Source organism: Arthrobacter sp. MYb214, from assembly GCF_002979865.1.
In the GTDB taxonomy this organism is placed as follows: domain Bacteria; phylum Actinomycetota; class Actinomycetes; order Actinomycetales; family Micrococcaceae; genus Glutamicibacter.
Genome location: NZ_PCPZ01000009.1, coordinates 1 through 57,671 on the forward strand (window position 1 = coordinate 1; position 57,671 = coordinate 57,671).

Below are 57,671 nucleotides of genomic sequence, written 5' to 3' on the forward strand. Positions count from 1 at the left end.
GTGTTCGCGTCAGTATTCGCATCCGTGTTGGCATCGGTGTTCGCATCAGCGTTATCCGCAGTGTTCACATCGGTGTTCGCATCGGTGTTCGCGTCCGTGTTATCTGCAGTATTCTCATCACTGTTCTCAACTACCACGAAGCTCACGGAATCGGTTGATTCGTTCTCGTCCGTTGCAGTAGCTGTGTGGTCACCGGCTGGCACGTTAGGGAACGTGACAGACCAGTTTCCGTCTCCGTCAACAGTGGTCACCTGATCATCTTGGCCCGGAATCGAGACAGTTACCTCGGTGCCAGCCTCACCGGTACCCGTTACCTCAACGGGGCCAACAGGAAGTTCATCGCCGTCAGCAGGAGTCAGGATATCGACATCGGCTACTGCCGGCGCTTCAGCTGCTGCACGAACTGCTGAGGTGCCTAGGTCAACGCCAACAGCTGCTGTACCAAGGACCGGCAGAACATCGATTGCGAGAGCGGTTACGTAGTTCAGTTCACCGTCTACAGCTGGATCTACAACCTGCGCAGCAGCCGGAGCAGCAACGTTGGCAGTCGTAGCAGGAACAGTCACTTCAGTCGAAGCTACGGTGCCCTGTTCGTTGATGGTGATTTCCAGAACCTCTTCAAGAAGCGGCTCGACTGCACCATTGACTACTGGCGCGACAACTTCAGTGACAAGTGCTTGGATGCCTTCTGGGTAGCCATCAAGCAGTGCGTTTACTCCCTGGAAAGCTGGGCCGGTCACGCCAAGAACCAGTTCAAGAACGCTGTCGAGCAGCGATCCAAGGTTGATGCCACCGAGACCTGGCAGGAGGGTCAGGTCATTTGCAAGAGTGAAGGCATCAGTGTTGCCGTTGAGCAGGTCGCTCAACGAACCACCGATATCAACGCCACCTGTAACGAGATCAGCACCGAGCACCACAGCATTGACATCTGCGGTCAGGGTGAAGCTTGCTTCAGCAAGGATTTCGTTAACGGCATCAGTGAGGTTGGTGGTGACTTCGTTCAGCAATCCGGTCAGTTCAGCGGTAATGAGCGCTGCGGTTGCGTCGTCCAGCAGCGGCGTGTTTGCAGGCTGGTCGTTCAGGCCACCGGTAATGATCTTGGACAGATCAATGTTTACGGTACCTTCGCCCAAGTTCAGCGAAACCGCGCCGGTGTCAGAAACCAGCTCCTGAGCAAGTACGGTGCTAAGGGTGCCGGTTACGTCATCCAAGCCATTGACAACCAGGTTGGAGTTCGACAGGCCAATCTGTGCAAGGAGGAGATTTATATTGACAGCGTTCAGCGAGCTGCTGATCGTATCGGTCAAGCCGCCGTCTCCAACAACCCCATCCAGCGCAGTGCCGAGAGCGGTGGTAGTGGTGGTCAAGTCTGAACTCAGCTGGGAAATCAGCGGGCTACGCAGGTCTACAGTCGCGGAAGCGACCTTGTATTCGTGAGTAGGGTCAGCGCCGTCGGTGCGCTCGGTGGTGGAGCCAAGTGCGCCCAACTGGAGCTCAGCAACATCGAGGACTTCATTAGTCAAGCCGGCTACACCAACCTGGTTGAACAGCTTAGTCAGGTCGATCGAAGCTAGTTCTGCGGTATTGCCGTCAACCGCCAAGGCACCGTCGCCACCCAAGACGCCTGCAGAAGCCTTGGCGTGGGTAGCGGTGTCCGCGATTGCGTACGAGGACAACAGGCCAGCCTGTCCCAGCTGAATGAGGCCAGTTCCATCATCGCCGATGACCGGCAGGCTAAGGGAACCCAGGTCGATGCCTAGTGATTCGTTAAGCAATGCAAGGTTCAGCGGGTTCTCCTGAGCATCAGGCGAACTTGGGTTTGCCGAGTAGGAGTAACCAGCATCGGCCACGTCTAGGGTCAAGCCGTCGACGTTAATGACCTTGCCGAATGCTTCCGACAGATCGTCAGGAGCCGCAAAAGCGGCAGTTACCGTAGGAGCCACGAAAAGACTGGCAACGACTGCACCGGCAAGAACTCGGCGTGCGGCACGCGGTTTCTTGCCATTCTTAGGTGACAAATTATTTGCTTGCACCACTATCCTCCAAAAGATGGTTGTGATCAGGAAACTCGTAAAAGCCCACGTTTGACTCTACGGTTGATGAACCCTGACTCACAGGTTTCTTTCAGCCATTTCTTTGCATACTCAGGTCAAATTTCTTAGCCACGCGGTCAGAATCGATGGCCAGCAGGTAATACTGAGCGGTAATTTAACTTCTTACCATTAGAGAAAATAATGCACTTACAACAGTTGACCTGAAAATTTACCCAAACAGTGATGTAACAATATGACAACAACCTCGCAATGCTATCTGTCAAGCCAAGGGATTTGACTAGTTGGCCATAGACTGTGAATCACCTGCTAGCTTTCCCCACCGCAGAACGGGTTAGGAAGGATTGGCCAGGACAACACCAGTTCGTAGTGATGGAGGATTCTTGTATGTCGCACATCCGCATTCATCTGGCTGATAGTGACCATTTCTCACGGGCCGGGATTGCTGGAGTCTTAGCCGAGGCCAGCGACATGGTGATCGAGCATGTTTCGGATTGCATGTCCGAGGCCGTTCAAGCTGCAACCGAGTTGGAGCCGGACCTCGTCATCCTGGAATCGTCGCTGAATGGGACGGATCTGTATTGCTCGATTCGGGAAATCTCCGAGAGTGCACCGAATACCAAGATCGTGGTGTTGGCTGCCCGATACCAGCGGGACGATATCTCCAAGGCCTACGATGCTGGCAGCTCGGGACTGATCTCGAAAAGCTCCATCAGCTCGGAACTGCCCAGCGCATTGCGCATGCTCGCTGCAGGCTACCAACTTTTTGCCCAGCCGTCGGACGGCTGGGAATCGACCGCGAAAATCGTGCGCCGCTCAGGCCAGCAATCCGTCGTGCGCAAGCTCAGCGAACGCGATCGCAGTCTGGTGCGACTCGTCGCGGCCGGGCTCACCAATTCCCAGATCGCCCGCATCGCGCACATCTCCGAGGGCTCGGTGAAGCTCCACTTGGCGCGCATCATGGAGGAACTGAGCGTCACCAATCGTGTGCAGCTGGCAGTAGTGGCGACAGAATCCGGATTGGTTTCGTCTGCGGATCTGCAGATCGCCTGAAACAGAATCGAATCTGGTCAGTACACCGTACGAAGCTGGCTGGCAGGGATCCACATTTCTTCGCCGTCACGGTCAATCTGCCGCCACGCGCCCTGGCGCGCGACGATGACCACGGCCGTGTCGGCCGGAAGAATCCGCACTAGCGAGTAATGGTCGCCAGGACCGCGTCTCGCGTTCAATCCGATGGTGGTCAGTGCCCGCTGGTTGGGGACGGCGATCAGCCCGCCCTTGGCTGGACGGGAGGGAATCTCCTGCAGGTACATGCTGGGAACCCAGCCCAGCAATTTGCCGCACTGCACCTGGGACCACAATCCCTGCTGGAGCATCGAGCGGACCTTGGACCCCTGGTCAATGACCTTGAGCACCGGATACCCAGTGCCGCTTCCCTTGCGCAGATTCAACGTTGCCGTCGTAGCATGGGTGGCTTCGATCAATGAATAGCGTGAAAGAACTGGCTCGGCCAGCTCGTCATCGTCTTCGGCGACTACCGGCTCGTCAAAGACCGCCGGGATCGCTTCAAGATAGATATTCGGCAGCCAACCGTAGATCTGGTGCACGAGAACATGCGCCCACGAGCCGTTGACCTCAATCAGGACCAGCTCTGTGCCTTGCTCCAAATGGCTCTGCACTACGTAGTGGCGGCCGGCGCCCTTGCGCAGCTTGAGCGAGGCAGTCGTCCGGTGGGTATTGGCAATGGACGACGTCCGAGCCGACTGATGTGGATAGCCCACCTGGTTCACAACCACCTCAAATGAAAAAACTTAGGGAAGCAACCACCGGTTGCTTCCCTAAGTTTATTCCATTTTTAGAAGATGCGTGCTTCGCCGCCTCTTAGGATGAGGAAGAACGCGAGCCGAGCTCTGCATCCAGTCGCAGCAGACCGCTTCCATCGTTGCCGATCATCCTGACTCGATCCAGGATTTCACCAACGGTGGCTTCCTCTTCAACCTGCTCATCGATGAACCAGTGCAGCAGCGGCAGGGAGTCGATGTCGCCCTCGGTCTGCGCCAAACGGTACAGCTCGCGAATCGCTCCGGAGACCTTCTGCTCGTGGGCCAAGGAAGCCGCGAAGGCATCTGCAACGCTGTTCACGTTCACAGTCGGGGCAGGCTGCTCGCCAATCTTCGGGTGGGCCGAGCGGTCGGTCATGTGGGTCATGAACTTTTCCGCGTGCACGATTTCCTCGCCGGCCTGGGCGCGGAACCAGCCAGCAATGCCGGGAAGGCTCAATACGTCCATTTCAACTGCCAGCTGACGGTAAACCGTTGCTGCGGTTAGTTCGAGAGTTACCTGGGTGCTGAAGGCTTCTGCCAGTTTTCCTGTAAGTTCCATGTCATCAGACTAAACCTGTTTTGCCACCTTGTCACCGAAGTTCGGACTCACTTAGTCAAACCTGAATTAGGGAATCATCCCAAGTTGGGATCGAGTTAATGTAGCCGATACTAACCTAACTTAGGCATGCCGATACGATGCTAACCTACTTGCCCAGTCCTGCTCTGCGCAGCGCCTCGGCCATCGCGGTGTTGCCCGGTGCAGCCGGTTTGCCCTGCGCGGGCTGGGCCTTGCGGTTCTGCCCAGTGCGGTTCTGGCCCGAGCGCGCCAAACGGCCAGCTCCCGGTCCCTTGCGTTCGCCTGGTCCGGAGTTCCTGGCCTCCGCGCCAGCAGCAGGCAGTTCGTCATCCAGTCGCAGAGTCAGCGAAATGCGCTTGCGCACGGTATCCACTTCCAGCACCTTGACCTTGACAATCTGGCCGGAACTGACCACTTCGCGAGGGTCCGAAATGAACTTGCTGCTCATGGCCGAGACGTGGATCAGGCCGTCCTGGTGGACGCCCAGGTCCACGAACGCACCGAAGGCGGCAACGTTGGAGACGGTGCCTTCCATGATCATCCCCGGCTTGACGTCCTTGATGGTCTCAACGCCTTCCTTGAGCGTGGCCGTCACGAATTCGCCACGGGGGTCGCGGGCAGGACGGCGCAACTCGGCAATCACGTCACGAATGGTTGGCTCGCCAAACTGGTCCGTGGCGAAGTCCTGCGGGTTCAGCTCTTCAAGCCGGCGGCCCTGCGCCTCCGCGCTGCTCTGCAGGGTCTTGGCCAGAACATAAGCTTCGGGGTGCACCGAGGAAGCATCGAGTTTCTCCTTGCCGCCGGTAATGCGCAAGAAGCCCGCGCACTGTTCAAAGGCCTTGGCTCCCAGACGCGGTACCTTCAGCAGATCCTTGCGGGTGGCGAAAGGGCCGTTGGCGTTACGGTGATCCACGATGTTGCGGCTCAACAGCGGTCCCACGCCGGCTACCCGGGCCAGCAAGGCAGGGGATGCGGTATTCACGTCGACGCCTACGGCATTCACGCAGTCCTCGACCACCGCATCCAGCGCGCGGTCCAGCTTCGAGGCAGTGACATCATGCTGGTATTGGCCCACGCCGATGGACTTCGGATCGATCTTCACCAGCTCGGCCAGCGGGTCCTGCAAGCGGCGGGCGATCGATACCGCGCCGCGCAGCGACACATCCATATCCGGCAGTTCCTGGCTGGCCAGTTCGGAGGCCGAGTAGACCGAAGCGCCGGCTTCCGAGACGATGACCTTGCTGACGCCCGCGCCGCCAAGCACCTTGATGACCTCGGCAGCCAGACGGTCTGTTTCGCGCCCCGCTGTGCCGTTGCCTACCGCAATCAGCGGGGTGCCGTGCTTCTGGGCTAGCTTGGCCAGTACCGCGATGGATTCATTCCATTTATTGGCTGGCGCATGGGGATAGATCGTTGCCGTTTCCACCGATTGGCCGGTCAGGTCCACCACTGCAACCTTCACACCGGTGCGCAGGCCCGGGTCCAAGCCCAGCACGGCCTTGTTGCCGGCCGGCGCCGCCAGCAGCACATCGCGCAAGTTCGCCGCGAAAATCTTCACCGATTCATCTTCAGCGGCTTCGAACAGGCGTGAGCGCAGGTCGGATTCAAAGCGGGTCAGCAGGCGGGCTTTCCACGCCAAACGCACGGTCTGCGCAATCCATTTGGCAGCAGGCGCACCGGTGGGAACGTTCAGCCCCAGGGAGGAGGCGATAGCGTTCTCGTAGGCACTGCGCGCTTCGTCTAAGGCCTGTTCGTCGCGTGGATCAGCTTCAGCGAGCTGCAGATTCAGCACGCCTTCGCGTTCACCGCGCAACAGTGCCAGGACCCGGTGCGATGGCAAGCGATCAAGTGGTGCCACATAGTCCAGATAATCGGAGTACTTTCCCTGGCCCTCTGCGGTGGCGCCCGAGGCGACGCTGGCACCGATCTTGCCGGTGTTCCACAGGCGTTCGCGCAGTTCACCGGCGAGAACGACATCCTGGGATACGCGCTCGGTCAGGATGGAACGCGCGCCGGAAAGCGCATCTGCGTCGGTGGCAAATCCTGCATCCGGGTTCAGGTAGTCGGCAGCCGCCTGCACCGGATCCGTCATTGGGTCCGCGAGCAGCAGATCGGCCAAGGCTTCCAGGCCAGCCTCGCGGGCAATCTGGGCCTTGGTGCGGCGCTTGGATTTGAATGGCAGGTACAGGTCTTCGAGTTCCGCCTTGGTGCTGGCGGCGCGAATCGCCTCGGCAAGCTGGTCGGTCAGCTTGCCGGCTTCGGCGATGGCTTCCAGTACAGCTGCGCGGCGGTCTTCCAATTCACGCAGGTAGCGCAACCGTTCTTCGAGCAGGCGCAGCTGGCTGTCGCTGAGCATGCCGGTAACCTCTTTGCGGTAACGGGCAATAAAGGGAACGGTGGATCCGGAGTCCAGGAGCTCGATCGCTGCCTTGACCTGCCAGGGGGCTACCGCGGACTCCTCGGAGAGTTCCCGGGCCAGTTGGGCAATGATTTGCTGCCCCGTTGCGCTGTCATTTGCGGTGTTCTTCTGCTCGCTAGTCACCGATCCATTGTGCATCATGCCATCCGATCTTCAGATGATCAACTCGGTTGGCATTCAGCAGAAACTCAATCTCCATGGCTATGATTTATTGTTATGGGGATTGAGAAAGTTCGAAAGGCAACAGCGCTCGTTGCGATTTCGTGTATGGCTCTATTGAGCTCCGGATGCGCATTTGTTGAAGACACCGCGGCCGACGCGGCTAACCAGCTGACCGATGCAGCGTCCAAGGAAATCGTGCGCCAGGCCTGCGCACCGGTACAGGACGGCACCATTGACGCTAGCGAACTTCGTGTCCTCTCGTCCATTGTGAAGTCGGTCCAGGGCGGTGGCCTGCCGCAAGACTTGGTCGATGTGCTCCAGGAGCTCGCCAATTCAGGAGACCAAGCACCCGAAGCGCTGCAGCAGCGCCTGATCGGGATTTGCGACGAGGCTACGGTTTAGCAGCTTCAGCGGCACTAGCCATCTGCTGATCTAGAATTTTCCCATGGTCGAAATTCCAAGAAGCGGCAAAGTACGTCTCGATGCGTGGCTGTGGTCAGTGCGCATCTACAAGACCCGTTCGTCCGCGACCACTGCCTGCCGTGCCGGACATGTTCGCTTGAACGGCGATCCGGTGAAGGCGTCGCAAACCGTTGTCTCCGGTGATCGCATCCGTGTGCGCAAAGACGGTTTCGACCGCGAGCTGGAAGTCAGCGGGCTGATTTCCAAGCGCGTCGGCGCGCCAGTTGCCGCAAAATGCTACATCGACCACACCCCGCCGCGCGAACGCTTGGTCATTCCCCAGGTGCCGATCCGCGAACGCGGCGCCGGCCGGCCCACCAAGAAGGACCGCCGCGAAATGGATCGCTTGCGGGATTCCTGGCAGCCCCCGGATCCAGGTCCTGATCTGTCCTAGGACAGCACGATCGCCGGAACGTCCGACTGGAATTCGAAGATCTGCGCGTAGAAGGCCAATGAGCTTTCCAACGCCTTGATGATGTTCTCCGACTTCCTGAACCCGTGCTGTTCTCCTTCGAAGAGAATGTAGGCATGGGCAATGCCGCGTTCGGCCAGCGCGTCCGCCACGATCTGGGACTGCGCCGGCGGCACCACCTTGTCTTCATCCCCCTGCAACAGCAATACGGGGCAGGAAATCTTCGCCACGTGATTGATTGGCGCGCGCTTCTCGTACAGATCGGCAGCTTCCGGGTACGGTCCGACCAACGTGAACATGTACTGCGATTCGAAGTCGTGGGTGTCCTGCACCAGGCCCACCAGATCCGAAACACCGTAGCGGCTGATGCCCGCGGTGAAGGCATTGGAGAAGGTCAGCGCGCACAGCACGGTCCACCCGCCGGCGCTGCCGCCTTCGATGCCGATGCGTGCGGGGTCGGCAATGCCCTGCGCTACCAGCGCGTTGACCACCGCGACGGTATCGGCAACATCGACTACGCCCCAGGAGCCGCGCAGGCGGTTGCGGTATTCGCGGCCATAGCCGGTGGAGCCGCCGTAGTTCACGTCGACTACCCCGATCCCGCGCGAGGTGTAATAGGCAACCGTGGCACTGAGCGTCGGGGAAGCCTGGCTGGTCGGGCCTCCGTGCACGAAGGTGACGAAGGGCGGCAGTTCGCCCTCCATCCCTGCGTAGCCTTCCTGGGAAGGCCGGTAGAGCAACGCGTGGACGGACTGGCCGGCGAGGTTCTTGCACTCGAACTCTTCAACCTCCGGAAGCACCGCTGGATCCGGCAACTGCGCAATCGCACGGGTCACCGGGTGGTGTTCCAAGGTCTCGAGGTTGATCAAGGTAATTTCTTCGCCCTGGGTCATCGAGGACGTGCCGGCGAGCAGCCACCCGTCACGCAGCGCGAACGGGCGGATGCCGGTGAATGGCAGCGCGAGGTCTTCCAATCCCCCGGTGTCCGCGTGCAAGCGTGCCAGCTTGGTGGTGCCGGTGCCGTAGGAGCACAGCAGGGTGCGGGCGCTTTCTGCCAGGTACCATCGAGTGCCCACCTGCCAGAGCGGGCCGGCGAATTCTGCGGCACGGTCAACCAGCCGGGTGGTGCGTGCCGAGCTGTCCTGGTAGAGGTAGGGGTTCCACCAGCCACTGGCATCGGAGATGAAAGCCAACTGGTCATCATCGAGCCATTCCGGCTGCATGACCGAGACTTCTGCTCCACCGGCAATGACGGTGTCCTCCAGTACGCCTTCTTCGGTGAAGTCAGCCAGGTGCAGCTCGGTGGAGTCCCACGGCATATTCGGATGTTCCCAGCTGATCCAGGACAGCCGGGTTCCCGCGGGGTTCAGCCGTGGCGCTGCAACGAATCTCGCCGGGGCGCTGAGGATGCGGATCTTGCCCGGGTCCTCGGCTGCGCTGCCGTCCAGGGGAATTTGCACGATGTGGCGTACCGGTTCTGCCCGCAGGTCTTCCATGATGGCCAGGATGCTGCCTTCTGGACCAGGGGTGAATTCGGCGAAGCGCAGCTGCGGGTCTGCGTCGACTCCGCTGGCGGGGGTCAGGGCCGCGGCATCGTGCTCCCCTACGGTTTGCCGGTAAACCCGCTGGTCAGCGAAGTCCGCAAAAACAATTGCCGAGGTGCCGCCCTCGATGAGCATCCAGCTGGAGCCACCGTATTCGTGGACCCGGGAGCGCACGTTGAATGGTGCCTGGATGAGCTCTGCACCGGCAGTGCCGTCGGTGCCGTACTCCATCAGCGTGATGCGCCCGCCTTCGGCAGGACGGCCTTCCTGGACAATGAGCTTGTCCGAGAAGAAGCAGGCTCCGCCCAGCGGCTTGGTTCCGGCAGCGACGTCATGCGCGGAAATCGATGATGGCCATGATCCAAAGGGTAAGTGCGTAGGCATATTCTTGATCCTAGCGATCTTTATGACTCATAACGACCCTCGACAAGCATCAATCCGATGCGCTTGGATTGATCCATGACTAGATACGCCGTATTCCTGCGCGGGGTGAATGTCGGTGGGGTCAAGGTCCTGATGAAGGACCTGGCCCAGCTGCTTCTCGCTGCTGGTTTCACCGACGTGAAAACCCTTTTGGCCAGCGGCAATGCGGTGCTCAGCGCATCCAGTTCTGATCCGTTGGAAGTCCAGGAGCACTGCAATGCGGTTCTGGCCGGGCACTACCAGCGGCCGATTCCCACGCTTGTCTGCACCGTCGCGGAAATCCAGCAGCTGTCCCAGCCCTTCCCGCTGCCCTTGCCTGATCCGGCCAGCGAACACCATGGCTACTTCACGCTCTGCGAATCGGCTGCGGATGCCCGAGCGGTGGGCGCCGCTATCCAGGGACTCGCTGAGCCAGGAGCCTACCTGGTCCAGGGCCGTGCCGTAGCGTGGATTGTCCGCAAGGGCGAAAGCACCGCGAATCCCATCGGGAAGCTCATGGCCGCACAGGCAAAGCAACGCATTGTGACGACCCGTAACCACAACACCCTGGTCAAGCTCGCCAAGATTCTTGGCTGAGATCGCCGGTGAGCAATAATTGAGCCTTGACCCACTGATTGACCTGCAAAAGGCCCGGAATGTACATCCTGATCGAGCTCATTGGCATTTTCTTCTTCGCCGTCGCGGGTTCATTGATGGCCGCGCGCCGTGGCTTCGATCTGCTCGGTTCGGCCTTCCTCGGCGGGGTCTGCGGTCTGGGCGGCGGAGTGGTGCGGGATTTGATTCTCAATCAGTCCCCGGCGACTTTCGCGCATCCGGTCTACTTTGTGCCTCCGGTGCTCGCGGCGCTGTGCGTCTACGCGTTTACCCCCGCGGTGCAGAAGCTGCACCGCCTGGTCCAGCTATTCGACGCGGCAGGCCTGGGCCTGTTCTGCGTCACCGGTACGCTCAAGGCCCTGGAACACGACTTCAATCCGGTCACCGCGGTCCTGCTTGGTGTCATCACCAGCGTGGGCGGCGGCTTGATGCGCGATGTCATTTCCAACGTCACCCCTGATTTGTTCAACCCGCGCGATATCTACGCGTTGGCCGCCATGGTGGGTGCCGCGCTCACCGCCGTGGCCTGGCATCTGGGGCTGATGAACGTTCCGGTGGGCGCCGGCATTGCCGCCTTGGCTTTTGCCATCCGCGTGGCTTCCATCCGCTTCGGCTGGTCGGTCCCGTTGGCCGCGGGCCATTGGCATCGCTCCCGCCCCACGCCACCGTCCAGCGAAGGTCCGCAGCGCCACTTCTAGTCGATGCGCTCGAGCTTGCCCAGGTCCTCGGTGCCTGGCGAATCATCTTCGATGGTGCGCGGCGGGTTGATGATGATCGCGCCGACCAGCATCACGATGACGCAGCCGCCGAGCATCGAGAAGGCCGCGCCCCATGAATCGGTGGCTTTCTGCACCACGCCGAAGAGCATGGGAACCACCGCGGCACCGGCATAGCCAAGGCCCTGGGCGAAGCCCGAAAGCACGCCTGAACCGTAGGTTGTGCGCGAGCGCAGGTTCATCATCAGCAGTGCAATGGCGAAGGTGCCCTGCCCGAGGCCGGCCAGGCAGATCCACAACGCAGTGTTCTGCGTTGGCGACAGGTAGATGCCAAGGTGCCCGGCAATCCAGCACGAGGTGAAGACCAGGACTGCAATGATCGGGTGCTTCAGCCGAGGCACCCAGAGCGGAACCAGCAGGCTGACCGGCAGGCCGAGGATCGCGAAGAGCGCCAGCATGTTGCCAGCTGCCATTTCGTCGAGGCCGCGGTTCTGCAGGTAGGGCGGAAGCCAGGTGAAGTAGACGTAGGTCTGCGCCGAGTTGCCGGCCAGGAAGATTGCCAGGCCCCAAGCCACTTTGGACTTCCAGGGGTTGATCTTAGCGATAGGTTGCGGATGCCCGCTGGCGTGGACGGGATTATCCGGGCGCTGTGTCCCGCGGTCGGCAAGCAGCTGCACCAGCCATGGCACCAGCACGATGCCCGACAGGGCGGCCCAGGAACCAATGGAGATCTTCCAGTCGCTGAGATTGGCCAGTGGAACAGAGAACTGAGGGGCCATCCAGGTGCCGATGGCCAGCATCGTGACATATCCGCTGGTGACCATGCCGATACGGTCAGGGAAGTACTTCTTGACCAACGGCGGCAGCACCACATTGCCCATGCCGTAGCCAGCCAAGGTGATGATGGACAGGGCGAGGAAGGAATAGACCTCGGGCATGAAGATCCGCGCTACCTGGCCGATGACAGCTAGGCCCAGCGAGATCATCAGGGTTTTTTCCAGGCCGAAAGCCTTGATCAGCCGCGGAGTGAGCAGTCCGAAGACTGCGAAAGCAATGGGCGCGAGCATTGCCAGCAGGCCGGTGGTGAACTCGGTGAACGCGATATCCGCTTCAATGCGGGAGAGCAATGGGGATACTGACACCACTGCGGCGCGCAGGGACAGTGCCAGCAGCAGGATGCCAAGCAGCGCTCCAACTCGTCCTCTGATTGGAGAAGCAACGCTCTTGTTCTTCATTGATTTCTACCTGCTCGCTATTCGTTGAGGTTTCCCAACTTTTTTATTCTCGAGACCAACTCTAGTAAGCGATTGAGCTCGCCATCAAAATTGCGCTCGTACCATGTCCCAGGCAGGGCCAGATTCGCGTAGAGCCCCTCGCCGGCGAGCATCACCAGATGCGCGATGTCCTTGCTGCCGACTTCATCCAGAATGCACCGGTACCAGCGCTCATTGGTGCTCTCGATTTTTTCCGTCGCGGCTTTGACCCCGGCCTGGGCCAGGCGTTGCAGGGCCACCAAGTGCCGATCCAATTCGGTATCGACTTCCGCGCTGGTGCGCACGTAATAAACGGACGCCCCTTCCGCTGAGGTGCGCATCCCCTCGACATCACGGGCAACATGTTCCTCCGCGGCCTCGATGACCGCGTCCGCCAGCGCATCCTTGGAGGCGAAGTGGTAGAGCAGCCCGCCCTTGGAGACCCCGGCGCGTGCGGCCGTGGCATCCAGCGTGGCTGCCCGCTCCCCCTCTTCGCACAAGAGCGCGATATAGGCGTCAAGCACTTTGCCGCGGGCAGCAGGTGGGCGAGCCATAGTTCTCCGTTCCAAGGTGTAGTTCGTGATCGATCTGACTTTACCAACAATTGTAACTATACCGTCTAGACGGTACAGTTAACAATTGCGGGCAAATCTCCGCGCATTCCACTACCTATCCAAGGGCGAACGTCATGACCTCGAATATCTCCGAACGCGTTACAGTGCTCAGCAAGCCGCGCCGTTGGGCGGCACTGGTGGTCCTGCTGTTCCCTGTCCTGCTCATTTCCGTCGACAACACCGTGCTCTCCTTCGCGGTCCCGGCAATCACCGGAGCCCTGTCTCCCTCGGGGAACCAGCTGCTGTGGATTATCGATATCTACCCGCTGATCCTGGCCGGGCTGCTGGTCCCCATGGGATCACTGGGCGACCGCGTCGGCCGGCGCAAGCTGCTGCTGATCGGCGCGACCGGCTTCGCACTGGTTTCCGCCCTCGCCGCCTTCGCCACGGATGCCACCCAGCTGGTGGCAGCCCGTGCCCTGCTTGGCGTCTTCGGCGCAATGCTCATGCCGGCCACGTTGTCCTTGATCCGCAACATCTTCCCGGATGATACCGAACGCCGAACCGCCATTGCGGTGTGGGCGGCGGCCTTCTCCGGCGGTGCTGTGCTTGGCCCCATTGTCGGCGGCGTGCTGCTCGAGCACTTCTGGTGGGGTTCGGTCTTCCTGATGGCCGTGCCAATGCTCCTGCCCCTGCTGATCGGCGGCATGATCCTTGTCCCCGAATCCAAGGACCCGAACCCGGGCCGCGTGGATCCGTTCTCGATCCTGCTGGTGGTCTTCACCCTCCTGCCTTTTGTCTACGCCATCAAGACTGCGGTAACTGCCCCGTGGTACTTCTCGGCCGCGGCCATCGTCCTGGCCATTGTCTGCGGTGCAGCTTTCGTACGCCGGCAGCTCAAGGCCGAACAGCCGATGCTCGATGTCCGCTTGTTCAGCAACGCACTGTTCTCTGGCGCGTTGATGGTCAACCTGATTGGCATCTTCTCGCTGGTGGGCTTCATCTACTTCGTCTCCCAGCATCTGCAGCTCATTGCAGGATTCTCCCCGCTGGTGGCGGGACTGTGGATGACCCCGGGCCTGGTGCTGACCATGGGCTTCGGATTGCTCTCGGTGGCGCTCTCGCGCCGTTTCGGCACGCCGAACATCATGGCCATCGGCCTGATCCTCTCCGCGGTCGCCTACCTGCTGGTGATCTTGGCCGGGGAGGGATCCAATTCCTTCCTGCTCATGACCGCGTTTGCTGTCTTGGGTACGGGAATCGGCATGACCGAGACCTTGTCCAATGACATGGTGCTCTCCGCAGTACCCGCTTCCAAGGCCGGCGCGGCATCGGCGATCTCGGAAACCGCCTACGAAGTGGGCTCGGTACTGGGCATTGCAGTGCTGGGTACCATCCTGAATACGGTCTACACCTCGCGGTTGCTCGCGCCCGGCTCGCTGACCGATGCCCAGCTGCAAACTGCCGGCGAGACTTTGGGCGGAGCGCACCAGGTCGCCGCCGATTTGAGCGCCGCCGATGCGCAAGCTCTGCTGGGCTCCGCAGCCATGGCCTTCGACCACGGAGTCCTGCTGACATCCGGCATCGCCGCGGCGTTGTCCCTGATCGCTGCCGTGGTCGTATTCCGCGTCATCAAACCGGCATTTCGGTGAACTCGGCTCACCGCTTAACCAAATTTCTGATTAATTGGTTCAAAGTTATTCATTTGTCGTCACCAAACACGTAGGCTAGGCAATGTAGTTCCAAAGTAATTCGCGAAGTACCCGTTAGAAGTTTGTGAATGTCGTACCACCTCGGTTGACGCGAGCCCCCTTCTAGACGTGAAGTGAATGACTTGGCTGCTTCGCATTATCCGTTCTCCATCCTGGAATTCGGAGGATGCGCAGATTACAACCAAGCTCGCCAACTAAACCGGCGAGAAACGTCTGAAAGGACCAAATAAGAAAATGGCAACCGGAATCGTCAAGTGGTTCAACGCTGAAAAGGGCTTCGGCTTCATCGCTCCAGACAGCGGCGATCCAGACGTCTTTGCACACTTCTCTGCAATCCAGACCCAGGGTTTCCGCACCCTGGACGAGGGCCAGAAGGTGGAGTTCGAAGTTGTTGAGGGTCCAAAGGGTCTGCAGGCTGCAGACATTCGCGCTCTCTAAAGAAGGTCTTTGGCGCTAACGCCAGACTTAGCCAAGGAACGGCTATCCGCACTGCGGATAGCCGTTCCTTGCGTTTGAGGCCGAAATTACTGGAATACTTCCCGTACGCCACCGGTTGTACCCAGTGTGAAGCTATCTATTCTGGATCTTGCTCCGGTTGAACCCGGAACAACTATTTCCGACTCTTTCAAGTCCTCCGTCCGCTTGGCGCAAACTGCAGAACGCCATGGGTATGAACGCGTCTGGTACGCGGAACACCACAATATGCCCACCATTGCTTCCAGCGCGACCTCGTTGCTGATCAGCCACATAGCCCACCACACCGAGAAGATTCGCCTCGGCTCGGGCGGCATCATGCTTCCGAACCACTCCCCTCTGGTGATCGCCGAGCAGTTCGGCACGTTGGCCGAAATCTACGGCGACCGCATCGATTTGGGCTTGGGCCGTGCACCGGGTACCGACATGACCACCCTGCGTGCCTTGCGCCGCGACCCGTCGGCCGCCGATTCCTTCCCGCACGATGTGCTGGAGCTGCAGGCCTATCTCGCCGGCGAATCCAGGGTTCCTACCGTTCAGGCGACCCCGGGAGCAGGAACCAACGTTCCGCTGTACATCCTGGGCTCATCGCTCTTCGGTGCCAAGCTCGCCGCCCAGCTGGGACTGCCGTATTCCTTCGCCTCGCATTTCGCACCGGCTGCGCTGCATGAAGCGATCCGCATCTACCGCGAGGAGTTCACCCCCTCAGAGCAACTGGCTGAGCCGTATGTCATTGCCGGCGTAGGCGTGCTGGCTGCGGAAACGGCTGAACGAGCGCATGAACTGCTGGACGTTGCCAAGCGCCATCGCGTGGCAAGCTTCATCGGCCGTTCCGCGAAGAAGGAATTCACCGAAGCTGAGATCGATATGCTCATGGATACTCCGCAGGCGCAGCAGATTCTGGACATGATGCGCTACACCGCGGTGGGCACCGGAGAACAGGTTGCCGAATACCTGCGCCACTTCGCTTCGGCAGCGCAGGCAGATGAACTGATCACCATCCATTACCCCACCGAGGAGCACGCTCGACTCGAATCGGTGATGATTACCGCCGAGGCCTGCCAGCTGGCTAGCGCCCGGTAATTCTGATCCAGCGCTTGGCTGCCATCAGCAGCAGCGCAACCAGAGCGAGGGTCAAGCAGAATTCCACGCCAATATAGGCGTAATGCCATAGCGATCCGCCATCGGAGACTCCTGCAAGCACCGCATCGGTACGCGCAGAGAGGCCCGGGCGGATCGCTGCGGTTTTAATCAGCAGCAATAGGCCGACCAGCCCTACGCCCCAGCCCCAGGCCTTGCCGGCAGCGCGCTTGGCCGACCCGGCCACCAGGGCAATGAAGAAGATGATCTCGACCATGTTCATTGCGAAGAAGACGCGGCGTCCAATGCCCAGACCCAAGGGAATGGTGATTCCGGGTGCGGTGAATTTCAGTGGTGCCTCGATGAATGAAATGCCGATGATCAGGCCGAGCCACAGTGCAGGAATGTAGATGCGTGCAGCCACGGCCCACTGAGCGCCGCGGCTAGCAGGCGCTGGAAGGGGACTAGTCATGCCTCCACAGTTCGCCCGGTTCTAGCGTGCTTTGCGCAGTCCTGCCAGTGCCCAGACGGCTAGCACTGCCGCCACCACGGCGCAGCCGATGGAGAAGACCAGGATGCTCTGCTGCTGCCCGAAGACCCCGACGGCCCAGCCCAGCGCGATGACTGGAACAGCACTGCCCAGGTAGGTCACCAGGTATATGGTGGACACGGTTTGGGCGTGCTGCTTGTCGTTGACCGCGTCCACCGCTTGAGCGAAGGCAGTGCGGAAGGCCATGCCCTGGCCCAGCCCCACGAATACCAATGCCGCGATGGCCCATGGCAGCTGGCGATGCTCGGCAGCTACGGCCAGCACTACGGTGGAGGCCGCCATCAATCCCAGACCGATAGGCAGCAAGGCCTTGCCGCCGCGCACGACCAGCTGCGACAGGGCGGATATGCCCAATGGCAGGCCGGCAATCAGGCCAATGACCAGCACCGAATCCAGGCCAAAGGCTTGGGCGAAGTACCCAGGTGCCAAGGACAGCACGAAGCCGAAGATGGCGAAGCTCAAGAAGCCGACGAGGGCAGCGAGCCAGAACGGTGCCCGGGCCGAGCTGGGGACGCCCAAGCGGCGTGGGGCCAGTGCCTTGCTTCGCTGGCCGCGCTCAGCCAGCGCAATGGCCGGACGGGCCTGCAGTGTGCTCAACGGGACCAGGACCAGCAGCAGCAAGAACGCCTGCACCATGAACACGGTAGTGCGCCCGCCAGGCAGATGAGCCAGCAGCCCGCCCAAGACCGGTCCGAAGGCGACACCGCCCGATGAGGCCAAGAGGGTGAAGCGCGAAGCCCACTCAGGCCGCGCAGGAAGAAGTTCACGCAGGGCCGCGGCGCTAGCACCGGTAGCCAGCGCGACACCGGCGCCCTGCAAACCACGGCCAAGGCACAGTTCCAGAAGGTTGCCGGCCGATCCGAAGACCAGGGTTCCAGCGAAGGAAACAACGACCGCGATCACCAGCGCCGCACGGCGTCCGATATGATCCGACCAATGCCCCACGGTGGAAAGGAAGAGCATCAGCGAACAGACGTAGCTGGCAAAGGCCACGGTGGTTCCCATGGCGCCAAGGTGCAATTCGGATTGGAGTGCCGGATACAGCGGGGTGGCCAGGTTGGCTCCGACCAGCAGCAGGAAGCTGACGGACACGGTGATCACCAGTCGAGCGGTCAGCCCGGGGTTCCAGGAGAGTACGCGATGGTTCATTGGCTGCATGCGCAGCTCGCTGATAACCGACAAATTCACTCCCGGGATCAAAGTAGTCCAGACCAGCTGGGCACGAAGAATGCCCAGAAAGAGTTTTTACCGGTGGGGCCACTCGCTGCCCCACCGGTTAGTTGAGCGTTCTGCTTGCGTTTGTCTACTACAACAGAGCGTTCACTCACTAATATCCGCCTGCTGAAAGCAACGAGAGAGATTTCTTGCTAGCATTTGAGCAGATTGTTCAAAATTTTGTCCCCGCAGATAACCCGGAGTGAGCATTTAGTGCGATTAGACGATGTAGACCTGAAAGTGCTGCTCGCACTGATCAAGGATCCCCGCATCCAAATCTCTGAACTCGCAGATGAGGTCGGTGTTGCGCGCAACACAGCGCAGTCGCGATTGCGCCGTTTGCAGCGCGCCGAAATCCTCCGCGACGGCGGCCGCGACATCGATCTGAGCAAGCTCGGCTACGACGTCCTGGCCTTCGTGACGTTGGAAGTGAACCACCGCGATCTGGATACCGTGGTCACCGCGCTGCGCCAGATCCCCAGCGTGCTGGAAATCCACGAGACCTCCGGACGTGGAGATCTCTGGGTGCGGCTCATCGCCACCGACACCCACCAGCTGCAATCAGCACTGCGCCAGATCCTGCGCGTCAAGGGCGTCACCCGTTCGGAAACAACCTTCGCGCTCCATACGCACCTGGCCTACCGTGCCGCTCCCCTGCTGGAGCACTATGTCGAACATGACCACTGAGAAGTCATTCACTGTCAGCTGCAGAAAACAAGTCTTTCGTTTCCCGAAGCAGCGTCCTACTCTGGTGATACGAGAAGTCACGAGGTAAATCCCCGGCTTCCGGCGGATCCCTCGTATTCGACGAAGGAGTACGCAATGACGAAGGATTTCGACACCACAGAATTTGCGCCGGAGTTCGGCAACGACATCTACGAACCGGATGACGGACGCGATTCCCAGGCTTATGAGGGCTCAAGCGACATGCCGGAAACCATGCGCAACCTCGACCCGCTGGCACAGCGCAATTACCTCTACGACGATGACCTGGAAACCGAAGACCAGCTCGACAACGAATTCGCCGCAGACGATGACGACGACGAGGAAAGCACAGAGCTTGTTGACCTTGAGGACGAACTCTAGGCCGTGGGCTAAGCAAATCTTTGGCTAAAGGCCATAGACTTTAGAAGTGATTAATCCAGTTCATCTGCGCACATTGCTCGAAGTGGTGGCGCATCGTTCCTTTGCCACGGCCGCAACCCGCTTGGGCTACACGGCCAGCGCTGTCTCCCAGCAGATGACAGCGTTGGAGCGAAGCACCGGTACCACGCTGTTCCTGCGCGGCGCACGCTCCATCACCCCGACGCCAGGCGCCCTGCGCATGGTGCGCCATGCCAAACGGGTGCTCACCGACCTCGACGCCCTCATGGCAGACGTCGCCACCATCTCCACCGAAGCTACCGACCTTGAGGAAATCAAGCTTGGCATCTTCCCCTCGCTGGCGACCTACGCGCTGCCGCAAATCCTCAAGGCACCGGATTGGTCCTCCTTGGGCATCAACCTGCGCCTGTGGATCGGCGAACCCCAGCAAACTGTCGCAGGCCTTGGCACCGGCGGCGACCTCGACCTCGCACTGATCTTCCAGGTGGGACCCGGCGGACTGTCGTGGCCAGCGTCCCTGGAGCGCACCTGGTTGGGCGATGACCAGTTCCGGGTAGTGATCCCGGCGTCCTGGCCCATCGCTGAAGACGCCCAGCTGACCGTGGACCAGTTGGCCGAATGGCCATGGATCTTCCACCACCCGGGCACCTCGGATGCCACCTTGATTTCGCGCTTGTTCTCTTCCTACAACATCCACCCGCAGGTGGCTGCCTACTGCGACGACTTCAATGCGTCGCTGAGCCTGGTTTCCTCGGGACTGGGCGCCGCCCTGGTTCCCGATCTGGCCATGGCCAACGCTCCGGAAGGCATCCGCATAGTTGATGCCCCCGAGATTCGCCTGGCCCGCTCCATCTTCGCGTTGAAACCGGAGAATTCCAAGAAGCCGAAGGCCGCGCTGGTATTGGACCGGCTCGCCCAGGTGCTCTCCCGCTGATTCGTTGCGCCGCGGCGCCACTGGTGCCTGCATCCGTCCCAAGAAAGAGGAATGTCCCGGTGGAGAACCAGACCCCTGCATCTTCCAGCGATGGCGTAGTCATCTCGGCCGTGCATGGACCAATCGGCCACATCGAGCTGAACCGTGCCAGCAAGCTCAATGCGTTGACCCTGGAAATGCTCATTGAGCTGGGCCGGGTGCTGCGTGCGTGGGCCGTGGACCCGTCGATTTCGCTGGTGCTGCTCACCGGCCGCGGCGAACGCGCCTTCTGTGCCGGAGGAGATATCGCCGATTTCCACGCAGCAGTCACCACCGGACGCCATCAGGACTTCGTCGATCTGCTCGCGAGAGAATTCGAACTGGATTACCTGATCTCCACCTATCCCAAGCCCCTGATCAGCTTGGCCCATGGCATCACCATGGGTGGGGGCATCGGCCTGGCCTCGCACGCACCGGTGCGCCTGGTGACCGCGAACGCCACCATGGGAATGCCCGAAGCGAAGATCGGCTACACCCCGGATGTGGGAGGCAGCCACCTGCTGGCCAGCGCGCCGGGCCACTTCGGCGAGTTCTTTGCAATGAGTGCGCAGTCCTTCACCGGTGCCGATGCCGTACTTCTCGGTTTTGCCGATGCCGTTGTCACCGAGGACTTCGCCCAGAACATCCTCGATGAGCTCGATGAGTTCGCGGGGCTGAATGCCGGAGAGATCGCGGCTGCTATCGAGGTCATGCACGGTGCGCCCGAGTCCTTCGCCTTGGAACTGGACCGCGGCTGGATCGATCATGCTTTCAGTGCCGCCACCCCGCAGGAAGTCTTGGCACGCTTGGAGCAGATGGTCCATCCTTCGGCGCAGCGTGCCGCGCAGATGCTGGCAGCGAATTCCCCGACCAGCGTGGCCAGCGCGTTCTACAACGTGCGGGCTGCACGTGAGGAGGAGGACCTGCGTTCGGCCTTGGACCGCGAACTGCGCCTGGCTCGCTACCTGATGCACCGTGCCGATCTTGCCGAGGGCATCCGTGCCCAGGTCATCGACAAAGACCGCAACCCCACGTGGATTCCGGCTTCGCTGGAGGAAGTGGACCACGAGGCGTTGCGGTCTCTGGCTGCTGATTCGGAAGGCTAGCTGTCAGCTCCCGGCTTGCCTTCTGGCCGGGTGACATCTGCATGCACCGGGCGCACCTTGGCTGAATCCCTGGGCTCGATGCGCGGTGCGTTCACTGCATCGGCTGGTTCGCGAACCACCGATGGGGTGATATCCACGCTCTTGGGCGCGGTGTAGGCCAGCGGTGCATGCTCGCCGAAGTGGTCCGCGTCTGCTTCATCCCAGTCTTCCATCCAGGAACCTGGAATATCCTCGAGCAGTTCGCCGGGACGCAACCACTGGAACAGCGAAGCGTAGGAGCGAGTGGACTGCAGGTTCACCCGGCGGCGCAGCATCCGGGTGTTCAGCTGCTCCGGGCTGGTCAGTCCCATCGATGCCATGATCTGCGCGCATTCGGTGACGGTCAAGCGATGGTAGTTGTAGACGCGGTGGCCCTTGTCCTCCACATCCAGGGCACGCATCAGGCGCTTGTTCTGCGTGGCTACGCCTACGGGGCAGTGGTTGGTGTGGCACTGCTGGGCCTGGATGCAGCCGGTGGCCATCATCATGGAACGCGCCGAGAAGGTGAAATCCGCTCCCTGGATCAGCCGCTTGATGATGTCGGAGCCGTTGGCGACCTTGCCTGCCGCGGCGAGGCGGATTTCGTCGCGCAGTCCGGCACCCACCAAGGTGTTGTGCACCAGCATCAAGCCTTCGGTCAGCGGGGCGCCAACATGGTCCTCGTATTCCAGCGGCGCAGCTCCGGTGCCGCCTTCAGCGCCATCAATGGTGATGAAGTCCACCAGGATGCCGGTTTCCAGCATGCCCTTGCACAGGGCCATGACGTCGGTGCGGGAACCAACGCAGAACTTGATGCCCACTGGCTTGCCACCGGAGAGGTCGCGAAGCTTCGCTACGAAGTGCATCAATTCGCGCGGGGTGGAGAATTCTGCGTGGCTGGCCGGTGAAATGCAGTCCACGCCCATCGGGACATCGCGGGCCTCGGAGATTTCCGCGGTGACCTTGGCAGCCGGCAGCACGCCGCCGAGCCCGGGCTTGGCGCCCTGGGAGAGCTTGATGGTGATGCCCTTGACTCTTTCATGGTTCGCCTTGGCAGCGAAGGTTTCGGGGTTGAAGCGGCCCTGCTCGGTACGGCAGCCGAAGTAGCCTGAACCGATTTCCCAGAACAAGTCGGCCCCGTATTCCAGGTGGTACTTGGTCAGCCCGCCCTCACCGGTTTCATGGACGAATTCTCCCATCGCGGCGCCCTTGTTCATCGCCAGCACCGCGTTGGCAGAAAGCGAGCCGAAGCTCATCGAGGAGATATTCATCAGCGAAATCTCATAGGGCTGCGAGCACTGGCTGGACCCCACCCGTACGCGGTGCTGCGATGCCACCGGGGCTACCGGAGCTGCCGAATGCAGCAGGTATTCGTGGCCGACTTCATTGACATTCAGCTCCGTGCCGAAAGCCTTATGGCTATCGGCGCCCTTGGCCCGCGCGTAGATCAGCGAGCGGGTGTCGCGGTTGAAAGGACGGCCATCGGTATTGCGCTCAATGAAATACTGCTGGATCTCGGGGCGGATGAATTCGAAGAGGTAGCGGGCGTGCCCGACAATCGGGAAATTGCGCAGGATCGCATGCTTCTTTTGCAGCAGGTCCCTGATGCCCAGAAGCACCAGCAAACCGGTGAGCACGACGAGGATCCACCACACCCATTCCCCGGAGGTGCCGGCAAGGATTGCGGTCACCACGAAGCCAGTGAATAGGACAGCCAGGAACAGGAGAACCACTATTCGCATCATGATGCGAGCCTAGTACCTCCCCGCTGACTTGTCAGTTCCATCCATTGGGCGGGGCGTGGATCAGCTTGGCAAAATCCGGTCCGCTTCGCGCACGGCCATGCGGGAGAACAAGGATTGCCCATCGGCCAATAGCGCTGGCGCCGCACCGCGTTCCAGCACCACTCCTTCATGGAGCACCAGCACGTTCTGCGCCCGGGCCAGGATCGATAGCCGGTGGCTGATCATCAGCACCGCCATCCCTTCACCGCGGCGGCGTTCCACTGCTTCCAGGACCAGCTGTTCGCTGCGTGCATCCAGGGCGCTAGTGGATTCATCGAGGATCAATACCGCGGGGTTGCGCAGCAGCGTCCGGGCCAGGGCCACGCGTTGGCGCTGGCCACCGGAAAGCCGGGCAAAGCGATCCCCCAACCGGGTCTGCAATCCGGCCTTCTGCTGGCGCAGCCAGGGGCCCATGCCCAGCTCGTCGAGGACCTGCTCCATCTCGGCGTCGCTGATCCCTTCCGCACCCAGCAAGAGGTTCTCGCGCAGCGTTCCACGGATCATCACCGCCTCTTGTGAGACCAGGATGATCCGGGTGCGCAGCTGCGCCAAGCTGGCGGCCTCCAGCGGCACATCGCCGAAGCTGGCGGTGCCGGCAGCTTCCACCGAGCGCACCAGGGCTGCCGCGACCGACGATTTGCCGGAGCCGCTTTCGCCCACCAATGCGAGCAGGGAGCCTGGTTCCAGCTCGAAATCCACGCCGCGAACTACCCGATGGCGCTCGAAGGCAACCGACAGATCCGCCACGCGCAAGGTGCCGGAAGCAGGAAGGGGAACCGGGTTGGCGGGTTCGGAAACCGGATGGCTGGTTATCGCGGTGGCGTACAGCCGGCGAGCGCTGGCCAGCGAATCCTGCAGGCCCAGGATGAACCCGTCTACCGCGCGCACCGCTTCATAGGAAGGGACCAGGGCACAGCACAGCACGATCAGCGTGCCGAACTGCCCGGCGGTTCCCAGCAGGACAAAGAGCGCGAGCAGGCTGCCCCAGACCACCAGCTGGGTCAGCGTGGCCCGTACCGCGCCCAGGGTTCCGGCCGATCGCGCCGCTTGCCGGCTTTCGTGCAGGCTTTCGCGCATCCGCGCCATGACGGGTTTGCCGGCATTGAATCCGTGAATCACGTCGATGCCGGCAAGCGTGTCGGCCAGCAACTGGTTCTGGGTGCCGCGAGCACTGGCGGTGGCCCGCGCGCTACGGCGCAGGGCGCCGACGCCAATGGCCGGGATGGCCAGCCCGATCAGCACATAGCCGGCGAGCAGCACGAGGGCCGGTTGCATGCCGAATACCGCCCAGGCTCCCCAGGTTGCCAGGCCGCTGACTGCCACTGCCGCCACGGCCGGGGGCAGGGTGTGGGCGAAGAACACTTCGACCTTGTCGATGTCGCTGGTGGCCTTGGCGAGCATGCCGCCGGAATTCTTGCTGTCCGCGGCGAAGGGCGCTTGGCGTTCAAATGCCTGGTACATGCGGTTTCGCAGCCGCGCCAGGGACAGGAAGGCCACCCGGTGCCCTACATACTGCTCCAGGTAGCGCACCGCGCCCTTGACCAGCCCCAGCAGGATGACCACAGCGATCAGCGGTCCCCAGCCAAGGTCCATAGGCAGCTGCGCACCGCCCAGGTGCAGGGCCTTGGCCAGGCCGAACCCGGCCACGGCGTAGATCCCCAGCGAAGCCAGGCGAGTGGCGCAGGCCAGCACGCAGGCCAGCAGCAGCGGCGGGAGCAGGTCCTTGGTGCTGCCAATCAGCCAGGCGACGGTTTTGATAGTGGAGATTTTCTGCGTGCGCATTAGTTCCCCTCCCCCAGCTGGCTCCGGCCACTGGCATGCAGCGCATCAGCGCGTTGGCGGAAACCGTCCATGGCTTCCTTGAGATAGCCGTCGGCGGCCAGCAGCTCGTCACGGCGTCCGGCCTGGATGAGCTGTCCGTGGTCCATGACCAGAACATAGTCGTAGTCGGCCAGCAACCCCAGCCGGTGGGTGACGGTGATGACCGTGGTGCTGCGGTCCAAGGAGCGCAGGGTCCCCAGCACGTCCGCTTCGGTCTGGACGTCCAAGGCGCTGGTGGGCTCATCGAGCAGCAGCACGGGACGCTGTGCCAGCAGGGCGCGGGCCAGCGACAGGCGCTGGGCCTGGCCGCCAGAAAGCCGTGCCCCTGACTCGCCCAGGCGTTGCGCCAATCCCCCGGGTTGCGCCTCGAACCACGCTCCCATGCCGACCTGGCGCAGCGCCAGGAGCAGTTCGCCGTCGGCAGCCCGGGGCGCACCGAGCAGGAGGTTTTCGCGCAGGCTCATGCCGAAGAGCGTGGCGTGCTGTTCCACTACGGCGGTATTGGCCTTCAAGGTTGCCGGGCCCATGGCTTGCCGGGCATCGCGGATGGTGCCGGAGGAAGCTTCGAGCTGGCCCTGGAGCACGCGCAGCAGCGTCGTCTTGCCGCTGCCCGAGGGGCCGATGATGGCAGTACGCGAACCGGCCGGGAAATGCCAGGAAATTTTGTCCAGCGCGTGGTGCCCACTATCGTAGCTGGCGCTGACTTCTTCCAGGATCAGATCGCGGTGGCGCAGGTCCACGTGCAGCGGATTGGCCATGGAACGGTGCATGGGGATGTCGGCGACTTCGGCCAGTTTCTTCTCGGCGGCCTTGCCGGTCATCCCGATGTAGAAGAAGCTGCCGACGTAGTTGACCGGGGCGAGCATCAGGAAGCTCAGGATCACCAGTGACAGGGCAGAACCCGGGGTGATGGCCCCGGAACTGGCGCGCCACCAGGCCAGCAGGGCGGCACTGGCGAGCAGCAGCACGGCGAAGCTGGAATCGATGACCAGCAGGATCAGCTGGTTGCGGGCCAGCAGCTTCATCACTTGCTGGCGTACGCGTTCGGTGGCCTGCTCGATGCGCGATCCCATCCACCGGCTGGCGCCGTTGAGCTTGAGCATGCCCAGCGAGCGCAGTGCGTCCAGGAAGGTCGCCGAGAGGATGCCCTGGGCTCGGCGGTACTCGCCGTTCGAGGAGCCGAAGCGTCGCTGGAAGCCCAGGACGATGACCGGGACCAGCGCGGTGGGAACCAGCAGTACCAGTGCGCTGAGCGGGTCGATGGCAAAGGCGATGAAGCACAGGATCAATACCGGGGTGGCTACCGCGGAGATTGCCGGGCCGATGAAGCTGGAACGGTATTTCACGGACCGCTCCACCGAGTCCATCGCCGCATGCAGCAGCTCCCCATCGCCAGAGGCGCGCACCGCCAGCGGGCCGATGGACAGATAGTGCTTGAGCAGCTTCATGCGGTGGTACTCGGTCAGGTCGAGGCTGTTGCGCGAGATCACGACCGGGATCAAGAAGGTGGCAACCGCCATGATCAGCAGTTCGCCGAAGGCGCTGGCATACCATTGGGTGCCCAGCGGGCGATGGGCCATGAGTTCATCCAGGCCTTGGCCCACGACGATCACCAAGCCGGCGGTTCCGGCCGCGGCACTGAGGCTCAGTGCCACCACGATGGCTGTTGCAGCCGAAAATATTCCAAAGACCCTACGCACCCTCCTATCCTAGGGCAGAGCCCACCGGCAATTCCGCGCCGTGGGGCTTGCCGGCAAGGCTGGGCCGTGAAGCGTCATACATTGCCCGTGATGCGCGATGTGCGCGAAACTGGAGTGCATGAGCACCCCGGAGCTGAAACAACGTCCGCATTCTGTCACCTTGCGATTCCTCGCGGCACCGACCGACGTCGATGTCACCGGGATTGTTCCTGCGGGCACCGTTCTGGAATGGGTCGACAAGGCCGCCTACGCTGCGGCGGTGGGATGGTCCTCCAGCTATTGCGTCACCGCCTATGTAGGCAATATCCACTTCGCCGACCCGATCCACTCCGGAGATCTGGTGGAAGTGACCGCTTCGGTGGTGTACACCGGAACCAGCTCCATGCACATCCATACCGAGGTGTCCTTCAGCGATCCGCGCGAATTGCAGCCGGTGAAGTCCAGCAGCTGCCTGGTGATCTTCGTAGCCGTCGGCGAGAATGGGAAGCCAACCCCGGTTCCGGCGTTCACTCCGGGTACGGCCCGGGAAATCGCAATGCGCGAGAATGCGCTGGCGCGCATTGAGATCCGCGAGCAGATCGTCGCGTCCATGAACGATCAGGTATACACCGATGAGGGAACCGCCGAACGCGTGACGCTGCGCTTCCTGGCGGCGCCCACCGATGTGAACTGGGGCGGCAAGGTCCACGGCGGCATCGTGATGAAGTGGATTGACGATGCCGCTGAGCTGTGCGCGGCCCGCTACTGCCAGCAGGAAACCGTTGCGGTGTTCTCCGGCGGCGTGCGTTTCTACCGCCCGCTGCTGATCGGCCACCTGGTGGAGGTCGAGGCCCGACTGGTCTACACCGGGAACAAGGGGATGCACGTTGCGGTGCATGTGCGCTCTGGCGATCCGAAGACCCGGGAAATGCAGCTGACGACCTACTGCCTGACCGTGATGGTGACCCGCGATGAAACCGGCACCGCTGTTCCGGTCAAGCCCTGGGTGCCCGTCACCGGGGAGGACAAGCGGCTGTGGAATCACGCCCGCGACTTGTTGGCCATCCGCGCCAACGCGCCTGGCGGTTACACCCCAATCCATATGGCCAAGGAGAACGCGAAGTGAGTGCAGCAAAGCCCTTCGTCAAAGTGTGCGGCTTGTCCACGGCCCAGGACGTGCAAACCGCTGCGGCCCATGGTGCTGATGCCATCGGGTTCGTGCTCACGCCCAGTGCCCGGGAAATTTCCGCGCAGCGCGCCGCCGCATTGGTGAAGGCGGTTCCCGCAGGCATTGCCACCGTGGCGGTATTCCGCGGCGAAGAGATCCAGACGGTGCTTCAGCTTGCGGCGCAAGCCGGCGTGAGTTGGGTGCAGCTGCACGGGCAGCGCACGGCAAAGGATGTGAGCACCGCCCATGAGGCCGGGTTCAAGGTCATCCGCGCGGTGCGGCGCGATGACCCGGAGGAGCAGTTTGCCGATTGGGGCGAAGATCTGCTGCTCATTGACGCCTCGGTCCCCGGCAGCGGCGAAAGCTGGGATTATGCGGCAGTGAAGGATCTGGCCGCTGGTCGGCGCTGGCTGGTGGCCGGCGGACTGTCCCCGCAGAATGTCGCTGATGCCTTGGCTGCGTCCAGCGCTTTCGGCGCCGATGTCTCCTCCGGCGTCGAATCATCGCGCGGAGTCAAGGATCCCGAAATGATCGCCATGTTCATTGATGCGGCCAAGGCTTCGCCGAATCCCGCACATTGAGTCCCCCCGGCACGGTCCAGCAGGAATTGCGCGAGTGAATTGATTCAGCGGATCCAATTGTGCGGGGCCGGCTTGCGGGTGCTGGGCAGCGCTCCGTCCTGGCGCCACTGGTGCAGCCACTCGGGCAGCACCATGTCTGCTGGCAGTTCCAAGCCGACTGCTGCCAGGATTTCCTCGTTGGAAACCGCACCCTTTTTCGAGGTCATCCGGGTGGCGACATAGGCGCGAGCGTAGATTTCGCCCTTCACGACGATGCGCTGTTCGAAGAAGATGCACTTGTCGTCCATGCCGATCAGCCGGGTTTCCTGGGAGAACTTGGTTCCCAGGCGCACCGACTTGCGGAAGGTGATGGTCTCGGTCTGCACGACCGGAACCCATTTATTCCTGGACATGATGTCCCAGACACCGGAACGGAACATCAAGTCGAAGCGTCCGAGATCGAAGATCGAGAAGTACATGCCGTTGTTGATGTGGCCGGCAAAGTCGATATCGGTCAGCGTGGCACGCATGCCCACTGAGCTGGTGTCGAACATCGACAGCTTGGAAGCCTTCTTGCTGTTCAGGTAAACCATGAGGATTCGGAAAATCATGTGCATACCATCACATTACTGCCTAGTAACCTTTCTGCCTAGCGCATTTCCTCCCGGGTCAACGCCAGGGGTAAGCCTCCAGGCTCATGCCCGGAAAACCGCAGACCGGTAAAGTCGTTTCCAATGCCTGGCCAACGAGATGATCAAGGAACACCATGTACCGACTCCCCGAGCTAGTACACCGGAGGCTCCCGACGCTGCCTCCGGTGGATTGGGAACGTCCGTCTCCGGATAAGAAGAGCTTGCGCCGCGACATTATCGTCGCTTCGGGCTTCCTCCTGCTGGCGCTGGCCATGCACGAACTGCTGCTCTCCCTGACCGAGCAAGAGAACGCGCCCGATCCTCTTCTCGCCTATCTCGTGCTTGTGTCCCTGATCGTGCCGCTGATGTTCCGCCGGCGCTGGCCCATCACCATGATGCTCATCGGTTCGGCTGCCTTCGTGGGCGCCGGAAGCGAAAATACCTACCAAGTCGGCATGGAGCTCTGCGCGCAGCTGGCCTATTTCATCGGCATCTACACCGCGGTCACGTGGTCGAAGAACCGCCGGGGACTGTGGATAGCGATGAGCGTGGTGCTGCTGTTCATGGCCACCTGGGTGATCGTCACCTTCTTCACCTCCGACTTGCTCACGGCCACCGGAACTTCCATGGTCGAGGATCCAGCAGGCGTGCTGCCGACGTCAACGGCCTTCATCTTCTACAACCTGCTGATGAACCTGCTGTACTTCGGCGGCGCGATCTTCCTGGGCATGGTCAGCTGGACCAATGCCTACGCCAGCCAAATAGTGGAAACCCAGGCCCAGCGCATTGCCGACCAGTCCCAGCAGCTGGCAGACCGTGCGGTCAACGAGGAACGGCTGCGCATCGCCCGCGAGCTGCACGATGTCATTGCCCACCACATCGCCTCGGTGGGAATCCAGGCTTCGGCCGCCCGCATGGTGCATGAGCGCGATCCCCAGCAGTCCATCGAACTGATGCGCGGCATCGAGTCCTCGGCACGCAGTGCAGTCAGCGAAACGCGGGCACTGCTGGGCGTATTGCGCGAACATCGCGGACCGGAGGATTCGCCGAGCTCCGCGGAGGGGGCACGGAACCCCGAACCCTCCATGGCGCAGCTCGATGAGCTGATCGCAGCCAATGAACGCCAGGGACTGAGCATCCAGATCTCCCGCGATGAACACCAGCCCGGCTTCATTTCTGACCTGCCGGCAGGCCTGTCGCTCGCGCTCTACCGCATCAGCGGCGAAGCCTTGGCCAATGTCCGTGCGCATTCCACGGCCCGCACAGCTACCTTGTCGCTGCGTTCGGGAACCGATGCCGATGGCGCATGGATAGAAGTCGAGGTCACCGACAGCGGCCGTCCACGGCCGGACTCCGCCGGTGGCGGCTACGGCCTGCGTGGCATTCGCGAACGCGCCAAGCTGCATCATGGGCTAGTGGAAATCGGCCCGCGCATTCCGCACGGCTGGCGTACCCGGGCCCGGTTGCGCGTGGTTTCCGACGCGGCAACTAGACTGGCAACATGAGCAAAATTACCGTGGTGATCTGCGATGACCAGTCGCTGATCCTCTCGTCGCTGAAACTGATCTTGCAAACCGATCCGCAGATCCAGGTCATCGGCACGGCAGGCAACGGCCAAGCGGGCCTGGAAATGGTTCGCGAGCTGAACCCCACGGTGGCGCTGATGGATATCCAAATGCCGCAGATGGACGGCATCGAAGCCACGAAGCTCATCGCCAGCACCACCCAGACCAAAGTCATTGTGCTGACCACCTTCAACCGCGACGACTACCTCTTCGAGGCCATGGATGCCGGGGCCAGCGGGTTCCTGCTGAAGAATGCAGAGCCTGAAATGCTGGTGGCCGCCGTGCACCAGGTGGCCGCCGGCCACGGGCTGCTCTCCCCCGAAGTCACGCTCAAGCTCATCCAGCGTGGCACCGGCGCGGTCCCTGCCGCGGATTCGGCAGCGGCAACTACCGAGGCCCAGCAGCTGGAAAAACTCACCGAACGCGAACGCCAGGTACTCTGCGAACTGGCCCAGGGCAAGAACAACCAGGAAATCGCCGCGGTGCTCTCCTTGTCGGAAGCCACGGTGAAAACCCACCTGTCGAACCTGTTGGCGAAGCTGCACCTGCGCGACCGGGTGCAGGGCGTGCTATTCGCCCACCGCGCCGGACTCATCCAATAGTTTCATTCTCCAGACGGAGCGCAAATGCTGCTTAGTTTCCTAAGCTGATGAGTAGAAACAATACTTGGCAGAGGAAAACATGCTTGAGCTAAACCATGTGTCACGGTCATTTGCACAGAATTTGGTGCTCGATGACATCAGCTTCACCGTACCTGGCGGCGCGCTCACCGGATTCGTCGGTGCCAACGGTGCCGGCAAGACCACCACCATGCGCATCATCATGGGATTGCTCAGCGCCGATTCCGGTTCTGTTTCGCTCAACGGCCAACCACTCAATGGAGCCACCCGCCCCAACTTCGGCTACATGCCCGAGGAACGCGGCCTGTATCCCAAGCAGCCGGTCATAGACCAGCTGGTCTACCTCGGACAGCTCCATGGCCTGTCCCGCTCCGGAGCACGCAAACGGGCCATGGAACTGCTGGCCCGTTTCGGATTGGCTGACCGCGCCAAGTCGAAACTCGAATCCCTGTCCCTGGGCAACCAGCAACGCGTTCAAGTCACCGCAGCACTGCTGCACGAACCCGACGTGCTCATCCTCGACGAACCTTTCAGCGGACTTGACCCGATCGCGGTGGACGCAATGAGCTCCATCCTGCGCGACTATGCAGCGCGTGGCGTACCGGTGCTCTTCTCTTCGCATCAGCTGGATCTGCTCGATGTGCTGGTGGACCACCTGGTGATCATCCAGGACGGCAGGATCCTGGCCAATTCATCGGCAGCCGGGCTCCGTGCGACGCAGGCATCCCGGCACCGGTTGTCCCTGGGCTCCGACACGGGCTGGCTGCGCAATGAACCGGGGGTCACCGTTATCGATATTTCAGGCCATGACGCATTGGTGAATTTCGACTCCGAATCCGATGCCCAACGCGTGCTCGCCACCGCCATGAGCCGCGGGCCCGTCGCAGAGTTCGCAATCCATCGCCCTTCGCTGGCCGACATCTACCGGGAGATCATCAAGTGAACACCACCACGGCTCCATGGCTCATTGTCGCCTTGCGCGAAGTCGAAACCAAGCTGCGCGACAAAGCTTTCATCATCAGCACCATCGTGACCTTGCTATTCATCATCGGATCGGTCGCCCTTACCGGTTTCCTCGCCAATCGCACGTCGAATTTCGCCGTGGCGGCCACCGACGATGCCAGTTTCCGGGTGCTGGAGCAGGTGATCCAGGATCGCCCCGAAGACGTGGAATTGAGCATTTCCAGGCTCGCTCCTGAACAGGCGGAGCAGCAGCTATCCGCTGAGCGGCTGAACGCGACCTTGTCCGGTTCGGCCGATGCGCAGGAATTCACGCTGACCGGTTTCAACGCGGTCGACCAAGAGCTCAGTTCTCTGGTCCGCGAAGCAATGAAAACCGTGAAGACCGATCAGCTGCTGGCCGAGGCCGGACTGGAATCAGCTGGCCTGCCCGATAACGAGGACCTCATTCTCGATCAGCTCCATGGCGATTCCGAACGGGCCGCGATGGCCAGTGCCATGGCGCTGGTCTTCTCATTCCTCTTCTACATGGCCGCATTCCTCTTCGGCATGCCCATCGCCAATTCGGTCATCGAGGAGAAGCAGAACCGCGTGGTCGAGATCCTGGCCAGCACCATCCGGCTGCGCCAGCTGCTGGCAGGAAAAATCATCGGGAATGTCGTTCTCGCAATGATCCAGCTCCTGGCCTTCCTCAGCATTGGCTTGCTGGCTGCCTACATTTCCCCGATCCAGATCCCGTTCCTCGGAGTTGTCACCCAGGTGGCCGGGTGGTTCGTGGTGTTCTTCTTCGGCGGTTTCCTGCTTCTGGCCGGGATCTGGGCAGCGTTGGGCTCCTTGGCTACCCGTACCGAGGATCTGCAGCAATCCAGCGGGCCCGTGGTGGGCCTCCTGATGGCGGTGCTGTTTATCGGGTTGTATGCCAAGGGCAGCTTCCTGGTGGTCGCTTCGTACATTCCCATCGTCTCCTCGGCGGCGATGCCTAGCCGCCTGCTCTCCGGCGAGGTAGCTTTCTGGGAGCCGATTCTTTCGCTTGCAATTCTCCTGGCTGCCTGCTGGCTCGTGCTGCTGTTTGCCGAGAAGATCTACGGCAGGGCAGTGATGCACACCGGTGGCGCGCTGACCTTGCGCAAGGCACTGAAACTCGAGGTCTGAGCCCGCCTGCCAAGAACAGGAAAAGGGATTGCACAGCCAGTTTCATTAGACTTGGCTAAGTGAGCGAAGAAAAACCACTGTTGCATCTGCCGGCCCGCCTGATCATTGTTTGGCTGGTGCTGATCGCCGGCATCACCGGATCCACGCTGCTGTCCACCGCCGACTATGTCACCGGCGGCAGCCTGCTCTCCCTGATCGCGTTATGGGTGATCAGGCTCGTGGCCATCGGCAGCTTCTGGTTGCTCGAAGCGCGCAAGGACACCAAGGTCTTCGCGATGCTGCTGGTCCTGCTGTCGCTGGTCCTGGACATCTTGCTGAAGCTGCCGGTTCTGGACACCGTGGAATATGGCGATTGGTTCCTGGTCTCCGCGCTGGATCTGCAAGGAATGTACACCGGCTACTTCACCGTCTGGGGCCTGCTCCTGCCGGTGCTTTCGCTAGTTGGCTGGTTCGTCCTGCGTCCCCGCAAGCTCGCTGGCTGGATCGTCGGCCTGCTCTCCGCGGTGGGCCTGGGATTTGCGGCCCTGTCCGTGGCTGGTTCGGCCAGCGGATCCGTACTCGCCTTTACCCTGGTGACCTTGGCGCGCTACATTCTTCCGGCGATCCTCTCCGCCACCGCGGATATTCTGGTCGCCAAGTACAAGGTACGCAAGAAGTAAAGAGCATCCGGCATAAAGCAGTGGCCAGCATCCAAATAAATGGATGCTGGCCGCTGCTTTATGCGCTTGCCTGCTAGATCAGCGAATCACTGAGGTGATTCGGGGTGCCGAAGCGGTGAGCGGTGATGGATACCGCCTGCTCATGCAGGAACGGAAGCATCTCCACCCGTCCGGCAGCGGTCACCGGCGATGCGTAGATGGCCACATCCGGCTTGCCATTGGCTGCCTCGGCGACAGCCTTCATCGAGCCGCCGATCAGGCGGATGCGGGCAGCGGACTCCGGACCGGTCTTCGCAGCCAGCTTTGCAGCACGGGCGGCGAAAGCAGCAGCGTCTTCGCGCACCACGGTGACCGAGTTCTCGGCCAACAGGTTGCGCACGCCCAACGGCAGCTGCACGTCAGCGGAGAAGATCACGCGGGAACCAGCGGTGACACCGGCGGCAACTACGCGCAGCGCCTCGGCCAGGCCGTGGCCGCTGGTGGCTTCTTCGAAGCGCACGGTCACATCAACGGCGCGGTACCGGAAGATGTTGCGTTCGGCGACCAGACCCGAGCGGTCTTTGGCCTGGTTGAATTCGTTGTTCCACCACAGCTTGTCGCTGGCCAGTGCCGAGCCCAGCCACTGCGCCTGCTCCGAATCCAGTTCTGCGGTGTTCAGCAGGCGCTCGTCGAATGCCGAGAGCGCTGCGCCCTGCTTGGCTGGGGCATCCACCCAGGAGCCCATGCCGATCAGGTAGTTCGGGCCGCCGGCCTTGGTGCCTGCGCCGATGGCCGACTTCTTCCAGCCGCCAAACGGCTGTCGCTGCACGATGGCACCGGTGATGCCGCGGTTGGCGTAGATGTTGCCGGCCTGGATGTTCTCCAGCCAGTAGCCCATCTCTGCCGAATCCAGCGAATGCAGGCCCGAGGTCAGGCCGTAGTCCACCTCGTTGACGATCTCTACCGCTTCTTCCAGGGTCTGCGCGGTCATCACGCCGAGGATCGGGCCGAAGTATTCGGTCTTGTGGTACTCGCTGCCGCGGGCCACATCGTAGCGCACGCCCGGCGAGTAGAGCTTGCCCGAGTCATCGAGCTGCTTCGGCTCGATGGCCCAACGCTCGCCGGCTCCCAGGGTGGTCAGGCCCCGCTTGAGCTTTTCGCCCGGCTCGCCGATCAATGGGCCCATCTGGGATTCGGGGTTCCACGGGTAGCCGACCTTCAGCGACTTCACCGCATCGATCAGCTGGTTGTTGAAGCGGCGGGATTCAGCCACCGAGCCCACCAGCACCACCAGCGAGGCTGCCGAGCATTTCTGGCCGGCGTGGCCGAAGGCCGACTGCACGACGTCGCGCGCAGCCAGATCCAGGTCGGCGTTCGGGGTGACGATGATGGCATTCTTGCCGGAGGTCTCGGCCAGCAGCGGCAGGTCCTTGCGGAATGAGCGGAACAGTTCCGCGGTCTCGTAGCCGCCGGTGAGGATCAGGCGGTCCACGCGCTCATCGGAGACCAGCTGCTGGCCCAGGGAGCGATCGCCCACGAAGACCAGCTGCAGCACGTCCTTGGGCACGCCGGCATCCCACAGGCACTGCACCATGACAGCGCCCACGCGGGCGGCCTGGCTGGCAGGCTTGATGATCACCGAGGAACCGGCGGCCAGCGCCGAGAGGGTGGAACCAGCTGGGATCGCCATCGGGAAGTTCCATGGCGGGGTGACCACGGTCAGCTTCGACGGGACGAACTTCGCGCCATCCACGGCATCCAGTTCGCGGCCCAGTTCCGCGTAGTAGTGCGCGAAGTCGATGGCCTCGGAAATTTCCACATCGCCCTGGTCAATGGTCTTGCCGCATTCGGAGCCCAGGACCTCGAGCAAGGTGGCGCGGCGCTCCTCGAAGAGCAGGCCGGCACGGTGCAGGATCTGCGCGCGCTGGGCCGAGCCCAGCTGCTGCCAGCCGGCGGCGGCATCCACGCCCATGGCGATGGACTCGTCGAGTTCGCCGGCGCTGTTCAGGGTGTTGTTCTTGACCAGTTCCTTGCCCAGCGGCGATTCCTGCATCTTGGCCAGGATCTCGCGTCCCCAGGCACGGTTCTGGTTCAGGTCCGGGTCGGTATCGGGGGTGTTGAAGAATTCGGTGGAGCCGTCGGCGAAACCGGCCACGCGGGTGCTCAGCGACGGATCCTGGACCTGGCGGTTCTGCACGCGATGCGGGGCAGGGACCACATTGGACATGGCTTCCAGGGATGCGAGGAAGCGGTTCTTCTCGCGTTCGAACAAGGCCTCGTTCTTGGCCAGCTCGAAGACTGCGGACATGAAGTTTTCCTGGCTGGCGCCCTCTTCGAGGCGGCGGATCAGGTAGGCGATGGCCACGTCGAATTCCTGCGGGTGCACCACCGGGGTGTAGAGCAGCAGCGAGCCGACGTCCTTGCGCACCGCTTCGGCCTGGCCGGTGGCCATGCCCAGCAGCATTTCGAATTCGATGCCGTCGGTGGCGTTGCGCGACTTGGCCAGCAGCCAAGCCAGCGCGACATCAAAGAGGTTATGCCCGGCGATGCCGATGCGGATGTTCTTCACGTGTTCCGGACGCAGCGCGTATTCCAGCACGGATTTGTAGCTGGTGTCGGAGTCCTGCTTGGTGTGCCAGGTGGCCAGCGGCCAGCCGTGGATGTCAGCTTCCATGGTTTCCATTGGCAAGTTGGCGCCCTTGACCACGCGGACCTTGATCGGTGCGCCGCCTTCGGCCACGCGGGCCGCGGAGAATTCCTGGAGCTGGATCATCGCGCCCAGGGCATCTGGCAGGTAGGCCTGCAGCACGATGCCGGCGGGCAGGTCCTTGAATTCGGGCTTGGACAGGATCTTGGTGAAGACCGCGATGGTCAGCTCCAGGTCCTTGTACTCTTCCATGTCCAGGTTGATGAATTTCTTCTTCGGGCTGTTGGCAGCCAGCTTATACAGCGGCTGCAGCTTATCCACGATGTGCTCCACGGCTTCATCGAACGCCCAGTGGTTATGCGGGGCGACGGTGGAGGAGACCTTGATCGACACGTAGTCCACGTCATCGCGTTCCAGCAGCTTGGTGGTGCCGTCAAGACGGCGGGCCGCTTCGCCTTCGCCGAGGATGGCTTCGCCGAGCAGGTTGACGTTCAGATCCACGCCCTCGCGCTTGATCTTGGAGATCGCGCCGCCCAGCTTGGCATCCGAGGCGTCAATGATCAGGTGGCCCACCATCTCGCGCAAGACCTTGCGGGCGATCGGAACTACTACCTGCGGCACGACTGGGGCCATGGCGCCGCCTACTGCGACGGCCTTGCGCATGTACCAGGGCAGGAAGCCTGGCACCATGGGAGCCAGCGCCTTGAGGTTGGCGGCTGCGACCTTCAGGTCTTCGGGGCGGATCACGCCATCGACGAAGCCTACGGTGAAGTCCAGGCCCTTGGGGTCCTTGAGCACACCGGCCAGGCGGGCAGCGGCAGCATCTACAGGGTATTCGGAAGCTTCGGTGAGCCAGCGGCGCACCAGCTTGATGACGTCGTCAGCGAGTTCGGCCGGCGAGGTGAGCGGGTTGCCGTCGGCATCTAGTGCGGCTGGCACTACGTGCTGGGTGGAGGTGAAAGACACTGGTGGTCCCTTCGATGCAATTCGTACTTGTGGTTCGGCACCGAACGCTGATGTCGTTATGGCTAATCCGGCGGCCTGCTGTTGCCAGAGAACCGCCAAGAAAAGCTGTGTGCAAGATCGAGTATGAACCTATATTGTCTTAAGCAAAAGTGAACAAAACCGAAGATGTTCGTTCGGTTTTGCCGAAGTGTCTAGACTCCGAGAGTCCCCACTAGCTGAATGGCCGGAAATCCATGCTTGAACTGAGAAGATTGCGCTTGCTTCGCGAATTGCATATCCGCGGAACCATTGCCGAGGTGGCCGATGCACTGAGCTACTCCCCCTCCTCCGTATCGCAGCAACTGAGCCAGCTGGAATCCGAAACCGGAGTGGAGCTGCTGCGGCGCACCGGGCGCACCCTCAAGCTCACCCCTCAGGCCCAGATCCTGGTGGCCCATACCGAAGAACTGCTCGATTCCATGGAACGCGCCGAAGCGGATTTGTCCGCGGCCATGTCCACGGTGTCCGGAACCGTCCGGCTAGCGGTTTTCCAGACGGCCATGCTCCGCCTCATGCCACCGGTACTGCGCGAGCTGCGCACCAAGCACCCCAATCTGCGGGTGGAAATGAGCCAGCAGGAACCAGCCGACGCGCTGAATGAAACCAGCAGCCGAAGTTTCGATTTGGTGGTCGCGGAGCAGTACTCGGGACATTCCGCGCCGCACTACGACAACCTCGATCGGCGTGTTCTGACTCACGATCCGATCCGCCTGGCCCTGCCGGCACGAGGCGCGGCCGGAAATGCAGAATTCGACCGGGTGCACACCTTGGAGCATGCCAACTCCCTGCCCTGGGTGGTGGAACCCGCGGGTGCCGCCAGCCGGCACTGGGCCCTGCAGGCTTGCCGGCTTGCAGGGTTCGAGCCGGACCTGCGCTACGAAACCGCTGATTTGCAGGCTCACGTGCAGTTAGTCGCTTCGGGCAACGCCGTGGCGATGCTCCCAGAGCTGGTCCTGCGCGACCAGCGCAGCAGCCTGCGCACGGTGGATCTTCCCGGCTCTCCGGAGCGCACCATCTTCACCGCCATGCGGCATTCCTCCACCCAGTCCCCGGCCATCCGCGCGGTGCGCAAATCGCTGCACGCGCAGCCCGGAATGAGTGATGCAAGCAACTCCGCGATTTTGGCTACCCCTGCAGACTTCGATACGGTCGACTAGATAACAGAATGATCACAGACCAAATGGCACCCGGCGACAAACCGGAGAATTAGTGCCATAGTGGTGACTCGCACCACAGAAATCCGCGCCTATGGCGGCTGAGAAAAGCCCCAGGCACAAACGGTAATGAGGAAAAATGTCCGACCAGACTTTCCAGATGATTGCGATCGCAATTTACATGGCCGCCATGCTTGGCATCGGCTATATTGCATATCGCCGCACCAACAACATTGACGACTACATGCTGGCCGACCGCGGCCTGAAGCCGTGGGTCGCAGCCCTTTCCGCAGGCGCATCCGACATGTCCGGCTGGCTGCTCATGGGCCTGCCCGGCGCCATCTACCTCGGCGGCCTGCACGAAGCATGGATCGGCATCGGCCTGCTCATCGGCGCGTGGCTGAACTGGAAGTTCGTCGCTCCGCGGCTGCGTTCCTACACCGCGATCTCGCAGAACGCCATCACCATCCCGAGCTTCTTCGAAAAGCGCCTGAAGGACAACAGCCACCTGCTGCGCATCGGCGCATCGGTGATCATCCTGGTGTTCTTCACCTTCTACGTATCCTCCGGAATGGTGGCTGCAGGCAAGTTCTTCGAGGCTTCCTTCGGCTGGCAGTACCTTGCGGGCATGTTCTTCGTGGCAGGAATCACCCTGCTCTACACCCTGTTCGGCGGCTTCCTCGGGGCGTCCCTGACCGACATGGTCCAGGGCTTGCTGATGTTCGCCGCGCTGATTGCCGTGCCAATTGTGGCAGTCATCCAGATCGGCAGCATCGGGGACATCACCTCGAAGGTCACCGAAGTCAATCCCGAAGCGTTCAACCTGTTCTCCTCCTTCAGCGACAACAGCGCGATCCTGGCCGCCGTGGCCATCTTCTCCACCGCAGCGTGGGGCCTGGGCTACTTCGGCCAGCCGCACATCATCGTGCGCTTCATGGCGCTGCGCACCCCGGGCGAAGCGAAGACCGCACGGCGCATCGGCATTGGCTGGATGTTCCTGACCACCCTGGGCGCCATCGCCACCGCGTTCATCGGCGTCGCGTACTTCGCCGATCAGCCGCTGGACAAGGCCAGCAGCGAAACTGTCTTCCTGCTGCTGAGCCAGATCTTCTTCCACCCGCTGATCGCCGGACTGGTGCTCGCCGCTGTGCTGGCGGCCATCATGTCCACCATGTCCTCGCAGCTGATCGTCTGCTCCTCGGCACTGGTGGAGGACCTGTACAACATCACCGGCCGCAAGGCTTCGCCCAAGGCCCTGGTCATGCTGGGCCGCTCCGGCGTACTGCTGGTGGCCGTCGTCGCCGCCCTGCTGGCGCTGAACCCGAACTCCTCCATCCTTGAGCTGGTCTCCTTCGCGTGGGCGGGCTTCGGTGCCGCCTTCGGCCCGGTTGTCCTGCTGGCCCTGTACTGGCGCAAGCTGACCGCCGTGGGCGGTTTCGCCGGCATGGTCACCGGCGCCGTCGTGGTGTTCATCTGGGGCAACGTGGACGTGCTGGCCTCGGCCATGTACGAGATCGTCCCGGGCTTCCTCGCCGCACTGGTTGTCGCATGGCTGGTTTCCCGGGCAACCTACCGCCCGAACCCGACCATCGATGGCGAGTTCACCGAAATGGAACAGGAAGTCGGCGCCAAGGTTACTGCCTAGCCAACGCCCCGATCCGAAGCTCCCTTGGTCCGCATGGACCAAGGGAGCTTTTCCCGTTCCAGGACCCTGGTGTAACAGTTCAGGCAGGCTTCGATGTCTATCCTGCCGAAGTGCACCGGGCACAGTAGCCTAGAGCTATGCCCGAGAAACCGAGCTGGAAGGAACTATTCCAAGATGAGCACCACGAGTAAATTCACGCACTGGCAGCGCACCGAGTCGCAGTTCCTGGCCGCTGGCCCGCAGGCCGTCTACTCGATCGTGGGCAACCTGTCGCAGACCGGCCAGTGGATGAAGAGCTTCGACGGCTTCATCGTGCATGACGACCAGCGCGGCGTGGGCACCAAGGTGGATCTGTTGCCGCCGGGCAAGTTCTTCGGCCCGTTGCACCGCAGCACCGCGCCTTCGGGCTCCATCACCCGGCGCAACCAGGACACCCTCATGGTGGAGTTCACCCAACCGCAGCCGGCCGGTGAAATGGTCTTGCGCTGGCAGGTAGAGCCCCATGAGCACGGATCCGTGCTGCACTTCACCGCTGAGCTCAACGGCCCGGGCACCACCGCTTTCAAATTCACCGTGGCCAACGCCCTGTGCAAGGACTTCGCCATCGCGGCGGCCCGCCTGTACCGGATCATCGCCCCGGGTGCGCACCGCAAGCGCGATGCCCATGTGGTGATCTCCGGCGGTCGCGGATTCCTTGGCCGCAACCTCGTCGCCGATCTGGTCTGCCGCGGCATTTCCGTATCGGTGCTGACCCGCAACCCGGAAAATGATTTCCCTGCCGAGCAGTACAGCTGGGATGGCGTGCACCAGGGGCCCTGGGCCCGCGCGCTGTCCAGCAAGAATCCGGTGCACCTGGTCAATCTGGCTGGCGAGCGCGTCGATAAGCGCAACACCCCGGAGAACATCGCAGCGCTCACCGACTCGCGCGTGGCCTCCACCAAGACCCTGGCCGAAGCCGCAGCCTCGGCGCCCCAGCTGGCCACCTGGATCCAGGCCAGCACCACCGCCATCTTCGGTGACGCCGGCGAGGAAGAGCTGACCGAGTCCAGCCCCGTTCCCAGCGACCAGCGCGCCCTGCCGGAAATGACCGGGGTCGCTTCGGCATGGGAGCAGGCCTTCGCCGAGGCCGCGGTCAACGCCGAGCAGCGCTATCTCTTGCGCACCTCGCTGGTGATGCACCCCGACGCTCCCCTGCTTGGCCCGCTGAACCTGCTGGTGAATACCGGCATGGGCGGTCCGCTGGGAGACGGCAAGCAGTGGTTCAGCTGGATCGGGCTGGAAGACTGGCTGCGCTTGATCCGCTGCCTGCTCGGCTTCGAAGAGCCTTCCATCCCTGCCGGCCTGGTGCATGCCGCCAGCCCGAAACCGCTGCGCAATGCCGAGGTCATGGCCGCCTTGCGATCCATCGCTGGGCTGCCTGGCCTGCCCACCGGGTCGGTGCTGCCCAAGATCGGCGCCGCGGTCATGGGATCCAATGCCCGGGTCGCGTTGACCGGCCGCAAGGTCACCAGCGAAGTCTTGCAGCAGGCCGGATTCGAATTCCAGCAGCTGGATTTCGCATCGACGGTGTCTGGCTAGCAGCCGCCAGTTACCGCAATAAGGAGTAACCTTTACCTAGCTTTGAGCCCGAACCTGCCGTTGCATGCCAAGTCACAGGCCGCATCGGCGGGGGCGGGCTCAATGTTCACCACGCGTTAAGCAGAACGTGTGCCGGTGCTTACGATGAGCGCTGAGCATGAAACTGTCACGCATTGTGCCGTGCAACCGCCCTTCTTCGGACAGTTTCAAAGGACATCTCCACATCATGGCCAACATTCTTGAAGCCCACGCCCCGGCTTCTCGCCACCGCATACCCAAACCCAGCGATCTGGACAAGCTGCGCCACAAGGCGCGCGTTGTTACCGATCAGCTCAGCGCCAACGTCGCCGTCGACGCGGCCTACAACGAGTCCGAACCCGAGAATCTCCCGGCCAAGGTCCTGCGCATGGACCGCAAGCTGAAGAACATGAGCGAAGTTCGCCATTTCTTCCGCACCAATACCACTCCGATCTTCTTCCTCGGCGCCACCCCGGTCAATCTGCTGGGCCTTGACCGATGGGTCCGCAAATTCAGCTACATCACCTACTACGACGGCTGGGACGGCCACCACCCGCGGGTCTTCACCCCCGCCGAGAAGCCCTATGTCGATTTCCAGAGCGCCGAAGAGATCAACAACTGGCTGCTGGAGAACTCCGAGGTCCGCGAATACATCGATTCCCAGTGCACCCCGGGCGGTCCCCGGCCGAAGATCGCGATGGTCTTCTTCGACGAGGAAACCGAATCAATCTGCGAGGAACTGGGCTACGACCTGATCCTGCCCTCGGCCGCCTTGCGCACCGAACTGGACTCGAAGATCGTTACCACCGAGCTGGGCAATGCCGCCGGCGCACCATCGGTGCCCAACGTGCTGGGCACCGCCAATAACTACGACGAGCTCATGGAACTGGCCGAGGAAGCCGGCCTGGGCAAGGACCTGGTGGTCCAGACCCCCTACGGGGATTCGGGCAAGACGACCTTCTTCATCGACTCGAAGGCGCAGTTCAAGGCGCATGCCAAGAACATCATCGGCGAACAGCTCAAGATCATGAAGCGCATCAACAACCAGCCGGTAGCCGTTGAGGCAGTGCTGACCGAATGCGGCACGGTGGTGGGGCCGATCCTGACCGAACTGGCCGGCTACAAGGAACTGACTCCGTACAAGGGCGGCTGGTGCGGCAATGAGATGCACCCGGATGTGGTCACCGACTCGCAGCGCTCGCGCGCCATCGATCTGGTCCGCAAGGTGGGCAACGGTCTGAAGGACACCGGCTACCGCGGCTTCTTCGAGGTGGACGTGCTGGTGGACACCGACACCGACGAGGTGTACCTGGGCGAACTGAACCCGCGCATCTCCGGGGCCAGCGCCATCACCAACGTCACCGCCGGAGCCTATGCCGACGTGCCGCTGTTCCTCTTCCACCTGCTTGAATTCCTTGATGTGGAATTCGAGCTGGACGTTGACGAGATCAATGCTCGCTGGGAAGAGATGAGCGGGGCTGATGTCTGGAGCCACATGATCATCAAGGAAACCGATGACATCCTGCAGTACATCACCCATGCCCCACGCACCGGAAACTATTACCTCGACTCGCGCGGCAAGCTGCAATTTTCCCGTTCCGCATTGGACTGGCACCAGCTACAGACCCACAAGGAAGCATTCTTCCTGCGCATCTACGGCGTAGAGGATTACCGATGGAAGGGAGCCGATCTTGGGGTCCTGGTCACCAAGGCCAAGCTGCAGTACGAAGGCAAGAAGAAAACCAAGCTCAGCATCGATGCCAAGCACTTCATCTCCTGCATCCGATCCCAATACAAGGGAATTGACGTTCCGCCATCAGAGCATGGCAACTGAAGCGACTGATGCCACCGGGCACATGGCGGCCAACTTGGCAGGTCCTCCCAGCAAGGCGCTGAACATCGCCACCTGGCAGTACCCGCAGAACATCAAGCGCTCATTCCAGAACATCGCCAGGATCCATCCCACCGTGAAGGTCTCGCGCGGCGATGGCCCGATCGTCAGGCTGCACCTGGCCGAGGAGAAGCTGGGCAAACTGGAAGTGGCCAAGGCGAGCATTACCGACCCGGCGCTGACCGTGCGCGGGGTAATGCACGCGACCAATACCGACGCCGTGCTGGTCATGCACAATGGACGGATCCTCTGGGAGAAGTACTACAACACCATGACCTCGCTGACCGATCATCTGCTGATGTCGGTCAGCAAGACCCTGGTGGGTTCCCTGGCCGGGGCGCTGGTGGACGCCGGAATGCTTGATACCCAGCAGGCGGTAGCCACCTACGTGCCGGCGTTGGAACGCAGCGGCTATGCCGGCGCCCGGGTGCGCGACCTGCTGGATATGCGCTCCGGGATCAAATTCTCCGAAGAGTATCTGGATCCCAATGCCGAGGTGCGCCAGCTGGAGGAAGCCATCGGCTGGGCCCCGTCGCGTGGCGGCATCGGGCCTATCGGGATGTACGAGTTCTTGCTGACCCTGCAGGCCAAGGGACCGCACGGCGGGGTCTTCGAATACCGTTCCTGCGAGACCGACGCCCTGGGCTGGGTGCTGGAAGCCGCCGGCGGCGCCCCGCTGCAGGAACTGCTTTCGGACTATGTCTGGTCCAAGCTCGGTGCCCAGCAGGATCTGGTGATGGGCGTTGACCAATTCGGCACCGGAATGTTCGACGGCGGATTCAACGCCTGCCTGCGCGATTTGGCGCGTTTCGGCCATCTCTATGTCAATGGCGGGCGTGCGCTGACCGGCAAGCAGGTTCTCTCCGAGGCATGGATCGCCGACACCTTCGCCACCGATCCCGCACTGGTCCAGGCGTTCGCCCAGTCCCCGGGCGACAACATGATGCCCGGCGGGCACTACCGGAACCAGATCTGGTTCCCGAACCCTGCCACCGGGGCCGCGGTGGCCCTGGGCATCCATGGCCAGATGATCTATATGGATCCGGCGACCAAGCTGGTCGCGGTCAAGCTTTCCAGCTGGCCGCTGCCGCAGGATGCTTCCAAGCTGTTCCCGACCATTCGTGCGTTCGAGGCGATCTCGGCGCATCTGGCCGGACGGAAAATACAGCCTTAGGGCTGCTTACGATTCAGGCCCTGATTTGCGCATTCGGTGCGCGAATCAGGGCCTTTCGGGTCGTGACGGCAACTGTTCTTGCGTGCAGCGTTCTTCGCCGCGGAAGCCGGAACCCACCCGGGGATGCCGGGTGGGTCCGCGAGCTGCGTTCAAGGCAAGCCGCTCAAACCGCTCAGGGCTGCTGCGCCGCGACCTGTTCCAGGGCTTCGCAGGTGAACACCTGGTAGCCCAGATCCTGGTGGTAACCGTGGATTTCGCGGGTGTCCAATCGGTCCATGTAATCCAGAATGCATATGGTAATGACCTGGCCGGGGACCAGCACCGGGAATCCCGGCGGGTACGGGGTGACGAATACCGCCGACACGACGCGTTCTCCGTTCACCAGCTGGGTGCGGATCTGCGCGGAGGACAGGAAATGCGTCGCCGGGTCCTGGTAGGTCAGGTAGTAGGCCGAGCGCATGTCCCCGCTTCCACCGCCTCCTGCGAATTCAGGAGCGAAGGCGCTGAAGTCCGGCAAGGGAATCTGTTCGGCCGCGGGCTTCTTGCCCAGCGCCAGCACTCTCCCATCCAGGCGGCGTTTGCGGTCCAGTTCCTCCGCGATCTTCACCAGCACCTCGATCAGGTGCGCCACGGCCGAACGGGTGGTGCCGATATTGGTCATCAGCAGCACCGAGGTGCGGCTGGTCTTGTTGACCTGGATCGAATGCCCATCCATCAGGTACTCGTGCTTGAACGTGTCCCCGTCCACGCCGGTGCGGCTGATGTCCAAGGTCAGGCGTGAGGGGTCGACCACGAACTCGTCTTCTGCCCAGGCTTCGTCCCAGGCTGCCAGCCCGTCGCGCACCGGGTTCTGCGTGGTGGACCGGCGGTACTTCTGCGGGATCAGGTCCGTCGAGTGCAGGATCTTGAAATACTTGCCCAGCAGCTCGTTGCGCGCCATGGCCCGCGAAATCGACTGCGCCAAATCGACCTGGCGCTGCACCAGCGCATAGCCTTCCAGCTCGGCCTGGCGCCGGCCGATATCCAGCGAGGCGAGGATCTGGTAGTTCGGCGAGGTGGAGGTGTGGGTCATGTAGGCCTCGCGGAAGGCGTTGAGGTTGCGCACCGCGAAGTCCTGGTCGTAGATGTGGATCATCGAGCCCTGACGCAAGGAGGTCAGAGTCTTATGCGTGGACTGGGTGGAATACACTCGCAGACGGACCTGCTCCGGATCCGGAATCAACCGGGTGTCCAGCCAGGCCTGGTCATTCTCCGGGTGCTCGATGGTGCCCGGTGCTGGAAGGGCCGCACGCTGCGTGGAGTAGCGCTGGTGGTAATCCGCGGTTTCCAGCTGCTTTTCCAGCACGGCCGCCACGGTCATGGCGGTGCGCTGGCGGTACACCGGGTGGAATCCTGCGAAGGCGAACCAGGCCTCGTCCCAGAGGAACACCAGATCCGGCTTGATGGCCAGGCATTCTTCCATCACCCGGCGCGGGTCGTAGATGATCCCGTCGAAGGTGCAGTTGGTCAAGGTCAGCATCTTGACCTTGTGCAGCAGGCCCTCGCGGCGCAGCTGCAGCAGCCGTCCCTTGATCTCCTCCAGCGGCACCGCCCCGTACATCGAATGCTCGTTGAGCGGGTAGGCCTCCAGGTAGCTGACGTTCGCCCCGGCGAGCACCAGCGAGTAGTGGTGGGACTTGTGGCAGTTGCGGTCCACCAGCACGATGTCCCCCGGAGCGAGAATCGACTGGTGCACGATCTTGTTGGCGGTCGACGTGCCATTGGTGACGAAGTAGGTGCGGTGGCTGCCAAAAGCCCGGGCCGCCAGCTCGTGGGCCTTCTTGATGGAACTTTGCGGGTCCAGGAGGGAATCGAGCCCGCCGGAGGTGGCCGAGGTTTCGGCCAGCAGCAGGTTCTTGCCATAGAAGTCCACCAGGTCCCTGGCCCATGGGGAGTTCTGCACCGAACCTGCACGGGAAATCGGCATGGCGTGGAAAACCCCGCCAGGCCGCTTGGCGTACTTCTGCAGCGCGTTGAAGAACGGGGTCTGGTAGCGTTCGAGCACTTCCGAGACAATCGACAGGTGCAGATCCATCCGGTCATTGCGCGAGAAGATCCGGCGGAAACGCCCGGTGATCTCGTGGGCAATCGATTCCAGGGCGACCCCGGCGATCAGGTACACCGGGACTTCAGGGCGCAGTTCATCGAGGATGTTTTCCAGATCCAGCAGGCCCTGGATCTGCCTAGTGGATTGGAAATAGCCTTCCATCCGCCGGGCAATGAAATTCTTGAGCGTCGAGGATAGCCGGCGGCGCGTGCGCACATCAAAGCGGGCGGTGAGCACGACGGACTGGATGCCGGGATTGATCAGGATCGCGGCCAAGGCATCTTCCACGCTGGGCACCACCACGAAGTTGTAGTGGAACGGATCGGTGCGCTGGCGCTGTTCGGCGATTTCTTCCTTGAAAAGCTCAATCTCCTCCGCCGGGCCATTATCCACCAGCAGGATTTCCACCATCGGTGCCTGCACCCTGGCGTTGCCAGGTGCACCGTTACCCAGCTGGGATGGATCCTGTTCCGCCTCGTCATGGCCTTCAAGGTCAATGTACTGGGTCAGCGTCCTGAAGGTCTGGTTCGCTTGGTAGACCAGCTTCATGGCATCTTCGTACTGCCCGCCGGACATGAGCCGGGAAACCTCGTTGAAGTATTCGATGCCGGGATTCGCCCAGTACGGTTCTATGGCTGCCAGCAGCCCCAGCAACCGGCCGGCCTCCAGTTCGTGCTCCGTGCGGCGGTCTTCCTCCTGGTATTCAGAAGAGATCTCGCTGAGCACATAGCCCAAGTGCTCCCACGCGTCCTTGCGTTTGCGCCACGCGCTTTCAGGCGTAGCCGTTCCCTGGTTCGTCCCGTAGGTCAACCTCTTGCTCACGGTTGCCGGTATTCCTTTCACCCCTGCAGCGTTAACTGGTTGTTAACAGCGCGAGCGAAGCCATGCCGCCCGGTATCGTGAGACTATGCCACTTCCGAAGCGGTTCCGAACCCTTGAGGCGATATTACGCATTATTATCGCCTTTCGGCGAAGTGTTCACTTGCCGTTCACCTTCCTGGGCCCAGCGGCGAACAGCGGCCAAAGACGAGTTGGACTCCAGTTGAATTCTGGTGCTGCACGACGCGGTTTCCTGGTCTGGTTCAGCTACTGATCAGCCGCCCACCGCGTTTGCGGGCGCTAACCACCAGAGAGGCCTTAACTTGCAGCATCGAGTTCCCCCAGGCGCTGTGGGAAATGAAGTCATAGAGCTCGGCCTGGTTGGCCACCGTCACGTCGACCACCAACTGGCAATCCCCGGCCACGGCCGCTGCATAGCGAACTTCCGGTCGGGTGGCGAGTCGCTGGCCCAATTTTTCGACTTGGGATGGCGTCGTCGAAACCCAGAGCAATGCCTCGACCGGCAACCCCACGGCCAGGGGCTCAACCAGGGCGCGAATGGCGATCTGCCCGGTGGATAGGAGCCAATCGATCCGCCGCGCAACAGAGGTCTCGCTCATCGCCACCCGGCGGGCAATCGACTCGAAGCTGGCTCTGCCGTCATCGTGCAAAGCATCGATGATCTGCTCGTCCTTGGAGTTGAGGTTCGGCTGGATGCGCCAGCTCGTGACATCCGGGTCCTTTTGCAAGGCAAGCTCTTCTGCGGGCTTCAAGGATCCCAGGCGCCACCCGCGGATCGTCTTGAAGTACTTCAACACCGGATACACGACAATCGACGAGACCCCCGGCGTAGCAGGCAGTTCCAGGGAGAGCACTTCGGTCACATCTCCGTTGTAGTGCATTTCCACGACGAGATCCTCCCGGCCAGTGACCTGGTAGGAAAAGCTGGTATCCGGCCGGGAAGACAAGGATTCACTGGCAATCCGCCCGGTGCCCGGGGCGCAAGTGCACGCGATCAGCAGCGAATGCTCGCGGTGGCGGATCGCTGCAACCGTAACCAGCCCATTCTCCAGCAACCACGCGCCATGGCGGGCGACCGAGCGTTCAGGCAGGTCAAGCACGGCAGCTATCTTCCGCCAGGTGGCTCGCCCGTCCACTTGGAGGGCGGCAATGATGCGGCGTTGCACCGTGCTCAGCTCGATCATCCGTTCCTCTGTTCTAGTCATCCAGCGGCGTCCCGCACCTCCTGGTTGGCCGTTTTCGGCCGGCCAATCGATGCATACTTCAGCGCGCGCCGGCCAGGCAGCTGCGCGGCATCTGTCGCCGCAAGCTGCGCAAGCGCCGTGGACACTGCCGCTCCGATTTCCAGCGAGAAGCGCTTCGGAGCGGTGGTCACATCATACTCCTCGGGGACGATCACCTGTACTATCCCCGCACGTCGCAGCGAGTATGCATCGGTTTTCTGGGCATAAGCCAACGGTGCGGCGTGCTCCGTGTCCCGGTACATGATCGCGCTGGCTCCCTCCGGCGGCAACGGGGAGAGCCAGGAGTTTGCTGCGGCTATGGAGATATCAGCCGGCAGCAAGGCAAGTGCGCCGCCTCCGGTGCCCTGGCCCAGCAGCAGCGAAACGCTCGGAACGCCAATGCCCACCAAGGTGCTCAGCGAGCGGGCAATCTGCCCGGCCATGCCGCCTTCCTCGGCCTCACGGCTCAGCGCCGCTCCTTCGGTGTCGATCACGGTGAGCATCGCTATGCCCAGATTCTGTGCCAGCAGCGCCCCCCTCCGGGCTTCGCGCAGGAAGGCAGGCCCCAGCGGATCGAGGTTTTCGGAGTGGTCTATCCGCGACCGGTCCTGGCCGATGACCACCGCCGGCTGGCCCCCGATGCGCGCGAGCGCCAGGTACATCCGCGGATCGCTTTCCCCTTCGGTGCTCCCGGAAAGCTGCAACGCATCGCTGGCGGCGTACTTGATGACGTGGCGCACCGAGGGGCGTCGGGATTTGCGCGTGGCGAGTATGGCATCCCACACCTGGGATTCGGTGAGTCTCCGGTCATCTGCCAAGGGGTAGCCGGCAATCGAGTCGATCAGATCTCCCGGGGCGATGATTGCAAGCACCCGGTTGACCAGCCCGCCCAGCTCATGGACCGGGACCACGGCGTCGATCAGCCCGTGCTTGTGGAGATTCTCGGAGACTTGCACTCCCTGCGGGAAGGGTTTGCCGTAGATGGTCTCGTACACGCGCGGACCAAGGAATCCCAGCAGGGCACCGGGCTGTGCGATGGTGATGTGCCCGGTGGATCCCCACGACGCCATAACCCCTCCGGTGGTGGGATGCCGCAGGTACACCAGGTATGGCAACCCGGCAGCAGAATGCGCCCTAACCGCGGCCGTGATGTGCACCATCGACACGAACGCAGGGGTTCCCTCCTGCATCCGGGTTCCGCCCGAGGCCGGGGAAGCCAGTACCGGCAGTCCCAATGCGGCGGCTTTTTCGAATGCCGAAGCAATCCTGCGGGAGGTGCCCTGGCCAATTGATCCGGCCAGGAATCCGAATTCGGAGAGGACGACGGCCACTTTGCGGCCATTGATTGTGCCGGATCCGGTCAGTACCGCTTCGTCGGCCCCAGAACGGCGCGCGGCTTCTTCCAGCTGGGCCCGGTAGGCGTCATCGGCAAAAGAATAATCCGCCGGCTCATCCCAGCTCTCGAAGCTGCCCACATCGAGCACCTGGTCGATCATGTGCTGTGCACTGATGTGCTCGATTTTCTCCTGCACCATACTCAACGCACCGCCTGCTGCGCGCGGGTCTTGAGCCATTCCCGGATCCGCTGCTCGTCATGGTTCAGCAGTGGCGGAGCGGAGTGCCCGGTCCGGGTGACTTCCTTGCCGCCCTCGAAGAACCGCAGCGGCGCGCCTGGGAGAGTCAGCTCCCCTAGCAACGGGTGCTGGACATTCAATGCCAGGCCTTGCGAGCGCACCTGGTCCCATTCGTACACCTCATCCAGGGTTCTGACGATGCCGGCAGGGACGCCGGCTTCACCGAGCATTTCCAGCAGCTGGCTGGTACCGTGGCGCTTGAACTTTTCTTCGATGGCTTCGATGAGCTCGTCACGCCGTTCGACGCGATGCTCATTGGTTTCGAACCCCTCGGTTGGCAGCTGGAATGCCGCCACCAGTGAATCCCAGAGCTTCGGGCTGCCCACGCTAATTTGCACAAAGCCATCGGCGCTGCGGAACAGTCCATAGGGCGCGATGGATGGATGGTGGTTGCCCTGGGCGCGCGGAACCTGTCCTGCAACCGTGCTGCGGGTGCCCTGAAAGGCATGCACTCCGATGATCGATGCGAGCAGCGAGGTGCGCACATGCTGGCCTCTGCCCGTGCGCTCGCGTTCCAGCAGGGCCGCCAGCACGCCGTAGGATCCATACATCCCGGCCAGCAGGTCTCCGATGGGAACGCCGACTTTCTGCGGGTCCTCCGGTCCGGAACCGGTCAGCGACATCAGCCCGGCCTCGCCCTGCAGAATCTGGTCGTATCCGCTGCGCCAGGCTTCAGGGCCGTCATGGCCGAAGCCGGAAATCGAGAGGGTCACGAGCTTTCCGTTAATCATCTGCAGGGCTGCATCGTCGAAGCCGAGCCGGTCCAGCACTCCGGGGCGGAAATTCTCTACCAGGACATCGGCCTGCGTCAGCAGGCTGCGCAGGGTCTGGATTCCGTCGGGGCTCTTCAGATCCAGGGCAATGGATTCCTTGTTGCGGTTGCACGAGAGGAAATAGGTCGATTGGCGGTCCTCCTCCGGCCCGACGAAGGGCGGACCCCAGCCTCGGGTGTCATCGCCGCCCTGGATATTTTCCACCTTGATTACTCGGGCTCCCAGATCGCCAAGCATCATCGTGGCATGCGGTCCAGCCAAGGCCCGCGACAAGTCGATGACGGTGTACCCGGACAGCGGTCCGGTGCTGTGCTGTTCCTTGTTCATATTTGCCTCTCTAGAATTCCGGTATCAGGCGCTGGCGGTCTTGACTGCATTGACGGCCACCGACTGCGGATCAGTGGCCAGAACCGGCATCACGTCCGCGAAGCGGTTCTGCTCCTCGTAGCCGGCAGCCCAATTGAGCAGCTGGGCGTCCTTGTAGTGATTCGCCGCCAGCTGCCATCCCACCGGAAGCCCGGACTCGGTGAAGCCTCCTGGCATGGCGATGACCGGCAGGCTCGTGGCCGAGAGCAGGCAGGCAGATCGCATCCAGTCCAGATAGGTCTCGGCGCGGGTTCCAGCGATTTGCTCAGGCCAGCGCTGCGCTGCGTCGAAGGGCAAGACCTGGGTTGCCGGGGAGAGGAACAGATCGTAGCGCGAGAAGTAGCGCTGAACTGCTCGTTCCAGCCGGGTTCGGGCCGCCATCGTCGAAATCATGGCTTCTCCGTCGAGGTCCGTCCCCTTCTTGACATTCCAGAGGACCTCGGGCTTGATCAGCGAGCCGTGGCTCCGCACTAGTCCGCCAAGATTAGTGGCGAAATCGAAGGCCCTGGTGTTGCCGAAGACTTCGTCGGCATCGGTAAAGTCAATGCACGCCTCTTCGACAATTGCGCCAGCGGCCTCGAAAACCGAGAGTTGGCGATGCAATACCTCTACGACCTCGCGCTCGATCGGAACACCGATCCCGAAATCGAAGCTATAGCCGATGCGGACTCCGCGCAATTCTGGTTCGGGAGTGCCGAAGTCGCTGGCTGAGAGCTTGTTCGGGGTCGGAAGCCTGTCGTCACCTGCGCTGGCTCGCATGAACAGCGCGATATCCTCCACTGTGCGTGCGATCGGTCCCGAACGGGCCAGCCAGGAGTAGGCATTGGATTCCGCCTCCAGCGGGATGACCCCGTAGGAGGGCCGGAAACCAATGACATTGCAGAAACTGGCCGGAATGCGCAGCGAACCGCCCATGTCTGAGCCGTCACCGAGCGGCTGGATCCTAGCGGCGACCGCGGCGGCTACGCCGCCTGAGGAGCCTCCTGCCGATCGATCCACCGCATAGGGATTCGTCGTGGTGCCGAACAATTCATTGAAGGTATGCGATCCGGCTCCGAATTCCGGGACATTGGTCTTCCCCGTCCTGATCGCGCCTGCTGCTGCCAGTCGGGCGATCTGCAAGTCGTCCTGCTCTGGGACGTTGTCCTTTAATGCCAGCGACCCCTGGGTGGACAGCAAGCCGGCGGTGTTGAACGTGTCCTTGTGCGTCATCGGCAGACCGTGGAGCACTCCAGTCGGCTCGTTTCCCGCCGTGGCTTCATCGGCCTTAGCAGCGAGGATTCGCGCGCGTTCGAAATCCGTGATGACCACGGCGTTGATTTGGGCGTTAACTTCATCGATTGCCTGGATATGGCTCTCCAAGGCCTCACGCGCCGACAACTCGCGGTTGCGGATCTTTGCCGTGAGCTCCGTGGCGCTCAATTGCTGGATCTCGTTCATGGCCGTGCCTTTCTAAAGGATGACTGCATTGCGATATGTGTCACAATCTTCCGTCTACGTTGACCGCAAATGGAATACTCCTCAAGAAAACTCGCCATTTTGGGGGATCTCGCCAAAAATATGGCTAATTCCGACATTTCTTGCCGAACGCCTCCAATAGGAGGAACCTTGAATTCAATGAGACCGGCATCACATCATGCTGGTGAATATCGAAGGAGTACCGATGCATTTCCCCCTTGCAGCCGGCGATCCAGTTTCAACTGACATCTGGGCCGTCGCCAACAGCCCTTTCCTGTGGTTCTGCGCTCTGGGCGTCTTCGCCGTGATCTTCGTCCAGACCATTCTCTATGTCCGTGCTGCCAAGGCCGCAGCACCCCATGTCGATATGCCCGTCCGCGAAGTCAAGGAAGCCTTCCGTGCCGGTGCCGTCGCCTCGATCGGGCCATCCCTCTCGGTGGTGCTGGTCGCCATCGCATTGCTGGCTCTGTTCGGAACGCCAGCCGTTCTTGTCCGCATCGGGCTGATCGGCTCGGCCTCCACGGAAACGGCCAGCGCCAACTTGGCAGCCCAATCCATGGGCTCGATGCTCGGCGGGGATACCTACACCCAACAAGTTTTCGCCGTGGCCTTCATGGCCATGAGCCTATCGGGAGGCATGTGGATGCTCTGCACCTTGCTGCTGACCCCGGTCCTGAAGCGCGGCGGCAAGTCCTTGGCCAAGCGCAACCCAGCGGCCATGGCCCTGATCCCCACCGCAGCCCTGCTCGGAGCGTTCAGCATGCTGACCATCGCCGAAATTCCCAAGTCCAGCATCCACATGACGCTGGTGCTGATCTCGGCAGCCTCCATGGCTTTGTTCCTCTTCTTGGCCAAAGTGCTCCAAGCCAAATGGCTCAAGGAATGGGCCTTGGGATTCGCGATCCTGATCTCGATCACCGCCGGCTACCTGATGCACACCGCATAGCGAATTAGAAAGGACAGAACCCATGAGCTCACCAGCAATGACCACTGCGGACGCCTCGATGGCCCGCTTCGAGCAGCAGACCACACGCTACGGTTCACTGACCATGACAGCCGGCTTGATCCTCTCGCTGCTCGGCCCGATCTACCTCGTATTCTTCACGGACCTCGACATCAGCCCTTCGATGATCTGGGTCGCCTTCGCCGCCGTCGCGGCCACCTTCGGAATTTTCTGGTTTGTCGAACCACTGACTTATTTCCCGATCCTGGGTTCGGCAGCTATGTACCAGGCCTTCATGATCGGCAATATCTCCAACAAGCTGCTGCCTGCCGCCATCGTGGCCCAGTCCGCGATCAATGCCAAGCCCGGCACCAGGCGCGGCGATCTGGCCTCGGTGATGGCCATCGGCGGCGCGGCCACCGTCCACCTGACCAGCCTGCTGGTCTTCGTGGGGATCTTCGGGTCCTGGCTGGTCTCGATCATTCCAAACGACATGATCGAGGTAGCCCGAATCTACATCTTGCCCTCCCTGATGGGAGCGGTACTTGTCCAGGCCATCGTCGCCATGAAGCAGGTTCGCCCGACCATAGTTGCCATCGTGCTGTCGCTGACCATGTATTTCGTGGTCATCCCGCTGGTTCCATCCTTGGCCCTGTTCGGCACAGCCCTGGTTGTGCTCTTCTCCATCATCGTTTCGTGGATCGTGCGCGATCGCAAAGCAGTCCACACGCCCGTTGCTGACTAAAGGAGTCACTTTGAATACCCAACCCTCTGGCGCATTGCAAACCGTCCTGACTGGCGAGCAAGCCGAGCTCATGCACGAAATGTATCGCCACCTGCATGCCAATCCCGAACTGTCCATGCAGGAACGCGCGACCGCCGCTTATATCGGCAAGCAACTCGACACCATGGGAATCGAGAACTTCGTCTGCGGCGGTACCGGCGTCGTCGGCATCCAACGCAATGGCGAGGGGCCTGTGGTAGGCTTCCGCGCCGATACCGATGGCCTGCCCATCGCGGAAGATACCGGAGCCAGTTATGCTTCGGAAGCTCGCGGCCAGCTGGCCGATGGCACTGACGTCCCGGTCATGCACGGATGCGGTCACGACACCCATGTCACCGCGGCGCTGACCGCCGCTGCCCGGCTCGCCGAGCAGACGGGGGCGTGGAACGGAACCATCGTGTGGATTTTCCAGCCCGGCGAGGAAACCAGCGCTGGTGCCAGGGCCATGCTCGAAGACGGACTGTGGGACAAGGCCCCGGTACCCTCGGTCATCCTCGGCCAGCATGTCTTTCCTTTCGCCGCGGGCTCGGTGGGCCTGACCAGCGGCCCCGCCATGGCAATGGCTGATTCGCTGAAGGTGACGCTGCACGGCAAGCAGTCCCACGGCTCACAGCCGCAGGACTCCATCGACCCGATCGTCCAGGGCGCGCACACGATCACGCGCCTGCAGAGCCTGGTTTCGCGGGAATTGCACCCTCAGACTCCTGCGGTGCTCACCTGCGGCTCGTTCCACGCCGGGTTGAAGGAGAACATCATCCCGGATCGCGCCGAATTCACCTTGAACATCAGGACCTTCGATGAGCAGACCCGCACCCAAATCCTGGATGGGGTCTCACGCATAGTGAGCGCCGAAGCCGCCGCGTCGAATGCTCCGGCACCTGAGATCGAAACGCTGAATTCCTTCCCCAAGCTGCACAATGATCCGGGCCACACCGAGCAGGTCAAGGAGGCTTTGAGCCGGGAACTCGGGGAAGGCAAAGTTGTCGACCTGCCCGCTGCCATGGGATCCGAGGATTTCGGGGCTCTGGGAGATGAGATTTCGGTGCCGTACGTCTACTGGTTCTTCGGCGGGTTCCTGCCCCGTGACGAGGCGCCACCGGTGAACCACTCGCCGTATTTTCTGCCTGATTACGAGCTTTCCCTGGCAACAGGGGTTCGCGCCGCGCTGGCGGGCCTGGGGCATTACCTGGCCAGGTAGCGGACTCCGGTTCCCAAGTCGATCACGCCGCCGGCGGCATGCCAAGGCCCGGGTGGAGGAACACTCGTTCCGCCCGGGCCTTCGGAATGTTCTTGCCGGTTTGGCTATAGCCGGGTACGCCCATCGAGGTAGGCGCCGAGCACCTGCAGCACACCGTGCTCGAGGTTGGAAGGCGCGGTGAAGTTCGCAGCTTCTGCCACCACCGGATGCGCATTGGCCATGGCGAAGGAGTAGGTGGCGGCCTTGATCATTTCCAGGTCATTGGGGTAGTCGCCGAAAACTGCCGTTTCATCCGCGCTGATTCCCAGCTTGTCCTGCAAGGCTGCCAGGGCCAGTCCCTTGTGCACGCCGTGGTTCATGGCATCCACCCAGTGGCTGCCGGAGATCACCACCTGCAGCGGCACCTGCAGCGCTGCCGCCATTTCCTGCACGGCGCCGGTGCCGACGTTGACGGCCATCTTGATGATCTCGTCCTCGACCTGGGCCAGGTCGTCAACCACCTGCACGGCGCGGTAGTACGGGGCCACGGCGTTGGCAAACCGTTCATCGGCGCGCTCCACATAGGCGGTGCGGCGTCCGCACAGCACCAATCCGGCGTCCAGCGCGGCTTGCCCGCGCACGGCCTGGATCACGGCGGCTACCGATGGCGGATCGATGATGTTGGAGTAGATCTCATTCTCGCCGTGCATCACGACGGTTCCGTTCTCGGCAATGATCGCGATCTCCCCCAAGGGGGCGAACTGCTCGCGCAGGGTCGCGAACTGGCGCCCGGAAGCTGGCACGAACTTGATGCCGCGGGCCTGGAGCTTGTCGATCACAGCCCACGATGCCTCGGGGATCTTGCCTTCGCCGTCCAGGAAAGTGCCGTCCATGTCGACGGCGACGAGCTTGATCTGGGCCTTCGGGTCAATCGTATGCATAGGTTCCTAGTTGCCGGGTTTCAGCGCGCGATGCGCAGCGCCCAGTACCCCGGCGGCGTTGTTGAATTGGGCAGGCACGATCCTGGCTCGCAGTTCCAGCTGCGGCAGGAACTTTTCGTGGTCTTCGGAGATCGCTCCGCCGATGATGATCAAATCCGGGCTGCACAGGAATTCCACGTGGGACAGGTAGCGTTGCAGGCGGGCGATGTACTGCTCCCAGCTGAGGTTTTCCTCGTGCATGACTCGCGCGGCGGCCTTGCTCTCGGCATTGAATCCGTCGATTTCGAGGTGGCCGAATTCGACATTCGGGAAGAGCACGCCGTCGCGGAAGAAGGCCGAGCCGATGCCCGTGCCCAGGGTCAGCAGCAAGGTGCTGCCCTTGACCGGCTTGCCATGTTCGGCTCCGGCACCCGCGTAGACCTCGGCCACGCCGGCGGCATCCGCGTCGTTGAGCACAAAGACGTCGCGGCCCAGGATCGCACTGAAGGTGGCGGTGACGTCCAAGCCGATCCAGGCCTTGTCGATATTGGCCGCCGAGTGCACGACGCCGT

At 62.1% G+C, this 57,671-nt stretch carries 48 protein-coding genes (1 of these 48 running past the window's edge); 27 read left to right on the forward strand and 21 right to left on the reverse strand.

What is annotated here, in order from left to right:
* On the reverse strand, positions 1 to 1,943 hold a 1,943-nt coding region (locus CQ012_RS16465), incomplete at its 3' end, for a choice-of-anchor G family protein (RefSeq protein ID WP_146112986.1).
* Between the two features lie 480 nt (positions 1,944 to 2,423).
* On the opposite strand from CQ012_RS16465, the gene CQ012_RS16470 reads away from it, so the two are divergent.
* The gene (locus tag CQ012_RS16470) at positions 2,424 to 3,104 is read left to right on the forward strand and encodes a response regulator transcription factor (RefSeq protein ID WP_105658847.1); all 681 of its coding nucleotides are present in this window, start codon (positions 2,424 to 2,426) and stop codon (positions 3,102 to 3,104) included.
* A 17-nt stretch (positions 3,105 to 3,121) separates the two neighbouring features.
* On the opposite strand, the gene CQ012_RS16475 is transcribed toward CQ012_RS16470, so the two are convergent.
* The 3 genes from CQ012_RS16475 to CQ012_RS16485 all read right to left on the reverse strand — a co-directional run bounded on the left by CQ012_RS16475 (position 3,122) and on the right by CQ012_RS16485 (position 7,011).
* Positions 3,122 to 3,835, reverse strand: a complete 714-nt coding sequence (locus tag CQ012_RS16475; protein ID WP_146112337.1) for an SH3 domain-containing protein — start codon at positions 3,833 to 3,835, stop codon at positions 3,122 to 3,124.
* Between the two features lie 100 nt (positions 3,836 to 3,935).
* On the reverse strand, positions 3,936 to 4,436 hold the full coding sequence (locus CQ012_RS16480; RefSeq protein ID WP_105658849.1) for a ferritin: 501 nt from the start codon (positions 4,434 to 4,436) through the stop codon (positions 3,936 to 3,938).
* 145 nt (positions 4,437 to 4,581) lie between these two features.
* Positions 4,582 to 7,011 (reverse strand): Tex family protein, encoded by a 2,430-nt coding sequence (locus CQ012_RS16485; RefSeq protein WP_402741973.1) that lies wholly within the window; start codon positions 7,009 to 7,011, stop codon positions 4,582 to 4,584.
* A gap of 129 nt (positions 7,012 to 7,140) precedes the next feature.
* Between CQ012_RS16485 and CQ012_RS16490 the strand changes: the two genes are divergently transcribed.
* Together CQ012_RS16490 and CQ012_RS16495 are read left to right on the forward strand one after the other, a co-directional pair.
* Positions 7,141 to 7,437, forward strand: coding sequence for a hypothetical protein (locus CQ012_RS16490; RefSeq protein WP_286134381.1), 297 nt, complete (start codon positions 7,141 to 7,143; stop codon positions 7,435 to 7,437).
* Positions 7,438 to 7,480: 43 nt separating this feature from the next.
* A complete protein-coding gene (locus tag CQ012_RS16495) occupies positions 7,481 to 7,891 on the forward strand; it encodes an RNA-binding S4 domain-containing protein (protein ID WP_105658852.1) in 411 nt (136 codons plus the stop codon).
* Here the strand turns inward: CQ012_RS16495 and CQ012_RS16500 are convergent.
* Positions 7,888 to 9,837, reverse strand: a complete 1,950-nt coding sequence (locus CQ012_RS16500) for a S9 family peptidase (RefSeq protein ID WP_105658853.1) — start codon at positions 9,835 to 9,837, stop codon at positions 7,888 to 7,890. The two genes, CQ012_RS16495 and CQ012_RS16500, sit on opposite strands and share 4 nt — an antisense overlap.
* A gap of 75 nt (positions 9,838 to 9,912) precedes the next feature.
* Between CQ012_RS16500 and CQ012_RS16505 the strand changes: the two genes are divergently transcribed.
* Together CQ012_RS16505 and CQ012_RS16510 are read left to right on the forward strand one after the other, a co-directional pair.
* On the forward strand, positions 9,913 to 10,452 hold the full coding sequence (locus CQ012_RS16505; RefSeq protein ID WP_105658854.1) for a DUF1697 domain-containing protein: 540 nt from the start codon (positions 9,913 to 9,915) through the stop codon (positions 10,450 to 10,452).
* Positions 10,453 to 10,511: 59 nt separating this feature from the next.
* Positions 10,512 to 11,168: a trimeric intracellular cation channel family protein gene (locus CQ012_RS16510; RefSeq protein WP_105658855.1), complete on the forward strand. Its 657-nt coding sequence runs from the start codon at positions 10,512 to 10,514 to the stop codon at positions 11,166 to 11,168.
* On the opposite strand, the gene CQ012_RS16515 is transcribed toward CQ012_RS16510, so the two are convergent.
* Entirely contained in the window at positions 11,165 to 12,421 is a 1,257-nt protein-coding gene (locus CQ012_RS16515) for an MFS transporter (protein WP_105658856.1), read from the reverse strand. The two genes, CQ012_RS16510 and CQ012_RS16515, sit on opposite strands and share 4 nt — an antisense overlap.
* 17 nt (positions 12,422 to 12,438) lie before the next feature.
* A complete protein-coding gene (locus CQ012_RS16520) occupies positions 12,439 to 12,993 on the reverse strand; it encodes a TetR/AcrR family transcriptional regulator (RefSeq protein ID WP_105658857.1) in 555 nt (184 codons plus the stop codon).
* 134 nt (positions 12,994 to 13,127) lie between these two features.
* Here CQ012_RS16520 and CQ012_RS16525 point away from each other — a divergent pair, with 134 nt between their 5' ends.
* The 3 genes from CQ012_RS16525 (at position 13,128) to CQ012_RS16535 (ending at position 16,262) form a co-directional block, all read left to right on the forward strand.
* Positions 13,128 to 14,645 (forward strand): MFS transporter, encoded by a 1,518-nt coding sequence (locus CQ012_RS16525; RefSeq protein WP_105658858.1) that lies wholly within the window; start codon positions 13,128 to 13,130, stop codon positions 14,643 to 14,645.
* Between the two features lie 294 nt (positions 14,646 to 14,939).
* Positions 14,940 to 15,143 carry a cold-shock protein gene (locus tag CQ012_RS16530; RefSeq protein ID WP_013349999.1) on the forward strand — a complete coding sequence of 68 codons (204 nt, stop codon included), beginning with the start codon at positions 14,940 to 14,942 and terminating at the stop codon, positions 15,141 to 15,143.
* 126 nt (positions 15,144 to 15,269) lie between these two features.
* Positions 15,270 to 16,262 carry an LLM class flavin-dependent oxidoreductase gene (locus CQ012_RS16535; protein WP_105658859.1) on the forward strand — a complete coding sequence of 331 codons (993 nt, stop codon included), beginning with the start codon at positions 15,270 to 15,272 and terminating at the stop codon, positions 16,260 to 16,262.
* On the opposite strand, the gene CQ012_RS16540 is transcribed toward CQ012_RS16535, so the two are convergent.
* Together CQ012_RS16540 and CQ012_RS16545 are read right to left on the reverse strand one after the other, a co-directional pair.
* Positions 16,249 to 16,731 (reverse strand): hypothetical protein, encoded by a 483-nt coding sequence (locus CQ012_RS16540; RefSeq protein ID WP_105658860.1) that lies wholly within the window; start codon positions 16,729 to 16,731, stop codon positions 16,249 to 16,251. The genes CQ012_RS16535 and CQ012_RS16540 overlap by 14 nt on opposite strands.
* 21 nt (positions 16,732 to 16,752) lie before the next feature.
* Positions 16,753 to 17,991, reverse strand: coding sequence for an MFS transporter (locus tag CQ012_RS16545; RefSeq protein ID WP_105658902.1), 1,239 nt, complete (start codon positions 17,989 to 17,991; stop codon positions 16,753 to 16,755).
* Between the two features lie 246 nt (positions 17,992 to 18,237).
* Here CQ012_RS16545 and CQ012_RS16550 point away from each other — a divergent pair, with 246 nt between their 5' ends.
* The 4 genes from CQ012_RS16550 to CQ012_RS16565 all read left to right on the forward strand — a co-directional run bounded on the left by CQ012_RS16550 (position 18,238) and on the right by CQ012_RS16565 (position 21,186).
* Positions 18,238 to 18,711 carry an Lrp/AsnC family transcriptional regulator gene (locus tag CQ012_RS16550; protein WP_181148946.1) on the forward strand — a complete coding sequence of 158 codons (474 nt, stop codon included), beginning with the start codon at positions 18,238 to 18,240 and terminating at the stop codon, positions 18,709 to 18,711.
* Positions 18,712 to 18,846: 135 nt separating this feature from the next.
* Positions 18,847 to 19,110, forward strand: coding sequence for a hypothetical protein (locus CQ012_RS16555; protein WP_105658861.1), 264 nt, complete (start codon positions 18,847 to 18,849; stop codon positions 19,108 to 19,110).
* 46 nt (positions 19,111 to 19,156) lie between these two features.
* Positions 19,157 to 20,062, forward strand: a complete 906-nt coding sequence (locus CQ012_RS16560) for a LysR family transcriptional regulator (RefSeq protein WP_105658862.1) — start codon at positions 19,157 to 19,159, stop codon at positions 20,060 to 20,062.
* Between the two features lie 59 nt (positions 20,063 to 20,121).
* Positions 20,122 to 21,186, forward strand: coding sequence for an enoyl-CoA hydratase/isomerase family protein (locus CQ012_RS16565; protein WP_105658863.1), 1,065 nt, complete (start codon positions 20,122 to 20,124; stop codon positions 21,184 to 21,186).
* On the opposite strand, the gene CQ012_RS16570 is transcribed toward CQ012_RS16565, so the two are convergent.
* From CQ012_RS16570 to CQ012_RS16580, 3 genes are read right to left on the reverse strand one after another with little or no spacing between them, the layout of a single operon-like run.
* On the reverse strand, positions 21,183 to 22,949 hold the full coding sequence (locus CQ012_RS16570) for an FMN-binding glutamate synthase family protein (RefSeq protein ID WP_105658864.1): 1,767 nt from the start codon (positions 22,947 to 22,949) through the stop codon (positions 21,183 to 21,185). The two genes, CQ012_RS16565 and CQ012_RS16570, sit on opposite strands and share 4 nt — an antisense overlap.
* 60 nt (positions 22,950 to 23,009) lie before the next feature.
* Entirely contained in the window at positions 23,010 to 24,770 is a 1,761-nt protein-coding gene (locus tag CQ012_RS16575; protein WP_105658865.1) for an amino acid ABC transporter ATP-binding/permease protein, read from the reverse strand.
* The gene (locus tag CQ012_RS16580) at positions 24,770 to 26,509 is read right to left on the reverse strand and encodes an ABC transporter ATP-binding protein/permease (protein ID WP_146112338.1); all 1,740 of its coding nucleotides are present in this window, start codon (positions 26,507 to 26,509) and stop codon (positions 24,770 to 24,772) included. Before CQ012_RS16580 ends, CQ012_RS16575 begins: the two co-directional genes overlap by 1 nt.
* Before the next feature lie 118 nt (positions 26,510 to 26,627).
* Here CQ012_RS16580 and CQ012_RS16585 point away from each other — a divergent pair, with 118 nt between their 5' ends.
* Positions 26,628 to 27,614, forward strand: a complete 987-nt coding sequence (locus tag CQ012_RS16585; protein WP_105658867.1) for an acyl-CoA thioesterase — start codon at positions 26,628 to 26,630, stop codon at positions 27,612 to 27,614.
* On the forward strand, positions 27,611 to 28,237 hold the full coding sequence (locus tag CQ012_RS16590; protein WP_105658868.1) for a phosphoribosylanthranilate isomerase: 627 nt from the start codon (positions 27,611 to 27,613) through the stop codon (positions 28,235 to 28,237). Before CQ012_RS16585 ends, CQ012_RS16590 begins: the two co-directional genes overlap by 4 nt.
* A gap of 44 nt (positions 28,238 to 28,281) precedes the next feature.
* Here CQ012_RS16590 and CQ012_RS16595 read toward each other — a convergent pair whose 3' ends face one another.
* Entirely contained in the window at positions 28,282 to 28,833 is a 552-nt protein-coding gene (locus tag CQ012_RS16595; RefSeq protein WP_105658869.1) for an acyl-CoA thioesterase, read from the reverse strand.
* A gap of 200 nt (positions 28,834 to 29,033) precedes the next feature.
* Between CQ012_RS16595 and CQ012_RS16600 the strand changes: the two genes are divergently transcribed.
* The 5 genes from CQ012_RS16600 (at position 29,034) to CQ012_RS16620 (ending at position 33,804) form a co-directional block, all read left to right on the forward strand.
* A complete protein-coding gene (locus CQ012_RS16600) occupies positions 29,034 to 30,353 on the forward strand; it encodes a sensor histidine kinase (protein ID WP_181148947.1) in 1,320 nt (439 codons plus the stop codon).
* Positions 30,350 to 31,015, forward strand: coding sequence for a response regulator (locus tag CQ012_RS16605; protein ID WP_105658871.1), 666 nt, complete (start codon positions 30,350 to 30,352; stop codon positions 31,013 to 31,015). The genes CQ012_RS16600 and CQ012_RS16605 overlap by 4 nt, the downstream gene beginning before the upstream one ends.
* 79 nt (positions 31,016 to 31,094) lie before the next feature.
* Complete coding sequence (locus CQ012_RS16610; protein WP_105658872.1) at positions 31,095 to 31,976, forward strand: ABC transporter ATP-binding protein; 882 nt, start codon at positions 31,095 to 31,097, stop codon at positions 31,974 to 31,976.
* Complete coding sequence (locus CQ012_RS16615) at positions 31,973 to 33,145, forward strand: ABC transporter permease (protein WP_105658873.1); 1,173 nt, start codon at positions 31,973 to 31,975, stop codon at positions 33,143 to 33,145. Before CQ012_RS16610 ends, CQ012_RS16615 begins: the two co-directional genes overlap by 4 nt.
* 59 nt (positions 33,146 to 33,204) lie before the next feature.
* Positions 33,205 to 33,804, forward strand: a complete 600-nt coding sequence (locus CQ012_RS16620) for a hypothetical protein (protein ID WP_146112339.1) — start codon at positions 33,205 to 33,207, stop codon at positions 33,802 to 33,804.
* A gap of 73 nt (positions 33,805 to 33,877) precedes the next feature.
* Here the strand turns inward: CQ012_RS16620 and CQ012_RS16625 are convergent, their stop codons facing one another.
* Positions 33,878 to 37,396 carry a proline dehydrogenase family protein gene (locus tag CQ012_RS16625; RefSeq protein ID WP_105658875.1) on the reverse strand — a complete coding sequence of 1,173 codons (3,519 nt, stop codon included), beginning with the start codon at positions 37,394 to 37,396 and terminating at the stop codon, positions 33,878 to 33,880.
* A 233-nt stretch (positions 37,397 to 37,629) separates the two neighbouring features.
* Between CQ012_RS16625 and CQ012_RS16630 the strand changes: the two genes are divergently transcribed.
* From CQ012_RS16630 to CQ012_RS16650, 5 genes are all read left to right on the forward strand, one after another.
* Positions 37,630 to 38,592, forward strand: coding sequence for a LysR family transcriptional regulator (locus CQ012_RS16630; RefSeq protein ID WP_105658876.1), 963 nt, complete (start codon positions 37,630 to 37,632; stop codon positions 38,590 to 38,592).
* Positions 38,593 to 38,728: 136 nt separating this feature from the next.
* On the forward strand, positions 38,729 to 40,234 hold the full coding sequence (gene putP, locus CQ012_RS16635; protein ID WP_105658877.1) for a sodium/proline symporter PutP: 1,506 nt from the start codon (positions 38,729 to 38,731) through the stop codon (positions 40,232 to 40,234).
* A 174-nt stretch (positions 40,235 to 40,408) separates the two neighbouring features.
* Entirely contained in the window at positions 40,409 to 41,812 is a 1,404-nt protein-coding gene (locus tag CQ012_RS16640; RefSeq protein WP_286134710.1) for an NAD-dependent epimerase/dehydratase family protein, read from the forward strand.
* 226 nt (positions 41,813 to 42,038) lie between these two features.
* Complete coding sequence (locus tag CQ012_RS16645; protein ID WP_105662682.1) at positions 42,039 to 43,664, forward strand: biotin carboxylase; 1,626 nt, start codon at positions 42,039 to 42,041, stop codon at positions 43,662 to 43,664.
* Positions 43,654 to 44,895: a serine hydrolase domain-containing protein gene (locus tag CQ012_RS16650; RefSeq protein ID WP_105662683.1), complete on the forward strand. Its 1,242-nt coding sequence runs from the start codon at positions 43,654 to 43,656 to the stop codon at positions 44,893 to 44,895. The genes CQ012_RS16645 and CQ012_RS16650 overlap by 11 nt, the downstream gene beginning before the upstream one ends.
* Before the next feature lie 172 nt (positions 44,896 to 45,067).
* On the opposite strand, the gene CQ012_RS16655 is transcribed toward CQ012_RS16650, so the two are convergent.
* The 5 genes from CQ012_RS16655 to CQ012_RS16675 all read right to left on the reverse strand — a co-directional run bounded on the left by CQ012_RS16655 (position 45,068) and on the right by CQ012_RS16675 (position 53,257).
* Entirely contained in the window at positions 45,068 to 47,803 is a 2,736-nt protein-coding gene (locus CQ012_RS16655) for an aminotransferase class I/II-fold pyridoxal phosphate-dependent enzyme (RefSeq protein ID WP_105662684.1), read from the reverse strand.
* 260 nt (positions 47,804 to 48,063) lie between these two features.
* Positions 48,064 to 49,026, reverse strand: coding sequence for an Lrp/AsnC family transcriptional regulator (locus CQ012_RS16660; RefSeq protein WP_286134385.1), 963 nt, complete (start codon positions 49,024 to 49,026; stop codon positions 48,064 to 48,066).
* On the reverse strand, positions 49,023 to 50,579 hold the full coding sequence (locus tag CQ012_RS16665; protein ID WP_105658882.1) for a carboxyl transferase domain-containing protein: 1,557 nt from the start codon (positions 50,577 to 50,579) through the stop codon (positions 49,023 to 49,025). The genes CQ012_RS16660 and CQ012_RS16665 overlap by 4 nt, the downstream gene beginning before the upstream one ends.
* Before the next feature lie 2 nt (positions 50,580 to 50,581).
* Entirely contained in the window at positions 50,582 to 51,778 is a 1,197-nt protein-coding gene (locus CQ012_RS16670) for a CaiB/BaiF CoA transferase family protein (protein ID WP_105658883.1), read from the reverse strand.
* A 24-nt stretch (positions 51,779 to 51,802) separates the two neighbouring features.
* Positions 51,803 to 53,257 carry an amidase gene (locus CQ012_RS16675; protein WP_105658884.1) on the reverse strand — a complete coding sequence of 485 codons (1,455 nt, stop codon included), beginning with the start codon at positions 53,255 to 53,257 and terminating at the stop codon, positions 51,803 to 51,805.
* 223 nt (positions 53,258 to 53,480) lie between these two features.
* Between CQ012_RS16675 and CQ012_RS16680 the strand changes: the two genes are divergently transcribed.
* From CQ012_RS16680 to CQ012_RS16690, 3 genes are all read left to right on the forward strand, one after another.
* Positions 53,481 to 54,221 carry a DUF5058 family protein gene (locus CQ012_RS16680; protein WP_105658905.1) on the forward strand — a complete coding sequence of 247 codons (741 nt, stop codon included), beginning with the start codon at positions 53,481 to 53,483 and terminating at the stop codon, positions 54,219 to 54,221.
* Positions 54,222 to 54,243: 22 nt separating this feature from the next.
* Positions 54,244 to 54,963: a hypothetical protein gene (locus CQ012_RS16685; RefSeq protein ID WP_105658885.1), complete on the forward strand. Its 720-nt coding sequence runs from the start codon at positions 54,244 to 54,246 to the stop codon at positions 54,961 to 54,963.
* Between the two features lie 70 nt (positions 54,964 to 55,033).
* A complete protein-coding gene (locus tag CQ012_RS16690; protein WP_105658906.1) occupies positions 55,034 to 56,200 on the forward strand; it encodes an amidohydrolase in 1,167 nt (388 codons plus the stop codon).
* A 104-nt stretch (positions 56,201 to 56,304) separates the two neighbouring features.
* Here the strand turns inward: CQ012_RS16690 and CQ012_RS16695 are convergent, their stop codons facing one another.
* Positions 56,305 to 57,120 (reverse strand): Cof-type HAD-IIB family hydrolase, encoded by an 816-nt coding sequence (locus CQ012_RS16695; RefSeq protein WP_105658886.1) that lies wholly within the window; start codon positions 57,118 to 57,120, stop codon positions 56,305 to 56,307.
* Between the two features lie 6 nt (positions 57,121 to 57,126).
* Positions 57,127 to 57,671, reverse strand: partial view of a polyphosphate--glucose phosphotransferase gene (ppgK, locus tag CQ012_RS16700; protein ID WP_105658887.1) — the 3' portion only. It continues 265 nt past the right edge of the window; 545 of the gene's 810 nt are visible here — the last part of the coding sequence; its start codon lies beyond the right edge, outside the window; it ends in the stop codon at positions 57,127 to 57,129.

Excerpts from the sequence above, each read along its gene's own strand:
- CQ012_RS16665 (WP_105658882.1), bottom strand. The coding sequence starts at position 50,579 with ATGGTGCAGGAGAAAATCGAGCACATCAGTGCACAGCACATGATCGAC.
- CQ012_RS16670 (WP_105658883.1), bottom strand. The coding sequence starts at position 51,778 with ATGAACAAGGAACAGCACAGCACCGGACCGCTGTCCGGGTACACCGTC.
- CQ012_RS16490 (WP_286134381.1), top strand. The coding sequence starts at position 7,141 with ATGGCTCTATTGAGCTCCGGATGCGCATTTGTTGAAGACACCGCGGCC.
- CQ012_RS16540 (WP_105658860.1), bottom strand. The coding sequence starts at position 16,731 with ATGACTAGTCCCCTTCCAGCGCCTGCTAGCCGCGGCGCTCAGTGGGCC.
- CQ012_RS16690 (WP_105658906.1), top strand. The coding sequence starts at position 55,034 with ATGCACGAAATGTATCGCCACCTGCATGCCAATCCCGAACTGTCCATG.
- CQ012_RS16675 (WP_105658884.1), bottom strand. The coding sequence starts at position 53,257 with ATGAACGAGATCCAGCAATTGAGCGCCACGGAGCTCACGGCAAAGATC.
- CQ012_RS16505 (WP_105658854.1), top strand. The coding sequence starts at position 9,913 with ATGACTAGATACGCCGTATTCCTGCGCGGGGTGAATGTCGGTGGGGTC.
- CQ012_RS16610 (WP_105658872.1), top strand. The coding sequence starts at position 31,095 with ATGCTTGAGCTAAACCATGTGTCACGGTCATTTGCACAGAATTTGGTG.
- CQ012_RS16645 (WP_105662682.1), top strand. The coding sequence starts at position 42,039 with ATGGCCAACATTCTTGAAGCCCACGCCCCGGCTTCTCGCCACCGCATA.
- CQ012_RS16495 (WP_105658852.1), top strand. The coding sequence starts at position 7,481 with ATGGTCGAAATTCCAAGAAGCGGCAAAGTACGTCTCGATGCGTGGCTG.
- CQ012_RS16525 (WP_105658858.1), top strand. The coding sequence starts at position 13,128 with ATGACCTCGAATATCTCCGAACGCGTTACAGTGCTCAGCAAGCCGCGC.
- CQ012_RS16660 (WP_286134385.1), bottom strand. The coding sequence starts at position 49,026 with ATGACTAGAACAGAGGAACGGATGATCGAGCTGAGCACGGTGCAACGC.
- CQ012_RS16650 (WP_105662683.1), top strand. The coding sequence starts at position 43,654 with ATGGCAACTGAAGCGACTGATGCCACCGGGCACATGGCGGCCAACTTG.
- CQ012_RS16640 (WP_286134710.1), top strand. The coding sequence starts at position 40,409 with ATGAGCACCACGAGTAAATTCACGCACTGGCAGCGCACCGAGTCGCAG.
- CQ012_RS16515 (WP_105658856.1), bottom strand. The coding sequence starts at position 12,421 with ATGAAGAACAAGAGCGTTGCTTCTCCAATCAGAGGACGAGTTGGAGCG.
- CQ012_RS16530 (WP_013349999.1), top strand. The coding sequence starts at position 14,940 with ATGGCAACCGGAATCGTCAAGTGGTTCAACGCTGAAAAGGGCTTCGGC.
- CQ012_RS16485 (WP_402741973.1), bottom strand. The coding sequence starts at position 7,011 with ATGCACAATGGATCGGTGACTAGCGAGCAGAAGAACACCGCAAATGAC.
- CQ012_RS16680 (WP_105658905.1), top strand. The coding sequence starts at position 53,481 with ATGCATTTCCCCCTTGCAGCCGGCGATCCAGTTTCAACTGACATCTGG.
- CQ012_RS16555 (WP_105658861.1), top strand. The coding sequence starts at position 18,847 with ATGACGAAGGATTTCGACACCACAGAATTTGCGCCGGAGTTCGGCAAC.
- CQ012_RS16570 (WP_105658864.1), bottom strand. The coding sequence starts at position 22,949 with ATGATGCGAATAGTGGTTCTCCTGTTCCTGGCTGTCCTATTCACTGGC.
- CQ012_RS16470 (WP_105658847.1), top strand. The coding sequence starts at position 2,424 with ATGGAGGATTCTTGTATGTCGCACATCCGCATTCATCTGGCTGATAGT.
- putP (WP_105658877.1), top strand. The coding sequence starts at position 38,729 with ATGTCCGACCAGACTTTCCAGATGATTGCGATCGCAATTTACATGGCC.
- CQ012_RS16595 (WP_105658869.1), bottom strand. The coding sequence starts at position 28,833 with ATGCACATGATTTTCCGAATCCTCATGGTTTACCTGAACAGCAAGAAG.
- CQ012_RS16605 (WP_105658871.1), top strand. The coding sequence starts at position 30,350 with ATGAGCAAAATTACCGTGGTGATCTGCGATGACCAGTCGCTGATCCTC.
- CQ012_RS16585 (WP_105658867.1), top strand. The coding sequence starts at position 26,628 with ATGAGCACCCCGGAGCTGAAACAACGTCCGCATTCTGTCACCTTGCGA.
- CQ012_RS16685 (WP_105658885.1), top strand. The coding sequence starts at position 54,244 with ATGAGCTCACCAGCAATGACCACTGCGGACGCCTCGATGGCCCGCTTC.
- CQ012_RS16480 (WP_105658849.1), bottom strand. The coding sequence starts at position 4,436 with ATGGAACTTACAGGAAAACTGGCAGAAGCCTTCAGCACCCAGGTAACT.
- CQ012_RS16510 (WP_105658855.1), top strand. The coding sequence starts at position 10,512 with ATGTACATCCTGATCGAGCTCATTGGCATTTTCTTCTTCGCCGTCGCG.
- CQ012_RS16695 (WP_105658886.1), bottom strand. The coding sequence starts at position 57,120 with ATGCATACGATTGACCCGAAGGCCCAGATCAAGCTCGTCGCCGTCGAC.
- CQ012_RS16630 (WP_105658876.1), top strand. The coding sequence starts at position 37,630 with ATGCTTGAACTGAGAAGATTGCGCTTGCTTCGCGAATTGCATATCCGC.
- CQ012_RS16520 (WP_105658857.1), bottom strand. The coding sequence starts at position 12,993 with ATGGCTCGCCCACCTGCTGCCCGCGGCAAAGTGCTTGACGCCTATATC.
- CQ012_RS16575 (WP_105658865.1), bottom strand. The coding sequence starts at position 24,770 with ATGCGCACGCAGAAAATCTCCACTATCAAAACCGTCGCCTGGCTGATT.
- CQ012_RS16500 (WP_105658853.1), bottom strand. The coding sequence starts at position 9,837 with ATGCCTACGCACTTACCCTTTGGATCATGGCCATCATCGATTTCCGCG.